General features: G+C 40.2%; 56 protein-coding genes and 1 riboswitch (1 of these 57 running past the window's edge). Of the genes, 33 read left to right on the top strand and 23 right to left on the bottom strand.

What is annotated here, in order from left to right; all coding sequences use genetic code 11:
- Positions 1 to 294 carry the 5' end (the start) of a DegV family protein gene (locus ACIQCO_RS00280; protein ID WP_400424372.1) on the bottom strand. 555 nt of this gene lie to the left of the window's left edge, so only the first 294 of its 849 coding nucleotides appear in the window; its start codon is at positions 292 to 294; its stop codon lies off the left edge, out of view.
- A gap of 275 nt (positions 295 to 569) precedes the next feature.
- Between ACIQCO_RS00280 and hmpA the strand changes: the two genes are divergently transcribed.
- From hmpA to ACIQCO_RS00255, 5 genes are all read left to right on the top strand, one after another.
- Entirely contained in the window at positions 570 to 1,784 is a 1,215-nt protein-coding gene (hmpA, locus tag ACIQCO_RS00275; protein ID WP_400424370.1) for an NO-inducible flavohemoprotein, read from the top strand.
- Positions 1,785 to 2,024: 240 nt separating this feature from the next.
- The gene (locus ACIQCO_RS00270; RefSeq protein ID WP_400424368.1) at positions 2,025 to 2,801 is read left to right on the top strand and encodes an SGNH/GDSL hydrolase family protein; all 777 of its coding nucleotides are present in this window, start codon (positions 2,025 to 2,027) and stop codon (positions 2,799 to 2,801) included.
- A 13-nt stretch (positions 2,802 to 2,814) separates the two neighbouring features.
- Positions 2,815 to 3,729 carry an ABC transporter ATP-binding protein gene (locus tag ACIQCO_RS00265; RefSeq protein ID WP_400424366.1) on the top strand — a complete coding sequence of 305 codons (915 nt, stop codon included), beginning with the start codon at positions 2,815 to 2,817 and terminating at the stop codon, positions 3,727 to 3,729.
- A complete protein-coding gene (locus ACIQCO_RS00260; protein ID WP_400424363.1) occupies positions 3,722 to 4,702 on the top strand; it encodes an ABC transporter permease subunit in 981 nt (326 codons plus the stop codon). Before ACIQCO_RS00265 ends, ACIQCO_RS00260 begins: the two co-directional genes overlap by 8 nt.
- A 119-nt stretch (positions 4,703 to 4,821) precedes the next feature.
- A complete protein-coding gene (locus ACIQCO_RS00255; protein WP_400424360.1) occupies positions 4,822 to 5,190 on the top strand; it encodes a VOC family protein in 369 nt (122 codons plus the stop codon).
- A 43-nt stretch (positions 5,191 to 5,233) separates the two neighbouring features.
- Here ACIQCO_RS00255 and ACIQCO_RS00250 read toward each other — a convergent pair whose 3' ends face one another.
- The gene (locus ACIQCO_RS00250) at positions 5,234 to 6,457 is read right to left on the bottom strand and encodes an NAD(P)/FAD-dependent oxidoreductase (protein WP_400424357.1); all 1,224 of its coding nucleotides are present in this window, start codon (positions 6,455 to 6,457) and stop codon (positions 5,234 to 5,236) included.
- A gap of 287 nt (positions 6,458 to 6,744) precedes the next feature.
- Here ACIQCO_RS00250 and ACIQCO_RS00245 point away from each other — a divergent pair, with 287 nt between their 5' ends.
- Positions 6,745 to 7,314: a hypothetical protein gene (locus ACIQCO_RS00245; protein WP_400424354.1), complete on the top strand. Its 570-nt coding sequence runs from the start codon at positions 6,745 to 6,747 to the stop codon at positions 7,312 to 7,314.
- Positions 7,315 to 7,366: 52 nt separating this feature from the next.
- Here the strand turns inward: ACIQCO_RS00245 and ACIQCO_RS00240 are convergent, their stop codons facing one another.
- The 8 genes from ACIQCO_RS00240 to corA all read right to left on the bottom strand — a co-directional run bounded on the left by ACIQCO_RS00240 (position 7,367) and on the right by corA (position 14,459).
- On the bottom strand, positions 7,367 to 7,582 hold the full coding sequence (locus ACIQCO_RS00240; protein ID WP_066085955.1) for a twin-arginine translocase TatA/TatE family subunit: 216 nt from the start codon (positions 7,580 to 7,582) through the stop codon (positions 7,367 to 7,369).
- Between the two features lie 78 nt (positions 7,583 to 7,660).
- The gene (gene dltD / locus ACIQCO_RS00235; RefSeq protein ID WP_400424350.1) at positions 7,661 to 8,857 is read right to left on the bottom strand and encodes a D-alanyl-lipoteichoic acid biosynthesis protein DltD; all 1,197 of its coding nucleotides are present in this window, start codon (positions 8,855 to 8,857) and stop codon (positions 7,661 to 7,663) included.
- Positions 8,854 to 9,090, bottom strand: a complete 237-nt coding sequence (gene dltC / locus ACIQCO_RS00230) for a D-alanine--poly(phosphoribitol) ligase subunit 2 (protein WP_024026904.1) — start codon at positions 9,088 to 9,090, stop codon at positions 8,854 to 8,856. The genes dltD and dltC overlap by 4 nt, the downstream gene beginning before the upstream one ends.
- Before the next feature lie 5 nt (positions 9,091 to 9,095).
- Positions 9,096 to 10,262 (bottom strand): D-alanyl-lipoteichoic acid biosynthesis protein DltB, encoded by a 1,167-nt coding sequence (gene dltB, locus ACIQCO_RS00225; protein ID WP_400424345.1) that lies wholly within the window; start codon positions 10,260 to 10,262, stop codon positions 9,096 to 9,098.
- Positions 10,259 to 11,776: a D-alanine--poly(phosphoribitol) ligase subunit DltA gene (gene dltA, locus ACIQCO_RS00220; RefSeq protein WP_400424342.1), complete on the bottom strand. Its 1,518-nt coding sequence runs from the start codon at positions 11,774 to 11,776 to the stop codon at positions 10,259 to 10,261. The genes dltB and dltA overlap by 4 nt, the downstream gene beginning before the upstream one ends.
- Before the next feature lie 19 nt (positions 11,777 to 11,795).
- Positions 11,796 to 11,945 (bottom strand): teichoic acid D-Ala incorporation-associated protein DltX, encoded by a 150-nt coding sequence (locus ACIQCO_RS00215; protein ID WP_400424340.1) that lies wholly within the window; start codon positions 11,943 to 11,945, stop codon positions 11,796 to 11,798.
- 459 nt (positions 11,946 to 12,404) lie between these two features.
- Positions 12,405 to 13,457, bottom strand: a complete 1,053-nt coding sequence (locus ACIQCO_RS00210; RefSeq protein ID WP_400424337.1) for a M42 family metallopeptidase — start codon at positions 13,455 to 13,457, stop codon at positions 12,405 to 12,407.
- Positions 13,458 to 13,508: 51 nt separating this feature from the next.
- Positions 13,509 to 14,459 carry a magnesium/cobalt transporter CorA gene (gene corA / locus ACIQCO_RS00205; protein ID WP_400424335.1) on the bottom strand — a complete coding sequence of 317 codons (951 nt, stop codon included), beginning with the start codon at positions 14,457 to 14,459 and terminating at the stop codon, positions 13,509 to 13,511.
- Between the two features lie 205 nt (positions 14,460 to 14,664).
- Between corA and ACIQCO_RS00200 the strand changes: the two genes are divergently transcribed.
- Genes ACIQCO_RS00200 through ACIQCO_RS00190 form a run of 3 tightly spaced genes read left to right on the top strand, consistent with a single transcriptional unit; the run spans position 14,665 to position 18,193 of the window.
- Complete coding sequence (locus ACIQCO_RS00200) at positions 14,665 to 15,999, top strand: spore germination protein (protein WP_400424332.1); 1,335 nt, start codon at positions 14,665 to 14,667, stop codon at positions 15,997 to 15,999.
- A gap of 23 nt (positions 16,000 to 16,022) precedes the next feature.
- Positions 16,023 to 17,096 carry a GerAB/ArcD/ProY family transporter gene (locus tag ACIQCO_RS00195; protein ID WP_400424329.1) on the top strand — a complete coding sequence of 358 codons (1,074 nt, stop codon included), beginning with the start codon at positions 16,023 to 16,025 and terminating at the stop codon, positions 17,094 to 17,096.
- Positions 17,093 to 18,193: a Ger(x)C family spore germination protein gene (locus ACIQCO_RS00190; RefSeq protein WP_400424326.1), complete on the top strand. Its 1,101-nt coding sequence runs from the start codon at positions 17,093 to 17,095 to the stop codon at positions 18,191 to 18,193. Before ACIQCO_RS00195 ends, ACIQCO_RS00190 begins: the two co-directional genes overlap by 4 nt.
- Before the next feature lie 40 nt (positions 18,194 to 18,233).
- On the opposite strand, the gene ACIQCO_RS00185 is transcribed toward ACIQCO_RS00190, so the two are convergent.
- Positions 18,234 to 19,388, bottom strand: coding sequence for a TIGR04053 family radical SAM/SPASM domain-containing protein (locus tag ACIQCO_RS00185; RefSeq protein ID WP_400424323.1), 1,155 nt, complete (start codon positions 19,386 to 19,388; stop codon positions 18,234 to 18,236).
- Between the two features lie 322 nt (positions 19,389 to 19,710).
- Between ACIQCO_RS00185 and ACIQCO_RS00180 the strand changes: the two genes are divergently transcribed.
- From ACIQCO_RS00180 to ACIQCO_RS00160, 5 genes are all read left to right on the top strand, one after another.
- Positions 19,711 to 20,340, top strand: a complete 630-nt coding sequence (locus ACIQCO_RS00180) for a TVP38/TMEM64 family protein (protein WP_400424320.1) — start codon at positions 19,711 to 19,713, stop codon at positions 20,338 to 20,340.
- A 352-nt stretch (positions 20,341 to 20,692) separates the two neighbouring features.
- Positions 20,693 to 21,340 (top strand): PAQR family membrane homeostasis protein TrhA, encoded by a 648-nt coding sequence (gene trhA, locus ACIQCO_RS00175; protein WP_400424317.1) that lies wholly within the window; start codon positions 20,693 to 20,695, stop codon positions 21,338 to 21,340.
- A 238-nt stretch (positions 21,341 to 21,578) separates the two neighbouring features.
- Positions 21,579 to 23,897, top strand: a complete 2,319-nt coding sequence (locus tag ACIQCO_RS00170) for a xanthine dehydrogenase family protein molybdopterin-binding subunit (protein WP_400424315.1) — start codon at positions 21,579 to 21,581, stop codon at positions 23,895 to 23,897.
- Positions 23,898 to 24,740, top strand: coding sequence for an FAD binding domain-containing protein (locus tag ACIQCO_RS00165; RefSeq protein WP_400424312.1), 843 nt, complete (start codon positions 23,898 to 23,900; stop codon positions 24,738 to 24,740). It begins immediately after the preceding gene.
- A gap of 35 nt (positions 24,741 to 24,775) precedes the next feature.
- Positions 24,776 to 25,231: a (2Fe-2S)-binding protein gene (locus ACIQCO_RS00160; RefSeq protein ID WP_400424309.1), complete on the top strand. Its 456-nt coding sequence runs from the start codon at positions 24,776 to 24,778 to the stop codon at positions 25,229 to 25,231.
- 29 nt (positions 25,232 to 25,260) lie between these two features.
- Here ACIQCO_RS00160 and ACIQCO_RS00155 read toward each other — a convergent pair whose 3' ends face one another.
- Positions 25,261 to 27,327: a peptidoglycan D,D-transpeptidase FtsI family protein gene (locus ACIQCO_RS00155; protein ID WP_400424306.1), complete on the bottom strand. Its 2,067-nt coding sequence runs from the start codon at positions 27,325 to 27,327 to the stop codon at positions 25,261 to 25,263.
- A 191-nt stretch (positions 27,328 to 27,518) separates the two neighbouring features.
- Here ACIQCO_RS00155 and ACIQCO_RS00150 point away from each other — a divergent pair, with 191 nt between their 5' ends.
- Entirely contained in the window at positions 27,519 to 27,917 is a 399-nt protein-coding gene (locus ACIQCO_RS00150) for a hypothetical protein (protein WP_400424304.1), read from the top strand.
- 48 nt (positions 27,918 to 27,965) lie between these two features.
- Here ACIQCO_RS00150 and ACIQCO_RS00145 read toward each other — a convergent pair whose 3' ends face one another.
- From ACIQCO_RS00145 to ACIQCO_RS00135, 3 genes are read right to left on the bottom strand one after another with little or no spacing between them, the layout of a single operon-like run.
- Positions 27,966 to 28,448, bottom strand: coding sequence for a (2Fe-2S)-binding protein (locus ACIQCO_RS00145; RefSeq protein ID WP_400424301.1), 483 nt, complete (start codon positions 28,446 to 28,448; stop codon positions 27,966 to 27,968).
- Complete coding sequence (locus ACIQCO_RS00140; protein WP_400424298.1) at positions 28,445 to 29,284, bottom strand: FAD binding domain-containing protein; 840 nt, start codon at positions 29,282 to 29,284, stop codon at positions 28,445 to 28,447. Before ACIQCO_RS00140 ends, ACIQCO_RS00145 begins: the two co-directional genes overlap by 4 nt.
- Positions 29,281 to 31,626, bottom strand: coding sequence for a xanthine dehydrogenase family protein molybdopterin-binding subunit (locus tag ACIQCO_RS00135; RefSeq protein WP_400424295.1), 2,346 nt, complete (start codon positions 31,624 to 31,626; stop codon positions 29,281 to 29,283). The genes ACIQCO_RS00140 and ACIQCO_RS00135 overlap by 4 nt, the downstream gene beginning before the upstream one ends.
- Before the next feature lie 274 nt (positions 31,627 to 31,900).
- On the opposite strand from ACIQCO_RS00135, the gene ACIQCO_RS00130 reads away from it, so the two are divergent.
- From ACIQCO_RS00130 to pssA, 10 genes are all read left to right on the top strand, one after another.
- Positions 31,901 to 33,424, top strand: a complete 1,524-nt coding sequence (locus ACIQCO_RS00130; RefSeq protein ID WP_400424292.1) for a carboxypeptidase M32 — start codon at positions 31,901 to 31,903, stop codon at positions 33,422 to 33,424.
- 284 nt (positions 33,425 to 33,708) lie between these two features.
- Positions 33,709 to 34,497: a TerC family protein gene (locus ACIQCO_RS00125; RefSeq protein WP_400424289.1), complete on the top strand. Its 789-nt coding sequence runs from the start codon at positions 33,709 to 33,711 to the stop codon at positions 34,495 to 34,497.
- 169 nt (positions 34,498 to 34,666) lie between these two features.
- On the top strand, positions 34,667 to 35,566 hold the full coding sequence (locus ACIQCO_RS00120; RefSeq protein ID WP_400424286.1) for a hypothetical protein: 900 nt from the start codon (positions 34,667 to 34,669) through the stop codon (positions 35,564 to 35,566).
- Between the two features lie 126 nt (positions 35,567 to 35,692).
- Positions 35,693 to 36,436, top strand: coding sequence for an ABC transporter ATP-binding protein (locus tag ACIQCO_RS00115; RefSeq protein WP_400424283.1), 744 nt, complete (start codon positions 35,693 to 35,695; stop codon positions 36,434 to 36,436).
- On the top strand, positions 36,417 to 37,151 hold the full coding sequence (locus ACIQCO_RS00110; protein WP_400424280.1) for an ABC transporter permease: 735 nt from the start codon (positions 36,417 to 36,419) through the stop codon (positions 37,149 to 37,151). Before ACIQCO_RS00115 ends, ACIQCO_RS00110 begins: the two co-directional genes overlap by 20 nt.
- Positions 37,152 to 37,171: 20 nt before the next feature.
- A complete protein-coding gene (locus tag ACIQCO_RS00105) occupies positions 37,172 to 38,632 on the top strand; it encodes a sensor histidine kinase (RefSeq protein WP_400424278.1) in 1,461 nt (486 codons plus the stop codon).
- Entirely contained in the window at positions 38,629 to 39,315 is a 687-nt protein-coding gene (locus tag ACIQCO_RS00100) for a response regulator transcription factor (protein WP_400424276.1), read from the top strand. Before ACIQCO_RS00105 ends, ACIQCO_RS00100 begins: the two co-directional genes overlap by 4 nt.
- A gap of 166 nt (positions 39,316 to 39,481) precedes the next feature.
- Positions 39,482 to 40,282 (top strand): COG4705 family protein, encoded by an 801-nt coding sequence (locus ACIQCO_RS00095; protein ID WP_400424274.1) that lies wholly within the window; start codon positions 39,482 to 39,484, stop codon positions 40,280 to 40,282.
- Positions 40,283 to 40,435: 153 nt separating this feature from the next.
- Positions 40,436 to 41,098, top strand: a complete 663-nt coding sequence (locus ACIQCO_RS00090) for a phosphatase PAP2 family protein (protein WP_400424271.1) — start codon at positions 40,436 to 40,438, stop codon at positions 41,096 to 41,098.
- A gap of 47 nt (positions 41,099 to 41,145) precedes the next feature.
- On the top strand, positions 41,146 to 41,850 hold the full coding sequence (gene pssA / locus ACIQCO_RS00085) for a CDP-diacylglycerol--serine O-phosphatidyltransferase (RefSeq protein ID WP_400424269.1): 705 nt from the start codon (positions 41,146 to 41,148) through the stop codon (positions 41,848 to 41,850).
- A gap of 74 nt (positions 41,851 to 41,924) precedes the next feature.
- Here pssA and ACIQCO_RS00080 read toward each other — a convergent pair whose 3' ends face one another.
- The 6 genes from ACIQCO_RS00080 to ACIQCO_RS00055 all read right to left on the bottom strand — a co-directional run bounded on the left by ACIQCO_RS00080 (position 41,925) and on the right by ACIQCO_RS00055 (position 46,747).
- Positions 41,925 to 43,322 carry a sensor histidine kinase gene (locus ACIQCO_RS00080; RefSeq protein WP_400424266.1) on the bottom strand — a complete coding sequence of 466 codons (1,398 nt, stop codon included), beginning with the start codon at positions 43,320 to 43,322 and terminating at the stop codon, positions 41,925 to 41,927.
- The gene (locus ACIQCO_RS00075; protein ID WP_400424263.1) at positions 43,319 to 43,993 is read right to left on the bottom strand and encodes a response regulator transcription factor; all 675 of its coding nucleotides are present in this window, start codon (positions 43,991 to 43,993) and stop codon (positions 43,319 to 43,321) included. The genes ACIQCO_RS00080 and ACIQCO_RS00075 overlap by 4 nt, the downstream gene beginning before the upstream one ends.
- A 187-nt stretch (positions 43,994 to 44,180) precedes the next feature.
- The gene (locus ACIQCO_RS00070; RefSeq protein ID WP_400424260.1) at positions 44,181 to 44,579 is read right to left on the bottom strand and encodes a PepSY domain-containing protein; all 399 of its coding nucleotides are present in this window, start codon (positions 44,577 to 44,579) and stop codon (positions 44,181 to 44,183) included.
- A 126-nt stretch (positions 44,580 to 44,705) separates the two neighbouring features.
- Positions 44,706 to 45,230 carry a hypothetical protein gene (locus tag ACIQCO_RS00065; protein ID WP_400424257.1) on the bottom strand — a complete coding sequence of 175 codons (525 nt, stop codon included), beginning with the start codon at positions 45,228 to 45,230 and terminating at the stop codon, positions 44,706 to 44,708.
- Position 45,231: 1 nt separating this feature from the next.
- Complete coding sequence (locus tag ACIQCO_RS00060) at positions 45,232 to 45,990, bottom strand: ABC transporter permease (RefSeq protein ID WP_400424254.1); 759 nt, start codon at positions 45,988 to 45,990, stop codon at positions 45,232 to 45,234.
- 1 nt (position 45,991) lies between these two features.
- On the bottom strand, positions 45,992 to 46,747 hold the full coding sequence (locus tag ACIQCO_RS00055; RefSeq protein ID WP_400424251.1) for an ABC transporter ATP-binding protein: 756 nt from the start codon (positions 46,745 to 46,747) through the stop codon (positions 45,992 to 45,994).
- A 223-nt stretch (positions 46,748 to 46,970) separates the two neighbouring features.
- On the opposite strand from ACIQCO_RS00055, the gene ACIQCO_RS00050 reads away from it, so the two are divergent.
- The 5 genes from ACIQCO_RS00050 to ACIQCO_RS00030 all read left to right on the top strand — a co-directional run bounded on the left by ACIQCO_RS00050 (position 46,971) and on the right by ACIQCO_RS00030 (position 52,620).
- A complete protein-coding gene (locus tag ACIQCO_RS00050; RefSeq protein ID WP_400424248.1) occupies positions 46,971 to 47,276 on the top strand; it encodes an iron-sulfur cluster assembly accessory protein in 306 nt (101 codons plus the stop codon).
- A gap of 132 nt (positions 47,277 to 47,408) precedes the next feature.
- Positions 47,409 to 49,124: an ABC transporter ATP-binding protein gene (locus ACIQCO_RS00045; protein ID WP_400424245.1), complete on the top strand. Its 1,716-nt coding sequence runs from the start codon at positions 47,409 to 47,411 to the stop codon at positions 49,122 to 49,124.
- Between the two features lie 147 nt (positions 49,125 to 49,271).
- Positions 49,272 to 51,398 (top strand): TerD family protein, encoded by a 2,127-nt coding sequence (locus tag ACIQCO_RS00040; RefSeq protein WP_400424241.1) that lies wholly within the window; start codon positions 49,272 to 49,274, stop codon positions 51,396 to 51,398.
- 142 nt (positions 51,399 to 51,540) lie between these two features.
- On the top strand, positions 51,541 to 52,296 hold the full coding sequence (locus ACIQCO_RS00035; RefSeq protein WP_400424238.1) for a Cof-type HAD-IIB family hydrolase: 756 nt from the start codon (positions 51,541 to 51,543) through the stop codon (positions 52,294 to 52,296).
- Positions 52,297 to 52,419: 123 nt separating this feature from the next.
- Positions 52,420 to 52,620, top strand: a complete 201-nt coding sequence (locus ACIQCO_RS00030; RefSeq protein ID WP_400424235.1) for a cold-shock protein — start codon at positions 52,420 to 52,422, stop codon at positions 52,618 to 52,620.
- A gap of 45 nt (positions 52,621 to 52,665) precedes the next feature.
- On the opposite strand, the gene ACIQCO_RS00025 is transcribed toward ACIQCO_RS00030, so the two are convergent.
- Positions 52,666 to 52,863: a YwbE family protein gene (locus tag ACIQCO_RS00025; protein WP_400424232.1), complete on the bottom strand. Its 198-nt coding sequence runs from the start codon at positions 52,861 to 52,863 to the stop codon at positions 52,666 to 52,668.
- Entirely contained in the window at positions 52,856 to 53,059 is a 204-nt protein-coding gene (locus ACIQCO_RS00020) for a hypothetical protein (protein ID WP_400424229.1), read from the bottom strand. The genes ACIQCO_RS00025 and ACIQCO_RS00020 overlap by 8 nt, the downstream gene beginning before the upstream one ends.
- A 186-nt stretch (positions 53,060 to 53,245) precedes the next feature.
- Between ACIQCO_RS00020 and katA the strand changes: the two genes are divergently transcribed.
- From katA to ACIQCO_RS00005, 3 genes are all read left to right on the top strand, one after another.
- The gene (gene katA / locus ACIQCO_RS00015; RefSeq protein ID WP_400424226.1) at positions 53,246 to 54,709 is read left to right on the top strand and encodes a catalase KatA; all 1,464 of its coding nucleotides are present in this window, start codon (positions 53,246 to 53,248) and stop codon (positions 54,707 to 54,709) included.
- A 158-nt stretch (positions 54,710 to 54,867) separates the two neighbouring features.
- Positions 54,868 to 55,338 (top strand): GyrI-like domain-containing protein, encoded by a 471-nt coding sequence (locus ACIQCO_RS00010; protein WP_400424223.1) that lies wholly within the window; start codon positions 54,868 to 54,870, stop codon positions 55,336 to 55,338.
- A 75-nt stretch (positions 55,339 to 55,413) separates the two neighbouring features.
- Positions 55,414 to 55,603: riboswitch (cobalamin riboswitch) on the top strand.
- A gap of 135 nt (positions 55,604 to 55,738) precedes the next feature.
- Positions 55,739 to 57,547: a DUF4430 domain-containing protein gene (locus ACIQCO_RS00005; protein ID WP_400424220.1), complete on the top strand. Its 1,809-nt coding sequence runs from the start codon at positions 55,739 to 55,741 to the stop codon at positions 57,545 to 57,547.
- Positions 57,548 to 57,671 lie beyond the last annotated feature (124 nt).

Genomic DNA, 57,671 nt, shown 5'->3' with positions numbered 1-57,671 from the left:
AGTTCCAGTTAATAGACTGGAGGCATGTATGGCAATGCCAAAATCATAGTTTTCCTTTAACTCCTTATAAAGGACCACAAAGTCAGCAATCGCTGTTTGCGAGGTTTGAAATTTCCCTTCTTCATTTTTCATACGGTCATAAAATTCCTGTTCGGAAATATCAATCGTTTCTTTGTAGAATTGATCATTAATGACAACGTGCAGGGGAATAACATGTATATGGTGCTGCTCAATAAACTCTTTACTAAGAGATGCGGTTGTGTCAGTAATCCATGCGATTTTTGCTTGGTTCATCATAATCCTCTTCCTTCAGTAGAATTCTCCAAAAAACGCCTGCAATCGTTGATTCAATAAATGAGGGCGTTTTCTCTTCATAACTAGATTTAACGATACAAGAATGAAAACTATTCAACTAGTTATATTTGTCATGTTAAAAAGTGAACACTTTGTGAAGTTTTTGTGAAAAAGTTATTCAACAATAGCAAAGTGTGATGTAAATCACTTAATCGATGTGAATATATTCATATAATCACTATGGATATAGGGAAAACTTATAAGGAGTGTTAATAGTGTTAAATCAAAAAACAATTGACATCATCAAATCAACGGGACCAGTATTAGAAAAACATGGAGAGACGATTACCACTCGATTTTACCAATTAATGTTTGGAAATCATCCTGAATTATTAAATATCTTTAATCATGCCAACCAAAAACAAGGGAGACAGCAGAAAGCACTTGCTGGAACGGTATATGCCGCTGCCATGTATATTGATAATCTTGAAGCGATTCTTCCCGTAGTGAAACAAATTGCCCATAAACATCGAAGCCTTGGAATTAAACCAGAGCACTATCCAATTGTCGGAAAACACTTGTTATTAGCGATTAAGGATGTGTTGGGGGATGCAGCAACGGATGAAATTATCAATGCCTGGGCAGAAGCATACAATGTAATTGCCGATGCCTTTATCAGTGTCGAAGCAGAAATGTACGATGAGGCAGCCCGTCAACAAGGCGGCTGGGATGGCCTCCGTCACTTCATTGTTGACCGTAAAGTGGTTGAAAGTGATGTTATTACCTCATTCTATTTAAAACCGGAAGATAACGGCGGGATTGCAGGTTTTCTTCCAGGACAATATATTAGTATTAATCTAGAAATAGACGGTGAAGAATATACACATATTCGTCAATACAGCCTTTCAGATGCACCTGGCAAAGACTATTACCGAATTAGTGTAAAACGTGAAGCAGGAACCGCTAATCCAGATGGCATGGTGTCTAATTACCTGCATGATGGTGTAAACGAAGGAGATATCCTCAAGGTAAGTGCACCAGCAGGTGACTTTGTTCTTAATACTGAAAAAAATACACCTGTTGTGTTACTTAGCGGCGGTGTTGGCCTAACACCAATGATGAGCATGTTAAAGACGGTTGTGGAAATGCAGCCTGAACGGAAGGTCACATTTATTCATGCTGCAGCCAATGGAAAGGTCCATGCTCTTAGGGATGAAGTAGAGGAATTGTCGAGGCTTGAACATTTAACCTCCTATATCTTCTATGATTCACCGACTGAAGAGGATCGCAGAAACAATCGCTTTGATGTTGAAGGCTATGTAACACGTGATTGGTTGAAAGATAAAATCGCTACCCGGGAAGCAGATTTTTACTTCTGTGGGCCTGTTCCTTTTATGAAAGCAATTAATCGTTCATTAAAAGATTTAGGAGTTAAGGAAGAGAGAATACACTTTGAATTCTTTGGGCCAAAGGGAAGTTTAGAAGAATAAACAGAACGAAGCCGATTTCCGCAAAGGAAGTCGGCTTAATTTTTTGCCAATTCCCGCGTCCGGGTGCGAATTTTACATCTTTTAATTGGAATCCAGCTTCGGGTTCCTTTATTTTTCTCAGAAATAAATGTTAAGAAATATCGAATCTTTCTGAAGTTAATGCAATTTGTTAGCATTGAAAGTTTGATTCAGGTCGGAACTGTGATTAAATTAAAGAAAAGGCCAAAAAGGATGATAGATATGAATAAGAATGTCATACGCTCGATTACTGTCATAGCGGTATTCTTTTGCCTCGTCTGGCTAATTGGGCTTGGCTGGGCAGTAGGGGAATACTATGCTGGCAAACCGGAAAAAGTTCCGGAAGTAAATTCTGTTTCCAAGAAAGCCGAAAATAAAAAAGGGTTAACCATTGTGGCATTAGGTGACTCATTAACAAGAGGAACGGGGGATGAGACAGGAAAAGGCTACGTAGGTGTTTTAATTGATGAAATTAAGGAAAAAACAAAGCGTCCAGTCCAGCTCACAAATCTCGGCATCAACGGGCAAACATCCACTCAGCTAAGCAAACAGGTGCAGCAAACCGAAATCGGCAGGCAAATAGAAAAAGCAGACATGGTTTTGGTAACGATTGGCGGCAACGATTTGTTTAGGGGCGGGCAAGGATTAGCAGACTTTGATACAGGTGATAGTGCCGCAATTGAAAAGAAATACCTAGAAAATCTAAAGTTTATTCTTGAAGAAATTCGGAAAAACAATCGCAATGCTAATGTATTTTTCATCGGGCTGTATAATCCGTTTATTGATTTAGACCAAGGGAAAGAGATGTCAAAAGTAGTGCGTCACTGGAATTATGATAGTGCAGAAGTAAGCGCTGCATTTCCCAAAATTGTCTTTGTTCCAACCTTCGACCTGTTTGAGTTAAAGGTGAACGATTATCTATATTCCGACAAGTTTCATCCAAATACAAAAGGGTACCGTTTAATTGCTGAACGTGTTGCCTCACTGCTCACATGGTAAGGAGAGTTTGGTCATGGAGAAAAATATCACATTGTCTGTTAAGGACTTAAAAAAAGAAATCGGGAAAAGAGAAATTATTAAGGGACTAACCTTCGATTTACGTGAAGGAGAAGTATTCGGGTTCCTTGGCCCAAATGGTGCCGGAAAAACAACCACAATCCGCATGCTCGTCGGCCTTATTAAACCAACATCAGGAAGTGTCCGGATTTGTGGATTCAACATTGAGGATCATTTCCAAGATGCAATGAATAACCTGGGCTGCATCGTTGAAAATCCAGAACTTTATCCGTATCTTTCAGGATATAATAATCTGCTTCATTTTGCTCGGATGCTTGAGGGCATCGGGGAAAAGCGGATAAAAGAAGTTACGGAGCTTGTGGGCTTAACAGAAAGAATCCACGATAAGGTGAAGACCTATTCTCTTGGTATGAGGCAGCGGCTCGGAATTGCCCAAGCACTTCTAGGAGAGCCAAAGGTATTGATTCTCGATGAGCCAACGAATGGGCTGGATCCTGCCGGAATCCGTGAAATGAGACAATTTATTCGTTATCTGGCAGAAAAAGAAGGCCTAAGTGTCCTTGTTTCCAGTCATTTATTGAGTGAAATCCAATTGCTTTGTGACCGGGTGGCGATTATTTCAAAAGGGGCGATTATTCGTGTCGATACTGTCGATCACCTGCTTGCGAATCGGGAACGAGTCGTTTGGCGCATTTCACCCTTTGAAAAGGGAAAACAGCTCTTAAGTTCTTTAACTGCGATTGAAGTAAAAGAAGACGGTTCCATCTTAACCGAATTTAATGAACAGAAGACCCCGGAATGGAATCGACAGCTGGTTGAAGCAGGTGTTTCTGTCACTGAAATCAATCGAAAGATGCCATTGCTTGAAGAGTTGTTCCTCGAACTAACGGGGGGTGACACGATTGAATAAACTGATTCAAAATGAAATGATGAAGCTGATTGCCAAAAAGCGGCTTATTGTGATTGCACTAATCATTGGCGTTCTAGTTACCTTATTTACATATGCACAGTATAAACAAGTTCAAACACAGCGGGAAAAATTAGGAACGAGTGATTGGCGCACCATCTTACAGCAGCAGATTATCGATACGACGAACCGTTTGAGCAGCAGTCGAATGCAGGAAGAATGGAAGAAGCAGCTGCAAATATCCTTGAAGCAGCAGCAATATTATCTTGACCATGATATCAATCCAGCAGAGCCCGGTGCCCCAACGTTTATGAGAATTTTTTTGGAAAACTCAATCGATCTATTTCTCCCATTAATGGTCATGGTCATTGCCAGCGACTTGGTTTCTTCAGAGCACAGTTTAGGTTCAATTAAGCTATTGCTGACGAGGCCAATCAAGAGGTGGAAAGTGCTATTGAGTAAATATATTACCCTTTGTTTAGCGATTTCACTGGTCATTGCGATAGCTGGAATCCTTTCATATTTAATATCCGGATTGGTGTTTGGCTATAAAGGCTGGGGGGCACCAATCTTAACCGGGTTTAATGTGACAGAGACAGGATTAAATACTTCTGAGGTGAAACTACTCAGCCTGTGGAAGTTTTTATTGATGGATTTCGGACTTGTCTGGTTCGTCTCTATCGTTGTGGGAACATTATCGTTTATGCTGTCAGTTTTGATCCGCAGTACGGCAGCTGGAATGGGTGTGATGCTCGCTGCCTTAATCTCTGGAGCCATCTTAACGAATATGGTATCTTCATGGGAAACGGCTAAATACTTTTTTATGGTCAATCTACGGTTAACAGACTATATGAAAGGAACAGCGCCGCCGATTGAAGGAATGAATCTTTCTTTTTCTATAATGGTCCTTTTTGTTTGGTGGGCTGCCGCGTTATTCGTTTCATTTATTGTCTTCACCAAAAAAGATGTTTATTAATGAAAAGCTATTTCCGTTAAGTCGGGAATAGCTTTATTAATTGTTAAAATTTGATGGAAAATTTAATATTTTATAAAATAGTAATGGGAAGATAAGAACGCAAAAGAGGGGGATTCATTATGTCGTTTGTGATTAAAAAAATCGATCATGTCCAGCTTGCTGCGCCTAAGGGGTGCGAAGAAGCAGCCAGAGGATTTTTTAGCGGTATTCTTGGGTTAGCAGAGGTTGAAAAGCCAGAGGAATTAAAGAAACGCGGCGGAGTTTGGTTTGAATTTGGGACATTTCAATTACATATTGGAGTGGAAGAACCATTCTCGCCAGCAAAAAAGGCTCATCCCGGATTTGTCGTTGAAAACATCGAAGAATTAAAAAAGTTGCTGAACGAGAAACAAATTGCCTTTACTTCCGACGACAATCTCCCGGGTGCAAGCCGAATTCATGTTCATGATCCATTTGGGAATCGTCTTGAATTTTTAGAGTGGATCTAAAAGAAACAGCCCCATTCCAGATAGGTGGAATAGGGCTGTTCGCTTACTGTTTCGCCGTTACCTTTACCGGTTCACGGCTGACGCCAAAGTGCTGCTTAAAAATCAGTGCGGGACCGCCAAGATTAAATAAATAGCGGGCTTCAATAACTTGTTTCATAAAGGCTCCAAATAAACCGGATAAGCGGAAATTACCTACTTTACCGACGGCGGCCATGAGTCCAATAGATGCGACTGAGCCTTTATGATGATATTCAAACGGTTTTAATGTTTCTCCTCGCAATGTAGCGACAATGTTTTTCGCACATACAGGTGCTTGTTGCAGGGCAACTTGTGCAGTTGGCGGTAATGCGTTTTTCTCATCCTTCATGAATAAGGAGCAATCACCGATACTAAAGACGTTTTTCATGTTGATAACGCGAAGGCAAGCGTCTACTGGAATTTTACCTTTTGCAATCGGCAGTCCCCAGTTTTGAACGATGCTGTTTCCTTTTACACCACAAGACCAAATTAACGTCCGAGTTGGAATATCAATATTATTCTCAAGTCGGATTTTCTCAGGGGTACACTCCAGCATTTTCCTTCCTGTTATTAACTCAATATTGCGTTTTTCTAAAACCATTGTTGCATATTGGATCGATTGCTTAGGGAAAAACGGAATAACAGATGGGGCAGCCTCGACAGCATAAATCTGGATCTTTTCAAATGGAATATCATACTGTTTACACAGTTTTGGGAGACCGTCCGCTAATTCCCCAAGCATCTCAATTCCCGTAAAACCACCACCAGCAACAACAAACGTTAAGCGAGAAGGATCATGATCTTCTTTATAAAGGTTGAATTGTTTAATGATATGATGGTAAATCGCTTTTGAACTTCTGAAACTACGAATTTCAAATGCATTCTCTTTAACACCTGGAATTCCAAACGTATCTACTTCAAATCCCAGTGCTATTAATAAATAATCATATTGAACTGTCTCACCGCCCTCAAGGTGGACCTCTTGGTTAGCGATATCAACCGTAGATACCGCTGCTTTAAGAAAATGGGTTTTGCTAGAATTGATTAGTTCGGGAATTGAGATAGCAATTTGTCGATCTGCTGCCGTTCCAGCTCCTGTTTTAATAAGCTGTGTGGTCAGGTAATGATAATCATGTTTATTAATTAAGGTAACATCTGCTTCGCCCGATTTTAATAATTTTTCCAGGTTTTTACTTGTGATGAGTCCGCCATATCCTGCCCCTAGGATTACGATCTTTGGTCTTGTCATCATTCTCCACTCCTTATTCCCATTAATAGATTTTTTCTCTCTATTAATTGTGAAATACTTCACAATTAATATTAAAAAAATAAGCAAATGTTCTTGTATGTATTGTGAAAAACTTCACATATTCTCTATATGCTTAGAATACAATATTTTTTATGATTTCTCAAGAGTATTATCACGAAATTTATGTCAAATTGGTAAATTTTTTTTAACAAACTGGGAATGCTAAATCCGTGCCGGAAAAAACTGGTTATATTTTTAAAAATAAGGAAACATGAAAGGAGAAAATGATGAAACTGAAAATGTTATGTTTGACCTTAGGGTTAATATTAACTGTTCCGAGTTTAGCTGCGGCAAATGGTAAGGTGCCTGACACCAAGGGGGAACAACGGGAGGATGCACCTTGTGATTGCCAAGAGGGCAAGCAACACCATCACCACCATATGCACCGAGATTGGCATGCGCATATGGCGGAAAAAGAGCAGAAACTGCTCACATGGGTGGACCAATATACGCCGGATAAAAAGGCTGAATGGACAAAAGTGCTTGCAGAAAAGAAAACTCTCCGTAACGAATGGATGAGCCCTGAAAATGCTGAAAAACGGGAAAAGTGGAAAAAAGAGAAGATGGCCAAAATGGAAGAGCTAAAAAAGCAATTCGATGAAGGCAAGTTAACGAAAGAGGAATTTATCAAACAGGCACATGGCGGAAAACATATGGGACATTGGAAAACGTTCCATGAATTAAAACTTGCAGTAGAGAAAAAGGATGATAAGAGAGCGGCAGTCCTGCTCAATCAACTGCTAGATCAAGCCAAACAGCATAATCAAAGAGTAAAGGAAATGTTGAAACTAGAATAAACACATCTTAAAAAAAATCCTCTGATACTATGTCAGGGGATTTTTGGTAAGGTTATTTTTTTAAGTTAATTTCTTCTTGTTTGGCTTCTTTAATTTCTTCTTTTAATTCTTCCTTAATATCTTCAGCAATCCCATCGGTCGCTTTTTTAAATTCACGGATTGATTTGCCAAAGGCACGTCCAATCTCGGGTAATTTATTCGGCCCAAAGATCACTAAAGCAACAGTAAGAATCAAAATTAATCCTGGAACACCAATATTTGAAAACATTTCTTCATCTCCCAGCGCTGGGTAATTTGATTAAGAACATTATACCTCTAAATAGAAGGTTATTCTAGTAATTTCCCACTATTGATTCAGCTTTGTCGATATTTCCTTACCTTCGTAAAATTCTTTTATTGCTTTATCTGCATAGACCCAGCCTTTCCAGCCAATATGAATCGTGTCCTTCATGAAATAAGGATCATATTCATGATCAGAGAAATCGGCAATCTGAAAGCCTTCTGACTCGATTTGTTTCTTAATCCGTTCGTAATACAAGGTGCGGCCTTCCTTTGGAAAACCTGTATAGTCGTACCAACTTCCATTTACGGGAACAGAAATAAACAAAGGCTGTGCCCCAGATTCCTTTAGAAGGTCGAGTACGAGTTGAAAGTCATCATATTCGGGGGATTTCCCATAGGAAGCCTTACCTTTCTTATCTTTTAAAGAAGGGACCATTTTTTTAATTTTGTTATACTGGTAATTACTTACATAAAATGGATTGTTTGTCGATTTGCTTTTCCCTACCTGTTCAGCCTGAGCCGCTAATTGTTCCCACGACATATTATTCACCTGCGGGTTTATTTCACGATTCCGGGTTGAACCGCCTGCCAGGGTATAATAAAGATCCTTTTTCACCATTAAATTACGATAGGCACAGGCAAAGGGGCGAACGATAGCAGCCCCTCGTTTCGTCCAAGGGTCATTTGTTATCTCTGCTTGAAACATAATTGATAACATCGGATCGTTTTTGATCGGTGAAAAAGTTAATAGACGTTTAATCGCCATTTTCTTTACAGCCGGATTTATATTTTTATTAAAAGCAAAATCGTATCCTTGCAGGGAAGAATAATTGGGAGCAAAGTGTGATTCGTCAGTCCCATTTGGCTGAAACCACTGCGGTGACAAGACGAATACGATTTTCTTTCCCTTAAGCTGATCGGTATGCTCCGAAAAATTTAAAAAATGAATTAATGATTCAGTCCCGCCGCGGCCAACGAGAAAGGGAGTAAAATCTTCTCCTGTTTCTTTAAAATAATTGGCCGGATGGAAACGATCAAGCCTGGCAAGCTCAGAAGAACCATAGATTGGTAAAAATTGTTTATTCTCGAGCATTTTTTGCTGGACATACTTTCCTTGAAACATAAATGGATTTAATTCTGTTGCAGCTTGATTAACTCTATCCTTAGGAATCATGCCCTCTATCCATTTATTCGGTATCAAAACCAAGATAACTAGCACTAGAAAGGCTAGAACCATTGGTGTGAATAAAGCTTTCTTCATTTCATATCAGCCAGCTGAATGGCGATGTTGTTTGGTGTGTTCCAGACATCACGATCGAATTCGGTAATCGGAACGAGAATGCCAAACCGTTCTTCTACCTGAACAAGTAATTCAACTGTTCCGAATGAATCTAATAAACCGGCATCAAATAAATCGATATCTGGATTTTCCTTTACAACATCGTCTTGACAAATTTCTGCTAATAATGAAATAACCTCATTTTTGAAATCCATAGTGATCAAGCTCCTTTATGAAATAATTGTCCTGAGAAAATATAAAAACCAAAGCAAATTACATGGAAGGTAATAATAATCGCCACAACATGGGTGACTTTGTTGTGCGGCCACCATTTGTGCTTTTTATTAAACCGTTCGAAATAATTGTAAGCAACCATTAACAAGGCATGGTATGCTCCATAAATGATATATTGCAGTGCCAATCCATGCCAGACTCCCATTAATAAAAACAATAAAATATAGCCAAGGTTTGAAAGAAGGTTCCGGTTTTTAATCCATTTCTTCTTCGTCATCCAAAAGACAAACCGCATATATACATAGTCCCTGAACCAAAAGGAAAGACTCATATGCCAGCGATTCCAGAAGTCTTTAATATTGCGGCTAAGGAAGGGCTTATTAAAGTTTTCCGGTGATTTAATCCCCATAATATAACTAACGCCAATTGCAAAAGCGCTATATCCCGCAAAATCAAAAAAGAGATATAAGCTATAAGAATACATATAGTATAGGTGATTCTGAAATTCGCTATGGGCGATAAACCTTAATTGGCTGATAAAAAAGTGATTGATCGAATAGCCGATAATATATTTATATAAAAAGCCGAGAAAGATTTTATTGAGCCCTTCATAGAGTAAAAGTTTATATTGTTCCGCGGAAATGTCGAGTTTTAACTCTTTCTCGAAGCGGCGGAAACGATCAATCGGACCAGATGAAATGGTTGGGAAGAACAAAATAAAATAGAGCAGGCGGGTCAATGGCGGATTAGACTTTATCAGGCCATCCCGTGTCTCCATGATTAATTGTGTTCCTTTAAAGGTTAAATACGAAATACCAAGAAAGCCAATCAAGTTCAATGTGGAAAAATAAGGCATTACTTTTGATAGAATCAAAGGCAGGATCGAGAGAAAGACCGATAAGTAAAAAATGTAATCACGATTGGCCTTTTTTCGATAGGCGATATAGGCATTAATTAACACTACCTGCCAAATTGTAAATAAGCATAAGGCGATTGCTTGATTAAGTGACGATGAGAAAATTAACGCTAAGGCGATAACCGTCACAAACATATTATAGCTATGAAATCTTTTTCCTTGTAAACCAAGAATTACCGTTGGTGCTAATAGAACAGCAAGGATGATAAAGAATGTAAAAGAACCATATGGTGTCATTGTAATACCATTTCCCTAAATTTTTTTCGGTCCATCTTTCCGTTAGGTGTCATCGGAAGATCTTCATAGTAAGAGAACTTTCTAGGAATCATGTAAGCAGGGATTACCTCAGCAAGTTCTTTTTTTATTGCACTCGTTAATTGATAGTCTTTTTCGAAATCATGGCTGGCAGGGATAATCGCCGCCAATAAATATTCGATTTTATCATTTTGATAGATTGGGAACACTGCCGCCGATTTCACATATTTTGAATTGGCAATATGGTATTCAATCTCCTCTAATTCCATCCGATAGCCATGAAGTTTAATTTGAAAATCAATCCGGCCTTTATACATGATGAGTCCTTCGTGATTTTCAAAGGCTGCATCACCAGTTCGATAGGCCTGTTCCCCTTCATATTCGAAAAAGGTCTTTTCGGTTAGCTCCTGCTGACCCAAATAGCCTTTGCTTACACTAGGACCGACAATGATCATTTCGCCTTTTTCTTCTTGCGGGACCTGAGTGCCATTCTCATCAAGAAATATTATCCGTGTATCTGCTTTTGGTTTGCCAATCGGGAGGTTCTGATAACGCGTCAACAGTTCAGCGGTAACCTCAATCGATGTGACGGCGACGGTCGCTTCCGTTGGACCATAGGTGTTAAATATTTTTGCTTTAGGGAATCGTTCCAAAAGCTGCCGGCAAATCTCAACAGGGAGAATTTCTCCGCAGAATAAAAACACGCTGAGTTCAGGAAGCAGTTCTTGAGTAAATGATGGATCCATTAAACACATCTGGACAAAAGAAGGAGTCGAAGTCCATACCTGTGTATCTGATGTTTCTAATGCTTGAAATAACAGTTTTGGCCTTGCAATCATATCTTTTGTAATCGCAAAAATGGTTCCACCGCTTGCAAGTGCCGGGTAAATATCCATCACGGATAAATCAAAAGAATAGGGTGCCTGATTTAAAAAGCGAAGCTGACCATTGATTGGAAAGTCTCCAACCATCCAATCGACAAAGCTTTGCAAATTATTGGCGGAAATTTGCACACCCTTTGGATTTCCAGTACTTCCAGACGTATATATAATATAGAAATTTTCTTCGCCGCTAACCCAGCTTTTGGGATCAATTGGCTCTGCAGACATATCCTCCAAGATCATCTTGTCGAAATTCACAACAGTGATAGGGAATGTGTCAAGCTCTATCGCTTGCCCGGAAACATTGATGACTAATTCCGCTTGGGCACTATTAATGATCTGACTTACCCGTTCCATTGGAATCGAAGTATCAACAGGTATATATGGATGTCCAGCTTTTACACTGCCTAGGAAGGAGGAAATCATCGAAGCTTCCATATGACCGTAAACTAAAATAGGTGTATGTTTTTCAATGTTTTTTGTTAACACAAATGCAGCAACTTGGTCAGATTGTCTCCAAAGTTCGCCATAGGTAATTTCCGATTCTGGAGAAATATAGGCAATGGTTTCTGGCTGTGTAAGTGCATAATCTCTAATCGTGTTTAGCATATTCATCGTGTTGGCTGCCCCCCCATTAAAAATCGTTGTAAATATAGGAACCTGCACTTGCATCATTAAATCCGTACATAAAGAATAATAAAAGCAGGATCAGTAAATAATAAACAAACCGGCCAAGCCACTTTAGCTTTTGGTTCGTCATGAAGTCTTTTAATTTATCAAACATGGCGGTTTAGCCCCCCAAGGTAAATATTGTTAATTGGAAAATTTCCTCTGTTTGTGAATGTTCAGGGTAGTAGAATGGATGAATAATCTTTATTTTCCCATTTCTTTTCCTTTAACTGCCTTTATTATCATAATGTGCTTTTCGGTTTGATGCAATAAAAATTTGATTAGAAATTAATTAAAATTACATTATTATTACATTTTCATTTCAATTATTCAGTAAAAAACTAACATAAGCTTCAACTTCCAACCAATGCATGGAAATGTATTTTATATGAGTAATACACCAACATAATAAAGGCGGTGTGAGCAGAGCTCGGCTTTATCTATTCAAAGTACGAAATGTATATTTTCACTTCGACTGGTTATACCGATTCGTTTATGCGGCGCTCCGCCCCTTTTCCACAGAAAAAGACCGGATAGTCGAACATCCGGTCTTTTTTTGATGAATAATTTACGGTTATTGTTCAACTAGATTGGATTGTACGTAGTGATATAAAAGTTTTGCTGTATTTTCAATCGATGATTTGTGTGTCCGTTCGAAGGCATGGGATGAATCAATACCCGGGCCAATTAAACCGTGGACAATGTCATGGCCAGAGCGAATGGCGGCTGACGCATCTGAGCCGTAGAATGGGTAAAGATCCAGTTTATATTCGATCTTATTATCTTCGGCAAGGCGGACTAAATGTTTACGCAATTCATAGTGATAGGGTCCGCTTGCATCCTTTGCACAAATAGAAACCGTGTATTCGTCCGTTGATTGCCCGTCACCCATTGCCCCCATATCAACGGCTAAATATTCCACCGTTTCCGGGCTGATATTCGAGTTGCCGCCATAGCCAATTTCTTCATTGTTCGAAATTAATATGTGTGTCGTATATGGCAGTGTGATTTTTTCCGTTTTAAGCTGTTTGATTAGTTGCAGAAGTATGGCCACACTTGCTTTATCGTCTAAGTGGCGGGATTTAACGTAGCCGCTTGGAGTCACTTCTACCCGCGGGTCAAACGAAACAAAATCGCCTACCTCAATTCCCAGTGCGCGAACTTCTTCTGCAGTATGTACTTTTTCATCGATTCGAATTTCGATATTTTCCTGATTGCGTTCGGCTTTACCGGCATCCTTATATACATGGACGGACGTTTGGTGCATGAGGATTGTCCCTGTATAAACTTTTGCGCTGCTTGTTTCAATCTGACAGTATTCGCCTTCGATGGAATTGTATTTAAATCCGCCAATCAAGTCGATTTTTAATCTGCCGCTTGGTTTAATTTCCTTCACCATCGCACCCAGTGTATCAACATGGGCGGTCAGCATCCGGTGTCTGCTTGAATCACTACCTTCAATGGTGGCAATTAAACCGCCTTTACGATTCCTTTTCGTTTCAATATCAAGTTCGGCAAAGAACTTTTCAACAAAAGTAATCACCTCATTTGTGTTGCCGGACGGGCTTGGAATTGACACTAAATCTGTCAGTAATTTTATTGTTTCTTCTGTATTAATAATAGTCACTTCGTATTCCCCTTTCATATTTTCAAAATTTATGGGCGCTTCCGCTTTTTGTTATTTAAACCATCCCTTTTTCATAAACCATAAAGTCATCCCTACTGCAATGATAAACATGAGGCCAAGCGCACCGAAATAGCCATATTTCCAATTCAATTCAGGCATGTTTGTAAAGTTCATTCCGTAAACACCGACGATAAAGGTGAGCGGCATGAAGATGGTCGTAATGACAGTCAAGACCTTCATGACATGGTTTGTTTCATTCGAATTAATCGAAATATAGCTGTCGCGTATGTCGGTGGTAAGTTCCCGGCTGGCTTCAATTATTTCCGTTAACTTTAGCAAATGATCATAAATATCAGAGAAATAGGCCTTTTTTTCCAGAATACTAGTTAGCCGCTGCGAATTAAGAATCCGGTACAAAAGATCTCTCATTGGTGAAATAGTATGTCTTAACGAGAGAAGATCATGTCTTGTATCAAATAAATCCTTGAGCAATGCCTCCATCGATCTTCCTTTTGAATTCTCATCAATTTCATTTAACGTATCATCAATTTGATTAACTAATGGAAAATAATTGTCGACCATTTTATCAAAAACATGATAGAGAACATGGGAGGGGTCCCATTGCTCTATGTTAGGCGATTGACTAAAACGATTCCAAACATCGTCAATTTCTACAGAGGGTTTATGATGAAAGGTGACGATATAGTTTCGGCTAAGAAAGAGATTGACCTCTTCTCTTTTTATCGTTTGTTGGTTCAATGCCTGGGCCACAAAAAAGTCATAGTCATCATAATAATCAAGCTTTGGTCTTTGGAGATGGTGAATACAATCTTCAATCGCTAAGGGATGAAAGGAGAGGGGATTCCGTAAAAATTCAATCTCCTCTTCCGTAGCCTCATGAAAATCGATCCAGTACCATTTAAAATCCCCGGACAACAACTCAGTTATTTCCAAATCTTTAATTAATTCATTGTTTTTTTTGACAGCAATCGTTCTTAACACAATCGTAGTCCTTTCAAATAAAAGATATCGAAAACTACCATACCTGAGCTAATTTAATTTTACCCTGATAAAAAAATTCTTTCTATAGCTATTAAAACATATTATCCTATTTCGGCGTAATTTTTAGGGGATAAATGTTTTTAGAATAAAATACCAATCATTGAGGGAAATTAGGTTGAAAGTAGTTCGTTAAAGAGGTAGATAAATGGCAACTAATCAAGTCCAATCCATCAAAGACAGTCTCAAAAATAAAATATGGCCGGCAGAAGATGTCGTTTTTAAGGAATTTCATACGAAAGAAAAGTATATTGAAGCATTATATATAAAAACGATTAGCGACGAAACGATTATTCAAGATAAATTGCTTAAACCGTTTTTTGAAATACCTAGTCAAGACTTATTCTTAGATTATCTTCAATCGAGCCCGCTAGTACTACCATTTGAAAGCGAACAGAAAACGCTTGATGAGGTAATAAAAGGTACGGCGATTCTTTTTTATCAGAATGCCATCTACTTATTTGATAGTAAAGTTGATCGTAATAACTCCGTTTTAGATACAACCGTGGAGACGACGATTCAAGGCCCGCAATCGGGGTTTAGTGAGAGCCTGCCGACAAACCTAGGGCTGATTCGCAAGCGTTACCCGCAAACTTCATTAAATGTGGAGTCAACAACAGTTGGAACCGTTTCAAAGACGGATGTGATGATTCTTCATGATACAAGACGGGCAGATACCGATACATTAACTAGTATTAAACAATTTTTAGCTTCCATTGATGTCCATATGTTTCAAACTGGCGAGCAGCTGTTAGATATTATAAAAAAAAGCAACAGGGCCCTCGTTCCGGTTATGCTTGTGACAGAGAGGCCTGACAGGGTAGCAGTGAATTTAGCAGCCGGGAAAATTATTATCCTTGTCAGCGGCTCACCGTTTGCGGTGGTGTTGCCTACAGTCATGAAAGATTTCATGTCCTCAATGGAGGATATCTATCAAACCTATTGGGTGACAAAATTCCTGCAGATCCTTAGGTATATCGGCTTTTTGACCAGCCTTGTCCTTCCAGGGTTATACGTAGCCGTCACTAGTTATAATCCTGAGTTATTCAGGGTTCAATTGGCCTTAAGCATTGCGGGCAGCCGGATGAGTGTTCCGTATCCTTCCTTCATAGAAGTGTTGCTCATGTTGTTTATGATGGAAATGCTGACGGAAGCAAGTATTCGGCTGCCGAAAGCCATCGGTCCGACTGCAACGACAGTAGGCGGTTTGATTTTAGGACAGGCGGCAACGGAAGCTGGTTTAGTTAGTAATATTATGATTATCATTACATCGTCAGTGGCCATCTCTAACTTCGTCATTCCGATTAACGCATTCAGCTTTACGCTAAGGATCATGAAATACTTTGTCCTAGCACTAGGAACGTTATTTGGTTTAGTGGGCGTTGTATTAGGGTTCTTCATGCTTATCGCCTATATGGTTAAACTTGACAGCTTCGGCGAGCCATTTCTTACATTAATACAAAGTAAACCAAGTAAAGAATAGCAAAAGGTTTGGAGGGGAGGGTATTGAACCGTTATTATTTTTATTTAGCCTTATTAAACATGCTGATTAATGTGATTATCTTTGTGCCAAAAATTTTAATAGAATATCGCTATAAGGGTGCGGTAATGGGTGTATTAATCGCCATTCCGATTGGGATTGCCCTTAATTATTTTTACAGCAAGGCCATCACGAAGTTCCCAGAACAAGGATTGCCTGAGATTGCAGCCAATTCTAAGCACCGCTGGTTGAAAATATTACACCTTGGCAGCATTCAAATCATCTGGTTCTCAGCAGGCCTGATTACTCTCGTTGGATTCATTGATATTTTAAGCCGGTTTGTTAATCCGGAAATGCCAAAGTTATCATTGCTTGCCATTTATTTGGCCGCGATTTTTCTCATCATTCAGCTTCCAACAGAACGAGTTATGTATTTTCTTGAAATTGTCCTATTCCTCAATATCCCATTAATTGGATTTATTATTTTTAAAGCGTTTACAAATGAATACTTAAGCTGGGACTCAATGCTGGAGGTAGGAACCCATCTATTTGAAAGACCAAGTCTCAAGTCAATCGCTGCTGCGACCTATTGTTTTTCCGGGTATGCAAACCTGATTATTTTTAATCGCGTGATAAAGGGAAAATTAAAGATTTGGAATTTTATTGTCATCTTTTTTATTGGCGTGCTAAATTTATTTACCACCTTCTTCATTCCCATTGGTTTTCATGGTTCAGATGGGGCGCAGGAATATCTTTATCCATGGATATCGACAGCTGATTCCCTCAGGTTGACTTATAGTCCAATTGAACGAGTCATCTTCTTATTTCTAATGTTCTACATGAGCATTACACTCATGAGTGTCTCAGTTCATTGGCATGTTGCTTTCGAATTATTGAAGGGAACGTTTAAGGAAAAGGTTAGCATAAAAAAGAATTGGCTCATCCTCGCCATCTTTGCTGGTTGTTCGATAGCCGGAGTTATTTTTCTAAATGCATTGCTCTTAAATAAATTAACAGTTTATTGGATGGTATTTCGGCTCGGGTTTGAAATCATTATTGTCGGTTCATTCTTCTTTTGGGCAAGGAGGCGGGCTGCTTGAAATCGTTTGGCAAATGGGGATGGATGGTCATCATTCTTGTCTCAGTGTTTCTTTTAAACGGCTGCGGCTTTAAAGACATCGATAAGCGTTTTTTTGTTGTCAGTATTGGAGTGGACCTTGCGAAGGATGGTCCTAAAAAGTATCTAGTCAGTCTTAAATTTGCTGTCCCAAGTCCATCAAAAGATAAAACAAATGAGTTCGCTATTGTCTCAGAAAAGGCAGATTCCATGTCTGAAGCGGTTAGAATCATCAAGACAAAAGTGGATAAAGAGGTTGATTTCAGCCATGCAAAAGTCATTGTCCTTAGTGAACAGGTTGTCAAAGAAAAGGGAAATGCAGGAATATTCTATTGGTTTGCGCGAAGAAGAGATATTCAGGGGATTGCCTGGACAGCAATTGCAAAGCCTAGTGCGCTGGCTGTATTAAAGGTAAAACCTAAATCAGAGAATTTGCCCTCAAACGCCTTGATCCTTTCATTAGGGAAGGATGGCTCAGAAACGCCTTATGTTATTTCTGAATTCATTTTTGATATGAAATATAAATTAATTGAAAAAGGAATCGATCCAATCCTGCCTATTATTGAAGCGGAAAAGGATCTTTTTGAAATTAATACGGTGGGACTTTTTAATAAAAGCCATATGGAGTTGAAACTTGGTCCAGAGGAGACAAAAATTCTAAATTACCTAAGAAAACGCGAGGAAAAAAGCGCTGTAAAAGTTAAAAAAGAAAAAACAACTATCGTCATTGATACACATAAAGTAAAGACAAAATATAAAATCTATACCCCTAAAGGGAAACCCCCATATATAAAGGTAAAAGTATCAGTTGAGGGCACAATGGAAGAGGCAACAAGACGTGTCCCAAACGAAAAATTATCAGATTATGAGAAAGCAGCCGAAAAGTCGTTGAACCGGGAAATCGAAAAGGTACTTGTGAAAATTCAAAAAGCGAATCTCGACCCGATAGGCTTTGGCCTGCGCTACCGTTCCCGTCATTTCAATAATGACGATTGGGAAGAATGGAAACGGATTTATCCTGCTATCACCTTCAAGGTTCAAACAAAAGTTCAAATCACTGATACGGGATTAATTGAATAAAAATAGAGGCATCCCACGGAATCATGGAATGCCTCTATTATTAGACTGTTGGCGCCGTTTCTTTATTTCGCATTGCCTGCGGTATATAAACGCAGAAAGGTTCGCTTTCTAAATAGTCACCCGTCACGGCGTAGGTTCTTGAGCGCGAACCGCCGCAAATTTTGTTATATTCGCAGACACCGCATTTGCCTTTGTAATTGTCGGGTTGACGCAGTTCTTTAAAAACTTTTGCCTCACGATAAATTTCTGCAAGCGTCGTATCACGAATGTTACCGCCAACAATTGGAAGCAAGCCGCTTGGCATGACATCTCCAATATGAGAAACGAACGCAAAGCCGTTTCCATCGTTGACACCTTTAGGAGCACGCTTCAAGCCGTCATGCATCGAAGCAAAATCGGTTGTAATTGTATCCTCGTAATGAATTTCACCTTTATCAATTAATTGGTCACGGGTTTTCTGCTGCAGAACTACTCTGCGGTAATGCTGTGCCGCCGTTGTTTTAATATCGTATGGGGCTGTTTTACTTAGTTCATATAACCAGCGGAATACCTTTTCGTGTTCGGCGGGGGTAATACAGGCATCTAATTGCCCGCGGCCCGTTGGTACAAGCAGGAAGATGTACCACATAACGGCGCCAAGCTCCCCAACAAGTTTGGACATTTCTTCAAGTGAGTCATAATTATAACGGGATATAACCGTATTAATTTGCAGCGGCATATCCAATTCGTTTAAATATTTTATTTTTTCACGAGTTAACTCGAATGAACCTGGTGTTCCGCGGAAATGATCGTGTATTTCCGGAGTAGGTCCGTCCAGGCTGAAGCCCCAGCGCGAAAGACCCACTTCTTTTGCCTGTTTCATTTTTTCTTTCGTTACGTTTTCAGTGGCACTTGGTGTCATTGAAACACGCATCCCTTTTTTGATTGCATAATCAGCAAGCTCGAAAAGGTCCTCCCGCATCATGCAATCCCCGCCAGTGAACACAAGCATTGGATTATCCATTTCATAGATTTGATCGATGAGATTAATTCCTTCTTCGTGTGACAGCTCCCTCGGATCAGGAGTCAGCTGTGCATCAGCGCGGCAATGAACGCACTTAAGCTGACATGCTCTTGTTACTTCCCAGATTACAATAAATGGATTTACGTCATAGTCAATCCCTTTTCCCATACCCTGTGCATGTGGGTGTCCCATAGTATGTGGATGCCCTTTACTAATTCCCTGCATCTTCATCACCAAAATTCATTATTATTTTTAAAACCATTTAAAATGTTTCTATAGGTTTATTATAATTATGTCAGATTCCCGTGCATGGGAGCTTTGTTACAATATTTCTACATTCCGCGCAAGAATTTTTGAACAAGTGGAGCCATGGATCCATAGGAGACTATTTTTTGAAAAATTTAAAATTTTTTGTTTCTGAATGATGGTTTTCTCGATATACTTAGATGGGTAATAATAGAGTAGAGAAAATACTAACGGTTTACTAAATAAATAATATTTTAGGGGCGTTTCGATGTTTAAGAAATTTATTAGTGTAACAATCGTGCTTTTGATTATTGCGATTGGCTTTTTTCAAAAGGATGAATTGATTGTTCTTATTAAGCAAGGTGGAAGTTTATCCATTTTTCTCAGCATGCTGCTAGTTGCGGTTTGTGTCTTTTTTCCAATTATCCCATTCCCAATTTTAGCGGGAATCATTGGTGCTGTTTTTGGTACGGCACAAGGAGCGGCTGTATCATTGGCCGGAGCTATGGCCGGGACGATGGGGTTCTTCTTTTTAAGCCGCTATGGTTTTCGGGATTTTGCCCAGGCGAGATTATTGAAATATCCAAAGGTCCAAGAATACGAAGGGTTTTTGAATCGCCATTCTTTTTTTGCGATTTTGACCTGCCGCTTGATTCCGGTTATTCCTGCCCCGGTTGTCAATCTTATTTGCGGATTAAGTAAGGTCAGATGGCTCACTTTTTTCACAGCGTCGACCATCGGGAAGATCCCTAATATTCTTATTTTGTCCTTTGCTGGAGCGGCATTTAGCAGCAACAAGATGTTTTCATTTGGATTATATGGACTTTATTTGTTCATCATTTTCTTGATAAACTTTGTCATTGTTTATCGAAGGTCGCGAAAAAATCATAGTGACTAAAATAAACTCATTTTGATGATAGGCGGAGCTCCACTCTTTTTCTACAAAAAAATTACCCGGCAGCTGGTACCGGGCGTTCAAACTAATCTATATTAAGGGGGGCGGAGGTTAAAGGTTCATCTGTGAACCTATTTATATCTTAACGAAGAAATATGAACAAACTATGAAAGAAAGATTAATAGTTTAAGAAGGCTGACTAATTTAAAAAATGAATTAGTCTTTTTTTTATTGGATATGATAAACGTCCATTGAATCCAATTCATAAGCATGGTATTTTCTTGAATATCATTTATATTTATTTGGAAGTCTACCTTTAGGAAGATTCTAGTGTTAGTTGGAAGGAGAATGATTAGTGGCAGCGACACACACATTTTCTAAGCATGAGGAAATGGCTAATTCGATTACACATGGAATTGGGGCATTACTGAGCATTTCTGCCTTAGTGGTTTTAATTGTTTATTCATCCCTATATGGGAATGCCTGGCATGTAGTCAGTTTCTCGATTTTTGGGGGAACGATGTTTATTCTTTATATGTCCTCCACTCTGCTTCATAGCTTTCCAGAAGGCAGGGCGAAAGACGTTTTTGAAATTTTGGATCACTCGTCCATTTATTTTTTTATTGCAGGAACCTATACCCCGTTTTTATTAGTAGTGATTAAAGGGACAATGGGCTGGACATTATTTGGCATTGTTTGGGGCTTGGCGGTTGCCGGCACTGTTTTTAAATGTTTTTTTGTTAAAAAGTATCTTGTAACCTCAACGGCGCTCTATGTCGTTATGGGCTGGTTAATTGTTTTTGCCTGGAAACCGTTAGTAAATAATCTTTCTTCCGAAGGGATGATGTATTTAGTAATTGGCGGCGCCCTCTATACACTTGGAGCCATTTTCTATGTTTGGCGGGGCTTTAAGTACCATCACGCGGTCTGGCACCTGTTTGTGATTGGCGGCAGTGTGGCCCACTTCATTTGTGTGTTATTCTTTGTTTTGCCGATTAAATAGAAGATTTTTGTCCTCATGACAGCGTCATGAGGACAATTTCAATTTTGTGACATCACACATGCATCATTTTTTCAAATTTTAGTTCCCTATTTTATACAAAAATATCCTTTTGAATAGCATTTCTTCGATAAGATACCTTTAAGTTCCGCTAAAGATAAATTAAGCATTCTAGGAATAGCTTACGTCTTAATATAAATAAGGTAGGAATGTATGTGTCTGAAGTGTGGGAGGGTTGATCTTGGAGGTTATTGGGAAGAGTGTCATCCGCAAAGAATCGGTTGATAAGGTAACCGGCCGGGCGAAATACACGCATGATTTTCAAAAAGTTCCCTTGCTGTCGGGAAAAATGGTCATTAGCCCGTATGGTCATGCCAAAATAGTGAATATTGACACGTCGGAAGCTTGGAGAGTGCCTGGGGTTAGGGCGATTCTTGCTGGAAAACAGTATCCGTTAACAGGGGAGGCAATCCGTGACCGTCCGCCGATTGCGGTTGACAAGGTTCGGTACCACGGCGAACCTGTCGCCCTTGTTGTCGCCGATACCCCTGCACAGGCAAAAACAGCGGCTGACCTTATTAGGGTGAAATACGAATTGCTTCCAGTTGTAAATTCACCGACCCAGGCATTCCAAAAGGATGCACCGCTCGTCCACGAGCGGTTAGGTGAATATAAAAAAGAGGCAGATTCAAATCCAGTGCCTGGCACCAATATCGCAACGCTGATTAAAATCCGCAAGGGGAATATAGAAAAAGGCTGGGCGGAAAGTGAAACGGTTGTGGAGGCGAGTTTTTCCTTTGCCCCTTCCGACCATGCGGCGATGGAAACGCGATGTGCGACGGCAGAGATATTGCCAGATGGAAACATCATCATCATGACCTCATCGCAGGCACCATTTATGGTCAAAAGGTTAATCGCGGATTACTTCGGTGAGGATATGGGGAAAATTATCGTTCGTACTCCGCTTGTTGGTGGTGCCTATGGCGGCAAGGCACCAGTACAGCTTGAGGTGCTCGCATATTTAGCATCGAAAGAAGTCGGCGGAAAGCCGGTGGAAATATTCAACACAAGAGAAGAAGATATTTTAACCTCCCCATGCCACATTGGCTTGGATGCAACGGTTAAATTGGGGGCAAATCGCAGCGGGAAAATCACGGTGGCTGAAATCCTTTATTTGTGGGATGGCGGGGCTTATTCCGATAAAGCTATTGATGTAACAAGATCGGGAGCGGTGGATTGTACCGGACCTTATAATATTGAAAATCTCTGGTGTAATTCTTACTGCATGTATACGAATCATCCGTATGCAGCACCATTTAGGGGTTTTAGCCATTCCGAGCTTTCCTTTGCAATTGAACGGACGATGGATTTGCTTGCGCAAAAATTAAACATCGACCCGCTTGAACTCAGATACATCAATGCTATTATGCCTGGAAATACAACACCAACACGGGTCAGGTTAAATAAAAGTAATGTCGGTAATTTACAGAAATGTATTGAAAAAGTAAGAGGGTTAATTAAGTGGGATGAAGGGCCTATAAAAGTAATGAACGACCGCTTTATCCGGGTAAAAGGGGTCAGCTGCAGCTGGAAGACGTCGACGATTGACACGGATGCACCTTCAGGAGTGATATTAACATTTAATCGCGATGGAAGTATTAATTTAATGTCTGGCGTTGTTGAAATTGGTACTGGAACGAAAACGATCTTGGCGCAAATTCTTGCCGAACGGCTGAAGATGGATGTGAATAACATTCATGTCCGGATGGAAGTGGATACACAGACGACACCGGAGCATTGGAAGACAGTTGCAAGCAGGGGAACGTTTATGGGCGGCAGAGCTGTTTTAAAGGCAGCGGAGGATGTCATCCATCAGTTGAAAGAAGTGGCCGCCTGTGTATTAAGATCCCCAAAGGAAGATCTCGCAATTGCGAACAGCAGGGTATTTTTAAGTGACGATCCCACCATTGGTCTCCATTTTAAAGAGATTGGCTACGGCTATAAATATCCCAATGGGAATACAGTCGGAGGGCAAATCATCGGCAGAGGAAGTTATATTTTACGACATCTTACGCCATTGGACCCGGAGACTGGTGCCGGTAAACCCGGTCCGGAATGGACTGTGGCCGCTTATGGGGTTGAAGTGGAATTTGATAAACGGGATTTCACGTACCGGCTGATGAAGGCGGCAACGGTTGTTGATATTGGCAGAGTGATGAATGAAAAAGCAGCTGTGGGCCAGGTCATGGGTGCGATGAGCATGGGACTGGCATTTGCAGGGCGGGAAACGTTTTATTTCGATGAGCTTGGCAGGGTCTTGAATCCCCAGCTTCGGACGTACCGGCCCTTACGATATGGGGAAAACCCTGAATATCTTGTTGGGTTTGTTGAAACCCCACAGATCGATGGACCATATGGGGCCCGCGGTGTCGGGGAGCACGGCTTAATGGGGATGCCTGGAGCACTTGGGAACGCATTGTCAACAGCAGCTGGTGTTTCACTTCATAATCTCCCGCTAATTCCAGAACTGATTTGGAAAGCAAAGGAGGCGAACAAGTGAATGCTTCCGTTTGATTTTGAATATTATAAGCCGGAAACGCTGCAAGAGGCTGTCGAGCTCTATCAGTATTTAGACGAACAGAGCAAACAGCCGATGTTTTTTTCTGGTGGCACGGAATTAATTACCCTTGGCAGGATAGATTTAGCTTATACCGAAGCAGTTATTGATATAAAGGAGATCGCTGAATGCAGGGTCATGCAGGTAAGCGGGGATCACTTACTGTTAGGGAGTACGCTTACCCTCACCCAAATTGAAGAAGCAAATATGTTTCCGTTATTAACAAAAACAGCGAGCGAAGTAGCTGACCATTCGGCTCGTGGAAAGATAACTTTGGGCGGCAATATTTGTGCCCGGATTTTTTACCGTGAAGCCGTTCTGCCGTTTTTGCTTGCAGATAGCCAAGTAGTTATTGCCGGACCTGATGGGGGAAAGGTGGCAGCAATCCATGAGGTTTTTCAAGGTGAGCTGAGCTTGGGGCGGGGGGAATTTCTCGTTCAAACAGCGACAGAAAGCCGGTTTATAAGGGCGCCGTTTTTCAGCGTCAAACGGCGTCAGCAATGGGATACCGGCTATCCGTTAATAACAGTCGCAGCGTTAAAAATAGATCAAGAGGTGCGGGTGGCTGTCAGTGGGTTATGTCCTTTCCCATTTCGTTCCAAGGAGGTCGAGACTGCCTTAAACAAAAGCGGTCAATCGGCCGAGGCAAGGGTAGACGGTGCCCTAGCGGTGCTGCCAAAGCCGATTCTCAATGATGTCGAAGGGTCGGCGGAATACCGTTTATTTGTCTTAAGGAATTTGTTATTTGATGTATTGGCGGTCTTGGATGGTGTGAGGATTCGATAGTTTCGTAGTTTGGCTTGAAGGGGGGAGGATGAAACTTGCAATCCCACACAATTACGTTAAATATAAACGGAGAAAGCCATATTGTCACTGTCAGGGCTGCTGATATTCTTTTGTATACACTAAGAAGTAAGCTCGGTCTGACAGGTGCAAAGCCAGGCTGCTTAAATGGTGACTGCGGGGCATGCACGGTGAATGTCGATGGGTGGCCGATGAAGTCGTGTTTGATGCTTGCGGTAGAGGCGGTTGGGAAAAGGGTTACCACGATTGAAGGACTGAGGGAGACCCCCATCCAACAAGCTTTTGTCGAAAACTTCGCTTTCCAATGCGGTTATTGCACACCCGGCTTTATTATGAACTGTCATTCGTTAATCGAGCAGCATCCGGATGCCGATGATCAAACGATTAAAGAGTGGCTTGAGTCGAACATTTGCCGCTGTACGAGCTATATTGAGATTGAGAAGGCTGTGAAATCAGTTTTAAACAAGAAATGAAGGCGCCAAAAATGGCGACCTTCATTTCTTTATTGGTTTTTCATTTGAAAATACGTATCCAGTACCCTTTTGCCAATCCTGAGGCTTGCACGATTATCAACGGTTCCTTCGTAAGCCCATGGAACTAACACGGCCATGGCCACTTCGGGATTTGCGCTTGGGGCATAGCCGATCAAGCTTAAGTTCATAACGGGAGGCGGTTCCTTGCCATAGTTACTGCGTAAAGGGCCATCATAAAAGGCTTCGGCGGTTCCTGTTTTTCCTGCTGGTGAGTATGCCGCCTTTCCAAAGAAATTATAGGCCGTTCCTCCTGGTTCCTGCATGACCTTTTTAAAGCCAGTTTGGACATTAGACATCCACTGTTTTTTCACATCGATGGTATTCAGAACGGTAGGATGGATTTCTTGAGCGACAGTTCCAAGTTCAATGGATTCAACGGCAGATTCACGAAATTCTTTCACTATATGGGGCTGCATCCGATAGCCGCCATTTGCAATCGTTGAAGCATACTGGGCCAGCTGCATCGCCGAATACGTATCATATTGACCGATAACAAGGTCGAACAAATATCCTGGGAGCCTACTTTGCCCTTTTAATCCGGTCTGCTCATTTGGCAAATCAATTCCCGTTCTTGCTCCAAGGCCAAAGGAAGCAAATGAATTCCGAATATCCTCAAAGGCATTTTTGTTACTGAAATTCAACGGTTGATCATATTCATAATGACCTTTCCCGATTCTAATCGCGGTTTGGAACATATAAACGTTGGAAGATTTCTTTAAGGCATCGAGTTCATTTAATTTTCCTAAATATGTATATGACTTTTTAATCGGGGTATCTTTTATCTTTATCCCGGCATCATCAAAAGAGGTACCAGGAGAAATGGCTCCTGTTTTATAACCGGTTAAAATGGTTGCCCCCTTTACAACAGAACCAACGTTGTAGGTTGTCGTAAAGGTTCCAAGTGCGTCATCTTCCATTTCCGACCTGCCCGTTTCTTTATTTTTAACAATTTTTTTCCCGGACATTGTTAAGACCTCACCTGTTCGCGGGTCCATTAAAACGACATAGGCCCGGTCTGTTAGTTTCGTCCCCGGTGATTGCTTTGTGACCCATAGTTCCTCTTCGACAATCTTATCGATCGCCATTTGCAAGTTCATATCAATCGTTAAAACGAGATCTTTCCCTTTTTTTCCGCCGCTAATAACATTGGTTTCAATGATATTGCCTGTTTTATCGATACTATTTTTAATCTTTGATTTCGTACCATGAAGCACATCCTCATACTGAAGTTCTAGCTGACTTTTTCCAATGCGGTCATTAAGACTGTATCCTCTTGCCAAAAAATAATCCAATTGCTCAGCAGGCAGTCCTTCATCAGATTTTGTTACCTTCCCTAATACAGATCTTAAGGTATTTTCAAAGGCGTAGGACCGCTCCCAATCGGTTGTCGTATCAACCCCAGGAAGGAATTGAAGATTTTCACTGACAATCGCAAATTCCTTCTCGGTAACATCCTCATTTTTGACGATTTGCGGGGTAAATTTATAGCCGCTGCTAAACTCACGGTAAATCGCCAATACTTCAAGTTCCTCATTTGTAAAAACTAATTCGTTGTCAGTAATGCGGTCCAATTTAAGCTTGTAGATGTCTTTATCAGTTAATTTTTTTGCCTCATATAAGGCTATTTCTTTATCAGTAATTTTAGCATCAGCTAACTTGGGATATTTCATAATCCAGAACTCCCGCTTGTTCCGGTCGGTAACTTTATCCGTGTTTTTAGTAATCAATTTGGCTAATTTTTCTGCTGTTGACAGCATTTCTTTTTGGCTGAAGCCTTCATTTGTAAAGGTGATTGCTTTTTTTGGAATATTATCGACGATAACTTTGTAATCCCGGTCGTACATTTTTCCCCGAGGTACTGGATTACTGATGGTAAAATCCTCTTTTCTATCTAAATCCCTTTTGAAGTTTTCTCCATAGACAATTTGGACAAAGCCTAATCGTAAAATAAGGACGGAGAATAGTAAAAACACACTAAAGAAAAGAATATTCAAGCGAAAGGGGAAATGGCTTTTTTTCTTTTTTTGTTGCTCCAACGAGTATCCACATCCTTTTACCTACAATTCATTTCTTTTATTATGCCTTATCTCAAAAGGGGGAACAACAAATAATGGAAAATACTTTCGAAATTTAGGGAATAGTCTAAACGATCAGTTCGCTTTCTGATGGATAGAAAGGAATCATTTTATCAAAACTAATTTTATGACATGCCAAAGGAGGATTACTGATGGAAAAGCAAAACCAAAACCAACAGCAACTGCAATCACAAAGCTTTAAACAACAAAAGATGCAGCAGCAGGAAATAGAACAGCAGCAAAATCAGTCAATGGTGGAGCAGCAATTTCAAACTGGGAAGCAGCAAGCGCTCCAAACACTACAGCAGGCAGCAACAACGATACAGCAAAACGTTGCGATGAATAATCCACAGGCGCTGCAGCAAGCTGCTCAGCAGCTTGGACAGGCAGCAGGCCAGCTTAATCAAATGCAGGGGCTTGCGGTCACCCAATCGCAAACGGCCCAGCAACAGCAACTAGAACAGATTCAGCAGCAAATTGAACAGGCAGCACAAACACTTAGCCTGGTTGAATCCTTAAATCAGGGAAATTACAGCTTCAAAAAAGGGTAAGTGGAATCGGAGACCCCAGTCTTTCTAAGGCTGGGCATTTTATTTTGTTCAAATTTTGTTCGTCTTTGCTTGTAAAACAGTCTTAACCGCTTCTTTAATTTCTTGGTATCCTGTGCAGCGGCAAAGATTGGACTGCATCCATTCTTCGATTACTTCATCCGTTGCATTGGGCTTTGTTTCTGCTAATGCATGGCAATTTAAGATAAAACCTGGTGTACAATAGCCGCATTGAATCGCCCATTTTTCTACAAAAGCTTTTTGAATGATAGAATCATTTAGACCTTCGATGGTCGTTATTGGCTGGTTGATGGATTCGATGTCCAGTGACAAACAAGAATGCATTGGTTCGTTGTTTATTAGGACTGTGCAGGCGCCGCAATCGCCATTTTCACAAGCACGCTTTGCACCACTTAACCCAAGCTGTTCTCTCAATGTATATAGGAGCGTGTCAGCTGAACGAATGGTTACCTCGTGACTATCTCCATTCACATGTAATTTTATAACTGATTTAGATGAACCATTTTTGATCATGAGACCGCCCCCTTCAATGCATCCATCGCATCTTTTAGTGCATTAATTAACACAAATTCACGGTAATCTCTAGAAGCCTGAATATCATCAATAATGGGTGCGGGAAGGAGGTGAAGTGCTTGTTCAATCCGCTTTTCGATTGGAAGGGAAGTATCATTTAATGCCGCTTCCATTTGTATAGACCTAAAGGGATACGCACAGACACCGCTAAATGCCGCACGGATCTGGCTGTCTTTTGCTACTGCTGCAAGAGAAACGACTGGATAACCGACTTTAGAGACTTTTGTTTTCTTTAGGCTGACATACTGAGAGGCGCCATAGGATTTTTCTACTAAAATTTGCACAAGGAACTGCCCCGGTTCCAATTTCATTTCTTGCTGAAAGATATCCTTCAAATCAACAATTTGTTCACCATCCTTGCCGGCAATTTTCACTTGCGCGTCGGCCAAAAGCAGCGGAAGAGCCGCTTCGCGATAGATTAACCGGCTATGGAGATTGCCGCCTATTGTAATCTTGTTTCTTGATGTATGGTCCGCTATCTGTTTGACGGCTTGACCGAGAAGCGGAAATAAATTGGATTGGGTAATTTTATTTAATGAAACGGCGGAACCGAAAACCAGCAGGTCTCCTTGGGATTCCAATACTTGGCATTCAGGAATCCCTTTCAGATCAATAATTGCGTCAGCACTCAGTTTATTTATTCGCGAAAAAGTAATAAATTCTGTCCCGCCGCTATAATAGATGACCTTTTTCCTCTGACTCTCCATATCCTGAAACGTCTGAATTGCCTCAGTAATGGTATCGGGTTTGTAATATTCAAAGTCAAACGGAATCATTTCAAGTGCTCCTTCTTTGTCTTCCAAATCAACTCAGGAATTAATGGCAAATGATTCAATTCTACTTGTGCTGCCGCGGAAAGACTGTTGGCAAGTGCCCCCGCCATGCCAATCACCCCATATTCGCCGATTCCGCGCGCCCCGTATGGCCCGTCAGCTGCAGGGGATTCAATAAAGTCAACCAGATATTTGACAGGCTGTTCGCCAAATCTGATAATTTGATAGGTCCGTAATTGCGGGTTTTGAATAATTCCTTCTTCATTAAAAAGAAACGCTTCGCTGCTGGCAAAGCTAAGACCTAAATACATTCCGCCTCTCATTTGCTGGGCTGCAGTCGCTGGGTTAATGATGGTACCGCCGTCAAGCACTGTTACTGCTTTTAAAATTTTGTACGTATAATCCCTTGTATCCCATTCGACTTCAATTGCTTGTGTTCCTACAGACCACCACGGTCCGGGCTTACCGAACCCTGTTTCATTATCCATGGGGGTTAAATGCCTTTGAATGTATTTTCCGTGACCGACTACCTGACCTTCCACCGCATGCCCATTTGGGAATTGATAGCCTAAAGCAATATCCTTTATTTGGATACCGTATTCGGGATTTGGTTTTAGATAAACGCGGCCGCCGCCCACCTCTAAATCCTCCTTAGAACATTGCAAGGCGATTGAGGCCGTTCTTTTTAGCTGCGAAATCGCATCATCACAGGCGGCCAATACGGCTCTGCCTGCTAGAAATGTCGTACTGCTGGCAACTGTCCGCCATTGATGTGGATCATAGGAGGAATTAACTTCCATGGTGATATGAATCTTATTCATATCCAGCTTTAATCTTTCAGCGATAATTTGCGCTAAAATGGTTTTTGTTCCTTGTCCTAATTCAATTGCCGCACAGTTCAAATTCACACTGCCGTCTGCTTCAAACTTTAGAATTGCTCCTGACTGGGCATTCGTGGCCGTTGTTGATGTTTTCCAAAATGTACTAATCCCTTTTGCTCTTATTTTATTGTTGCTGATTTCAAGCCGCTGTCCCTCATCCCATTGAATGAGTTCCTTTGCTCTTTCTAGGCATTTCAAAGTATCGCCAATGTTATTAGCGGTAATGACAGACTGGGTTGGTGAAGTGTCTCCCGGTTGAATCGTATTCATTTTTCGGAGCTCGATAGGGTCAATCGTTAATTTTTGGGCTAGCTGGTCCATAGTCCGTTCGACGGCAAAGGTAAGTTCCGGATGGGCGTATCCCCTGAAAGATGTGGCGTAGGGATGATTGGTATACATGCAGTAAGAATCACACCAAACATTCGGGACATTATATGGTCCAGTACAATCAAGAGCCATGGCACGGGTAATTCCAGCCGCCTGGTCCGTATAAGCACCTGAATCAATCAAAAACGTGTATTGTCCTGCGATGATTTTCCCGTCTTTATTGGTTCCAAGCGAAATCGTCGCTTCCACGCCAATGTGGCAGGGAGCCGTAATCAGATCTTCTTCGCGTTCATAATTCAATTTCACCATTTTTCCGCCAATGGCTTTTGAGGCTAAATATGCGAGTGGTTCTAGCTGGACAGTACCTTTCCCTCCAAATGCACCGCCCACAATTGTCGTGTGGACAATGATATTGCCCAGTTCAATATTAAAGAATTGATTCATGACTTTTTTTATCGTAAAAGGTGATTGCGTCGTGGTATGAATTATCACCTTGCCGGAAGATTTTATTTCGACCCTAGTACTTCTCGTTTCTAGGGCAGCATGATCGGATAGATTAAAAGAGTAGGTTTCTTTCACCTTTGTCGTGCAAGCTTTCCAGGTCTTAATGAAATCACCCTTGCGAATCTTAATATGGCTGCCAATGTTTGTTCCCTGAACGGGGTATACATTGCTAATGATTTTCATGTATTGGCCAGAGTTTTCATGGACTAAGGGAGCTCCAGTTTGAAAGGCGTCCCGTACGGAATTGACCACTGGCAATGGTTCGTAATTGACTTTTACGAGGGAGGCAGCTCTTTTTGCTTGGTGTTCATGGTCAGCAACAACGATGGCAACCGGTTCGCCGTAATAGCGGACTTTTTCAATCGCCAACGGAGGCCGATCTGCGAGGATAGGGCCAATATGAAACGGAAACATTTTTCCTGTGATAATCGCACGAACTCCGGGTATCTTCCATGCCTCTGTTGAGTCAATTGAGTTAATCTTAGCGTGGGCAAAGCTGCTTTTAACCAGCTTTGCGTAGGCCAAGCCGGGTAAAGTATAGTCGTCTATGTATCGAACTGTTCCTGCTGCTTTTTCAACGGCATCAATTCTTTGTATCGGCTTTCCAACTGCCGCCCCTGTTCTGTCCTGCATAAAAAAATGGCCTCCTCAATACGTTATCGACTAAGCGTTGGATCTTCCTGCATTAAAGCTTAGTTTTCCTTCTATATGTTAAATTTATACAGGTTTGATTATTAGAGTTAGTGAAAGCTGATAAGTTCAATAGCCGGCATCTTTTCTTGATCAAACAAAAAGTTTTCTAATCTTTCCCCTTATTTGAATTTTTTAAATTATAATAAAGTGGATGTGGCGGTTTCTGCAACTGCTATTCTTTAAGAAATAGAATCATGTTTAGGGGGGGCTCCATATGGAACAAAAAGTGATGGATCAAGATTTACAGACCGTATTGGAACAATTTAGAGCATTAGATCAAAAAATTACTCATTTTTCAAGTATCATAGGTCTAACTGACTGGGATTCAAAGGTTATGGCTCCGAAAAAAGGGCGAAATGTGTTTGCGAAAGCTATCGGGACATTACGGACGGAAGTGTTTAAACTTTCCGTTTCAGAGGAAATGGGCAATTTGTTAGAAAAATTATCAGCAGTACGTGATTTGGATGCTGCGACAAAAGCAAAGGTTCGAGAATATAGAGAATACTATCAAAAATCGAAAAGGATCCCGGCTGACCTTTTTCAGGAATACAGCATCTTAACGGGCCAAGCCAATGATGCCTGGGAGGAGGCGAGAGCCAACAATGATTTCGCCCACTACCTTCCATATTTAGAGAAAATAGTTCAATTTAGGCGGAAGTTTGCGGAAATTTATGGCTATGAGGAGCATCCATACGATGCACTTCTTGACGAATTTGAACCGGGTTTAACGGTGAAAAGACTAGACCCGTTATTTGCTAAACTAAGAGAATCAAGCGTTAAACTACTAGAGCGGATTCAGAAACATGGAAAGTCGACAGCTGTCGAGGTTTTTGATCAATCATTTGATATTGAGACCCAAAAAGCATTTAACCGCTATATCCTGCCGATAATTGGCTTTGACATGGAGGCAGGCAGATTGGACGAAACCGTTCATCCGTTTGCACAAACGGTAACGATTGGCGATGTCCGCTTAACAACCCGTTATCTAGCAAAAAATGTCCGCTCAGCCCTTTTCGGAACAATTCATGAAGCAGGGCATGGTATTTATGAGCAGCATGTGAATCCTGAATTTGAGGAATCTGTTCTTCAGAGCGGGGCATCGTTTGGAATTCATGAGTCGCAATCAAGATTTTTAGAAAATATGGTCGGACGAAGCAGGGAATTCTGGTATTATTTTTACCCGCAGCTGCAAACCCATTTTCCTGCACAACTTGAAAATGTTAGTGTTGACGAATTTTATCGTGCCGTTAACACTGTCCAGCCATCGCTAATTCGTGTGGAGGCGGATGAATTAACATATAATCTGCATATCATGCTGCGGTATGAAATTGAAAAAGACCTGATTGCAGGGGTGATTGAAGCGAAGGACCTGCCGGCTATTTGGAACCGGAAAATGCATGATTACCTTGGGGTGACACCAAGTACGGACTCGGAGGGCGTCCTTCAGGATGTTCATTGGTCCTTTGGCGGAATTGGCTATTTCCCGTCCTATTCATTAGGGAATCTTTATGCAGCGCAAATTCTTCGGACCATCAAAAAAGATTTGCCGGATTTCTATCATCTCATTGAAAATGGCCGCTTTGACCTGCTTCAAGAATGGCTAAAGGAAAACATTCATCAATATGGAAAGCTTTATACTCCGAATGAACTGATTGTAAAAGTAACCGGTGAGGAATTAAATGCCGACTATCTTGTCGAGTATCTTGAGCAAAAATACTGCGAGGTATATGGATTATAATCGTTCTAAAGCTTCACATTGACAACCGCTTAAAAGTATACTATATTAATAGTAAAAAAATATTTCCTTTTTAAAGGGGAGTAGCTGCTACAATAAAGTCGTCACTTCGAGAAATCCTTCTCCGGCTTTATTGGCAACATGGACGTTGTTAGCAAGACCTTTACTTTACGGTAAAGGTCTTTTTCTGTTTTCTTTAGGCCTTTACTGTCATCAGTAAAGGCCTATTTTTATTGGCGAGTGGGAACTATTTTAGAAAAAAACTTACTTTAGAGGAGGAAATATTCATGGATTTTAGTTTGTTACTGGAATACGGCTGGGTGTTAGTTATTTTGGTGGGCTTGGAAGGGCTTTTGGCAGCAGATAACGCCTTAGTACTAGCAATTATGGTTAAGGATCTTCCAGAAGAAAAACGAAAAAAGGCTTTATTTTATGGCTTGGCGGGAGCGTTTGTGTTCCGTTTTGCTTCACTATTCGCGATTTCGTTCCTTGTGGATGTGTGGCAGGTGCAAGCGATTGGCGCGCTATATCTATTATTCATGGCGGGGAATCATATTTTCCGCAAGGTTGTTAAAGGGAAATCGGAGCAGCCTGTGAACCAGGAAATTTCCAAAAAGAATAGCGGCTTTTGGACGACGGTGTTAAAAGTTGAATTGGCGGATATTGCTTTTGCTGTCGACTCCATTCTCGCTGCTGTAGCGATGGCGGTTGTCCTCCCGGATACCCCGCTGCCAAATATCGGCGGCCTTGACGGAGGAAAATTCATGGTTATTTTTGCAGGTGGAATAATCGGGTTAGTGATTATGCGCTTTGCTGCTAATCAGTTTGTGAAGCTGTTAGAAAGAAGACCAGGTTTGGAAATTGCAGCCTTTGCGATTGTTGGCTGGGTTGGTGTGAAGCTTGCTGTCTACACACTTTCACATTCGGCGTTAGCAATTCTTAGCGAGGAATTTGCCCATTCAACTGAATGGAAAGTAAGCTTTTACGTCGTGTTAGTCGGGATTGCTGCTGCCGGATGGTTTTTCTCCAAAGATAAAGCCAGTGAATCAGTGAAAAAGGAACCGAAAATTTCATAACCTTTTTGGAAAGCAATTCTTTCTATATGGGAGGATTGCTTTTTTTATTTCCAATCTTTTACCAAAACCTTCCGATTTAAGAAATTATTAATATTTCATTAATAGTCTGTTTAGTTTGGTCGTCTATTCTTATCATGTAACAACACTATGCCTTGAAGGAGGAAGAAAAATGAATAAGAAAGTCCTGGCCGCAGTTGGCGTCAGTGGATTATTAATGGCTGGAGGTGTTTTATCGGCATCTGCTTCCACATCTGGATACGACTTGTTTAAAACAGCAGTTAAAAAGACCCATACCATCAACAGTTTTACTGCCCATACCTCAGCGTCCTTAACAGATAATGTCAAGGAGATTTACCAGGTTGATTCTTTGAACACAGCAAATTTAAAGGATGAATCCGGAAATAGCACCGTCAGTGTGACAAATGGCGGAACCACTACAAAAGTAGATTATTTTTCAAAAGCGAATCAGACGGTCGTGAAGAGCAGCAAGGATGACAACTATTATGTAAAAGACGAAAGTGAACATAAGAAGGAGTTTAAACGTAAGGAGCATAAAGATGAAAACCTCTCGCCGCAAATGCAAAAAGATGTAGAGGCTATCTTTGATGCTGTAACAAAAAATTATCAAGATAAGATTACAACGAGTGTTGGTGCCAACGGAAATACGGAGCTGCAGCTCGATCTATCTAAAAATCAAATTCCTGCCGTTGGACAGGCTGTTGTGTCATTCTTCCTTAAGAATATCGACCAGCAAAAGGATCATAAGGAAAAAGCAGAATTCGGCTCCTTACAGTTGGCTGACCTAAAACCAGAGCTTCCACAACTAAAAAATAACATTAATGTATCCCGTGTTGTCTTAAAAGGCGTAGTGGATAAGAATGATTACTTAACCGGTCAAGAAGCGACTATTTATGTTTCCGGTGAGGATGTAAATGGTACACACCATGATCTTGTATTAAAGCTTACAAACACATTCGATCAGTTAAATAATTCAAAAGTATCAGGCGTGGATTTGACAGGCAAAAAGGTTGTTAAAGTACAAGACAAGCATGATGGACATGAGGATTAATTTACAAAGGTAAAGAAAATAACCGATGTGGCAGGGGACATATTCCTCTGCCCCTGGTTCTAAAAATTGAAGAGTACAAGTGGAAAACTTGCTTATATAAAGATACGTTAAAAAGGAGTGAGATGCATGCCGGTTCTCGAACTGCGAAACGTAACAAAGCAATATAAAAATGGCCGCGGTGTTAAAAATATTAGTTTTTCCGTGGAACATGGTGAAATTTTCGGGTTATTAGGTCCAAACGGTGCCGGGAAAACAACATTAATGAAGTGTATTGTGGCATTATGCCGTCCAGATCAAGGGGAAATAGTGATTAATGGGTATCATGTCATGGATCAATTTGAACAAGCAATGCAATCGGTTGGGACACTAATCAGCGGGGTCGAAGCGTTTGATTATTTAACGGCATATGAAAATCTCCTGTTAGCATCGAGACTGTATCCATCTCTTGAAAAAGGGAGAATTGATGAAGTACTCCAATGGGTGGGAATGGAGGCTCACAAGCATGAAAAGGTGAAATCTTTCTCAACAGGAATGCGTCAGCGTTTATATTTAGCGGCAGCCTTACTTTCCAAACCATCTTTTGTTATTTTAGACGAACCAACAAATGGTCTGGATATTGAAGGGAAACTTGATTTTCAGGAGCTTATTAGCCGGTTGGCTAGTGAGGAGGGTGTTACCTTTATCCTTTCCACTCATTTGATTGATGAGGTTGAGCGTTTATGTAATCGAATCGCCATTCTTTCTAAGGGGGAAATTATTGGCGAAGTGGCTAAAAATCAATTAGCTGAAGGTCAAACATTTGAATCTTTTTATATGGACAACATCCGTAAAGGGAAGGAAGTGAACGAAAATGTTGAACTTACAAAATGAGTGGAATAAGTTAGTACGAAAAAAATCAACCATTGTCTTGTTTTGCCTCTCTGCAATATTCCCTTTACTAGTTGGGCCGGCTATTCAAATGATGCAAAACAAGTTTGGTTTCACCGCATTCGATGGCGAGTCCTTCCCACTTGTGATTTTAAGTTTAGCCGTATCCTTTTACCTGCCATTATTATTGGCCCTTTGCGTTAGTGATATGTTTGCTGGGGAACAAGAACAAAAGACACTTTCCTTCCTTCTCGTCCGTCCATTATCACGGTACAAACTGTTTACTTCCAAGATTGTCTGTATTGGTATCTACTTATTGACGCTATTATTGCTGGTCTGCCTTTCATCATTAATAACAGGTGCCATTTGGCTCGAAAATTTCACCTTTACTGGTTTGTTAATGGGCCTCTCAGCGTTTTTGTTATCATGGTTTCCATTAATGGCAATTGGAATCCTCTTAAGTTTCCTTGCGTTATGGTTCGGTTCTAGCAGCAAGGCATTGACATTTTCTATCCTCCTTTACTTAGTAATGGTCGTTTTAACCTATCTTTTTCCAACCGTTGCCCAGTGGCTGCCGGCATACGATAATGACTGGTATCAGCGCTGGATCAATAATGGGATGAATATCGTCACTTTTGGCAGAACCCTTTATCTTTTATCATTTTGTGCATTATTCTTCACGCTGGGCTATTATAAGTTTAGTAAAAAAGAATTCTAAATTAGAAAGTAGTGGAATAGATGTCGATTCGTTTTAGACTTTTATTATCCAATCTCGCAATGATTTTAGTGCCCATCTTTTTCGTTGTTTTATCTGCACTTTTAGTGGCCTTGCTTTTTAGAGGGGATATAAAAGAATTGCGAAACATCTACCTGCCACCGGAGCATTACCATCATATTTCTGAGAAGGATCAATTATATATTGATTTACACAAGGAAACACTGAAAAACCCGGAACAATTTTTGAATCCAACCTATTTAAAAGAAATTGACGGTCAATTAAATAAGGCGGGTAACACTTCATTAGTAGTGAGAAAAGGACAAAACATTGTCTACCTACCAGCAAAATTAAAAGGGTTAGACAAGGAGGAACTTCCGCCATTTGGGTTATTTGGTGAAGTTGATCCGGTTGAACAAATTAATCATCAATTTATTTCGATAAAAAAGCTTGATTTTTTCTTTCCTGATGGGTCAGAAGGTTCCTTGTTTTTTGTAACGGATGCCAGCAGTTTTGCCAAATTTGTTCGTTCCTCATTCCCAATTTTATTTATTGTTTTGCTATTAATTTTAATTGTAACGAATGGTTTACTCACTTACTATGTGTCAAGAAGTATTATCCGCCCGATTCGAAGATTACAGAAAGCTGCTGAGCAAATAAAAGAAGGAAACCTTAATCAACCGATTCCAGTTAAATCCAAGGATGAAATCGGACAACTTGCCCAAGGGTTTGAGGAAATGAGGGTTAGGTTAAAAGAATCGATTGAAAAGCAGTTAGCCTATGAGGAAAATCGCAAAGAGTTAATCGCCAATATTTCTCATGATCTAAAAACACCGATTACGACCATTAAAGGGTATGTGGAAGGAATTCGCGATGGAGTGGCCAACAGCCCCGAAAAAATCGATCGCTACATTCAAACGATTCATTCAAAATCAATCGATTTGGATCATATGATTGATGAACTGTTTTTATATTCGAAATTAGACTTACAGCGCCTTCCTTTTCATTTTGAAAACATTCAGTTTGATCACTACCTTCAGGATTTTGTTGAAGAACTGCGGTTTGATTTGGAGGAAAAGAAGGTTGGAATCAGTTTAAATATAGAAAAAAATGGTGATTATCTAATCATCGCTGACCGTGAGCACCTGAAACGGGTCATAACCAATATTGTCGATAATTCTTTGAAGTATATCGATAAACCGGCCAAGGAGCTTTCCTTTCATTTATCTACAGTAGATTCTTATGTTCTTTTTAAAATGACTGACAACGGTCCAGGAATTGAGGAAGAGAAATTACCGATGATTTTTGACCGCTTTTACCGTGTCGATATGGCACGAGGAACGGAAAAAGGCGGTAGTGGCCTGGGGTTATCAATTGCCAGGCGAATCATCGAAGAACATCATGGTTCCATCTGGGCAGAAAGTCAAAAAGGACAAGGAACAAAGATTCTTTTTACGTTAAGAAAAGCAGGTGAAGACAATTGAAACGGATCTTAATTATTGAAGATGATAAAAGTATTGCTGAGCTTGAACGGGATTATTTGGAAATAGATGGTTTTTCGGTTGAGATCGCATTAACAGGTGATGAGGGCTTACAAAAAGCTATAAATGAGAAGGTCGATTTGGTATTGCTCGATCTTATGCTTCCAGGGGTTGATGGCTTTCAGATTTGCAAAGCAATCCGAACCGAAAAGGATATCCCCATCCTTATGGTTTCTGCCAAAAAAGAAGACATTGATAAAATCCGTGGCTTGGGACTAGGTGCCGATGATTATATTGTCAAGCCATTTAGTCCGAGTGAGCTGGTTGCAAGGGTTAAGGCGCATCTATCTCGTTATCAAAGACTAATTGGAAGGGAACCGCAAAATGCCAGTATTATGGTGCGTGGTCTTCGGATTGATCAAGCTTCAAGACGGGTTTATGTTAATAATCAAGAAGTGGCTGTTACCACAAAAGAGTTTGATGTGCTAACCTTCTTTGCGCTCCATCCAAACCATGTCTTTAGCAAAGAGCAATTATTTGAAAAGTTATGGGGCCTTGATTCGTTGGGTGACATTTCAACGGTTACTGTCCACATTCGAAAAATTCGTGAAAAAATTGAAACTGATCCATCTAATCCTCAATATATCGAAACTGTATGGGGAGCAGGATACAGATTTAAAGGGTAAAATAGTAAAATTTCATTTTTACCCTATGTTACCTCGTATTTAAATGGAAAAATAAAAAATCGAAACAAAATAGTTAATTTATCAAAGGACATTCATGAATATAAATTCAGATTAGTGAAAAGCTTAAATAAACCTATCGGTTAGTGGAAAGTAGGAGGATTACTAAATGGAGTATTCTGAGGGTAAATATGGTAATAAAAGTATTGGACGGAAGATGTTGAACAAGGTTCCGGAAGTCACGATTTTCTTCTGGATTATCAAGATCATGGCCACAACTATAGGCGAAACGGCCGCAGACTTCCTGAATATCAATTTAAAATGGGGCTTAACTAATACAACGATTGTCATGGCATGTCTTTTAGTCATTATCCTGTTCTTCCAGTTCCGGTCGAGGAAATACGTGCCAAGTATCTACTGGCTTGCAGTCGTGATGATTAGCGTCGTCGGAACGCTTATAACTGATAATTTGGTGGATAACCTTGGCGTATCTCTAGTGACGACAACCGTCTTCTTCAGTCTCGCTTTGGCGGTGGCATTTGCAGCCTGGTATGCGAGTGAGAAAACTCTTTCCATTCACTCCATCTACACCACCAAGCGTGAGGCGTTCTACTGGCTGGCTATTTTGTTCACCTTTGCATTAGGAACTGCTGCAGGCGATCTCATTGCGGAGGGTCTTAACCTTGGGTACTGGAAGTCAGCGCTGATGTTCGCTGTCCTGATAGGTATCGTTACTATCGCCTTTTACCGATTTAAATTGAATGGAGTGCTGTCCTTCTGGATCGCCTACATCCTGACCCGTCCTCTCGGTGCTTCTCTTGGCGATTACCTTTCACAGCCTCGTAAAGATGGTGGTCTAGGTCTAGGAACAGTGGGAACGAGCGCAATCTTCCTTATAACGATTTTATGCTTGGTCATCTATTTAACTAAGACGAGAAGAGACGAGCTTCCTCATTCAACTAATGAATAACATGATGATTTAAATATTAAACTAATAGAGCTCGCCGATTGGCGAGTTTTCTTTAGGATAGAAAATGAGATAGTAGTGATATTATTTTTATTTCATGGTACTATATGGTAAGTATTTATGGTGGATGAAAATACATATTGAAAGGATCTTATTATGAACCTTAAAGGACATCTAGTTATAGCTTTCATCATTAGTTTAGTCTGCGTGATTGGCTTTATCTTTATCTCTTTATTAATAAGTGACCATAAAATTATCGATTTTGATAGCGATGTAATAGCAGCAATTCAGGGGCTTGAATCACCAACCTTAACAAAAGTGATGAAGTTTTTCACCTTAATCGGTTCTTCATCTGTTGTCATCGTCCTTACTATCATTTTAATAATTTTCCTTTATAAAGTGTTACATCATCGTTTAGAATTAATATTATTCATTTCTGCTATTATTGGTTCAGCGGTATTAAACCAAATTTTGAAACTAATTTTTCACCGGGTTCGTCCTAATTTCCATCGCTTAATTGATATTTCAGGGTATAGTTTTCCAAGTGGCCATGCAATGAATGCCTTCACGGTTTATGTCATTCTGTCATTTTTACTCTGGCGCCATATCCCTAGCAGATGGGGAAGAAGTGTCCTGATCATTTTCAGTGTTTTCATGATTATGGCGATTGGGATTAGTCGGATCTATTTAGGTGTCCATTATCCAAGTGATATTATTGGGGGATATCTTGCAAGTGGATTTTGGTTAACTGTTGCGATTTGGTTTTTCCAATTTTACCAAGAAAAGCGTTATAATAAGAAATATAAAAGCGGAACATGATGTTTAGTGATTTTTTAAACTGAAATGCTTCGTTATTGAAAATTGGAGTGATACATATTATAAGAAATAGTATTCCTAACTTATTTACACTGGCGAACTTATTTTTTGGCTTTTTATCCATTATGTATTCAGCGCAAGGGGATTATAAGAATGCGGCCATCCTGATATTAATTGGAATGATGCTTGACAGTATGGATGGAAGGATTGCCAGAATGCTGCGCGTAGAAAGTGAACTTGGTAAAGAACTTGATTCACTGGCGGATATTGTTACCTTTGGTGTTGCACCTGCAATGATGGCCTATTATGCTTATTTTTCTTCCTTTGGTGTGATCGGCATGGCTGTTGCTGGTCTTTTCCCATTATTCGGTGCGTATCGATTAGCTAGGTTCAACATTAACGCCGTGAAATCTTCCCTACAGTACTTTACAGGCGTTCCGATTACGGCGGCGGGAGGCTTATTAACACTATTGACTTTGTTCCATGGTAAAATGCTGGGTTACATCTTCGTCATCGCCTTTTTCCTTTTATGTTATTTGATGGTAAGTACAATTAAAATTCCTAGTCTAAAGGATGTTCCGCTTCCTAAATACGGTATTATTATTACGCTATTCCTTGGCTATGCAATTTATATTGTCTTTAAAAAAGAACATCATCGATTCCCTTATTTTATTTATGTCGCAATACCATTATATATTGCATTTATTAGTTACCAATTAGTCAAGATAAAAAGGAATAGTCAAAAAAAGAATTAATTAGTATTTACTTGAACTATATAAACGAAGCGGAACGAACCATTAATGGTTCGTGCCGCTTTGAATTAAAAAAATTAATTTGAAACTAGCCTTAAAATAACAGTCGTTCCTTTATTCACTTCACTTTCAATGATGAGGGAGCCCTTGTATTTTTCTATTAAACGTTTTGCTATCGCTAATCCTAAGCCGTAGCCTCCTTGTTTTCTACTTCTTGCTTTATCTACGCGGTAAAAGCGATTCAAGACCATAGGAATGTCTTGTTTAGGAATACCTATACCATTATCCTCTATTTCAATTTGCACAAAATGATCCTTTTTCTGAATCGAGCATTTGATCCATTTCTGATCTTTCGAGTACTTGACGGCATTATCCAATAATATGACCAATATTTGCTCCAAGTGTCTAGGTTGAATGGCGATTAAACATCCTTCTAAATTTTTCATGTCGAGAATAAACTCAAAATCGTTATGGAGGTTTTTGAAATTTCTAAGAACATTTTCGAATACTGGAATTGGATTTATCCATTCAATTTGTTCTTTTTGTCTTTCAGATTCCGCCCTAGAAAGTTCTAAGAGCTCTGAAACAAGATCACTCAAATATTTGACTTCCTCTATAGTTGAATCTATTGATTCATCAAGTAGTTTAGGATCGTTTTTCCCCCAGCGTTTTAGCATGGTAAGATTCCCTCGAATAATGGCAATCGGTGTGCGAAGCTCGTGTGACGCGTCTTCGACAAATTGTTTTTGCTGCAAAAAAGATTCTTCGAGCTTATCCATTGTCTGGTTGAATAATTCGCCTATTTCTGTAATTTCATCCTTTATGCCATTGGAAGGTACTCTTTCGTGTAATCCAGTTTTCTGAATTTTTTTCATCGTATGGAGGATGTTTTTTACCGATTTTAATAATTGTTTTGCGATAATAACCCCACCAATGCCGCTTAAAACGATGGATCCCAAACCAGCTATAAGCATGACAACGATAAATTTATTTAGGAGTCCATCAAAAATCTCCATACTTTGAATAATCTCGATTGTTCCTGTGCCGTTATTCAGTAATAGAGGACTGCGTAGAACAAGAAACCGATTGTCATTTGTTTTTATTTGGTCAAACTCTTCCGTTTGGACCATTTTTGAAGGAATGTTTTCATCAGGAACATCTTGAGATGCCGAAATGAGCGTTTTCCCCTTGGAATTTAGAATACGGATCATTTGGTGATTTCCACTTAGTCTTTCAATGTAATCACTGCTTGAATAAATATCCTGTTCTGTTAGTGAATTGGTTTTCGAATGTTCGTGATAATAGGCTTTTGTTTCTTTCATCTTTTGCTCGATTACATTGTTTTCTTCCGTAAGCATCCAACTATTTAAAACGGAATATTGCAGGATATTGTATAAGACGAATGAAATAAATAAAAGCAGGGAGGACCATAATACAAGTTTATACTTGATGGGAAGATTAGAAATCCTTTTCATTTTCGAATCACATATCCAATTCCTCTTACTGTTTCTATAAATTGCTCGCCATCTGATGTGTGAAGTTTGTTTCTTAAATAACTAACGTAAACATCTACAACATTGGTTTCAACTTCAACATTGTACCCCCATACTTTTTCTAATAACATCTCCCTCGTCAGCACGAGACCAATATTCTGAAGAAAAATGATCAGTAAATCATATTCCTTTTTGGTCAGTTCAATTTCAACCTCGCCACGTTTTACAGTTCGAGCCATTGTGTCGACTTCTATTTCACGAAAGGTAAGTGTGGAATGCTGTTGCTTGTCCCTTTCTGCACGGCGAAAGATGACACGTATCCGTGCTAACAATTCCTCAGTGGCAAATGGCTTAGGAATATAATCATCGGCACCACTATCTAAGCCGGATACTCGGTCCATAACGCTGTCCCTGGCTGTTAACATGATAATAGGTGTATCTTTCGTAGCTCTTACTCTTCGGCACACCTCTATACCGCTTAGCCCTGGGAGCATAAGATCTAATAAGATTAGGTCCCAATTTGATTGTAAGGCTATCTCTAGACCTTCTCTGCCATCATTCGAAACCGTCACTGAAAAACCTTCATATTGCAGTTCCAGAACAATAAATTTAGCTAGCTTTTCTTCATCTTCTATTAATAAAATTCTCTTCACTAGTATCGCTCCTACGTGCGTGTTTATGAGTCATGTAATAAAATTAGTTTATCACAACAATGGGAATTAAATCTGAAAATCAGGACGCTCTTCAGTAGACAGGAAACTCCCTTTCACGGAATGTAAAAGGGAGTTCAATTTCAACTTCTCGTATAGGTATGCTCGATTTTCATAACTAGGAAGAATGTTAGTCGTTTTCGCTTTCTTTCCCGTTATCTTGTTCATCCTTACTATCATCTTCTGATTTCGTGATCTTTCCAGTTTTTGCATCAACTTTTACATCAAAGCTTTTCCCGTCTTTGGATACTACATGCACTCCATAAACGACAGTGCCATCTTCATCTTCTAATTCTACTTCCTTAACAGTACCATCCGTATATTTTTGTAAAACAGTGTTTGTTGCTTGTTCACCAGTAATGGCCGCTTCTTTTTGCAATTTTGCTTGCTCATTTGGATCTTGTTTTTCTTCTTTAGCCTTTTCTTGTTGGCTTACGGCTGCAGCAGGTTTCACTAAATTGGTACCAACTGCTCCTCCGCCAACAACGCCTAAAGCTAATACTGATGCTAAAATTTTTGTTCCAATCATGTTCATTTCCTCCTTATTTTTAAAAGCATGTCTTACAATCTCTATATTAACCCTGCTTAATTATGTTCTTATTTGAAAGCAGTTAAAATCAGGTAATAAATATATTAGAAATTTCTAATGGATTGATTATCTTTTTCTTTTCATGGCAAGGAGTAACAAAGATAATAATAGCAACGGCATTACAATGGAAACGATCTGTACTTGAAGTGGCACAATCTTTGTATTGCCAATTATTTTCACCGGTATGGCATCACTTGAAGTAATCACATGATTCTCTTTGGATACAACCGTTGTATATAAGTAATAATCAGCGGTATAGACCAACTGAATAGGCAGATTCACAATTTTTTCCTCATGCTGCTTCATCGTTCCGATTGTAACCGGTTGATCGGCACTATAGTCCTCCAAATTTACCGTCCAGTTCTTTGATAAATTTGCCATCGTAATGTAGGTGAAAATATCTTTTATTTCATTATCAGTAGTATTGGTAATTTTAACTTTTATCTTCAACTCTTTCCCAGGATACTCAGCTACTTTGGTAGGGGAAAGGATTTCAATAGTAAAATTTGATTTGCTTTGTGCGCTGGCAATTCCAGTATTGAAAATTAATAGAACCGAAAGGAAAAGTAAGATTGTCATATATTTTTTCATGTTATTCACCCCTTAAAAAATCCACTTTCTTCGCAATAACTAATGCGATAAATAATGTTAGAAGGAAGAAAATGAACACAGGTATTAGTTCAATCAATACTTGGGAAGAAGCAAGTTTGTTGATAAAAATATCTTTCATTGCTTTCATACTAGCAGAGATAGGACTATTTTCACTTATGCCCTTTGCTAAGCCTGATTTTTTCATTGTTGTTGATAGAAACATCGGAATCGCTGTTATTAAGAAAGCCATTATCGCCAAAATCATCGCATTTTTCGTCGAGACCAAGATGGTTGAAAGAATCAACGCAATGGATGAGAACGATATAATCAAAACGGTTCCAATCCCATATAAATAAAGGAGGATAGTAGGGAATATGTTAGCTTGATACGCCAATACAAATAAATATGGTAAAGACACCAATGTAACAATTAACCAAAAAATGAGAATCGCAGAAAGCTTTGCTAGCATGATGTTTCTCTTGGTTAAGGGCGTTAACAACAAGCTTTCTAAAGTACCTTTTTCTTTTTCACCAGCAATCATTGTTGAGCCAATGACCATTGAAATCAATATATTAATTCCAAGTAAGAGTTTTAGCATCGTCATGACAACGGTAGGTTGATCTAATAGACTTAATTCTTTCACACTGATAAAACTAAACGAAAGGACACTCATTAATAAGGAGACAACGAATAAAAAACCGATCCCTTTTCGTGAGAAAATATGTTCTTTTGTTTCTTTTTTCACTAAGGCAAAAAACATGTTATTGTTCCCCCTTAACATCTGTGGTGAGATGGAAAAATACATCTTCCAATGAAAGGTCATCTTTATGAATTTCCCTTTTATACTTGTCCATCAACCCTTTAACGGAACCTTCTTCGATGAGGGTACCTGTCTTGACAATCGCGACCCGATTACAAATCTTTTCAATATCTTTTAATAAATGCGATGTGATAAAAATGGTAACCCCTTTTACTTGATTTAAATGGAGAAGGATTTTCTCAATATCCTTTTGTCCCTGTGGGTCTAACCCCAAAGTAGGCTCGTCTAAAAAAATTATTTCAGGGTCATGTATAAGTGTTCGAGCAATGCCCAATCGTTGTCTCATCCCTCTTGAATATTGAGAAATCTTTACATCAGCTTTTGCTGACAAACTCACTAATTCCAAGAGTTCAGCAACCTTTTCCTTACTTTGCTTTTTATTAATATTGTGCAGGGCAGAAAAGAATTGAAGGTACTCCTCACCAGTCATCCACTCATAGTACCCGTGTGATTCAGGCAAAACACCAATGTGTTTTTTGATTTCTTCACTTTTCTTTTTTACATTTAAGTTACTCACATCGAGGTCTCCACTAGTTGGTTCGATCAAACCTATCAGCATGCGAATGGTGGTCGTTTTACCTGCACCATTAGGACCAAGAAACCCGTAAATATCTCCTTTATTTACATGTAAACTGAGATTTTTTACCGCTTCAAATCCGTTATCATAAACTTTTCGTAATTGTTTCGTTTTTATCATATTAACCCACCTCTTTTTTAAAGATTTACTCTAGTAATCATAACTTCTATCATTTAAGCAAGCTTTAGTGGAAGTTAAAATTTTCGTTAGATAATGATTAAAGAATTCTAATAATTAGTTGATGGACAAAATTCGACGTTGACAGATCCATCACTTTAAATTGTCTATTTTATAAAAACCGTGGGATAATGATAATGAATACATAGAAAGAGGAGAGCATAAGATGAAAGTCAAAATTAACCGTCATGCGGCTAAAGCGCTGCAAAAAATGTTGGAACAAGAAGAAGCTCAAGGGAAAATGTTCCGAGTTTATGTCACAAGTATTCACGGAGATCATGCACACTATGATTTGATGCTCGATACGCCAACAGAAAATGATGTGGTCGTCAAAAGTGATCGAGAAATTGATTTTATTCTCGATAAAAATGATGAAAATTTAAATAGTATTTGGATTCAATATTTTCACGTCCCGAAAGAGGAATGGTTAATCACCAATCCAACAAAAGGCAGCCACCATCACCACCATTAAAATATTAAGCGCTTGGCATCTTTTTAAAGCCAAGCGCTTTTTTTGAATGTAATATTTTCAAAAAACTTGAAATTGTCCGCCTCTTTCTCATATAATCCTAGTATTGCTATCTTAGAAAAAAGGAGATAATTTATGATTCGGCGTTTTTTTTCTTATTATCGACCGCATAGAAGGCTATTTATTTTGGATTTTATCAGTGCAGTCATCGTAGCCATGCTGGAATTAGCCTTTCCGCTTGCGGTGCAATGGTTTATTGATAAACTGCTGCCCGGGGGAGATTGGCATGCGATTGTCACAGTCAGCATCGGACTTTTACTTGTTTATTGTTTGAGTACCTTCTTGCAGTTTATTGTGAATTATTGGGGCCATAAGCTCGGAATCAATATTGAAACAGATATGAGGCAAGAGCTGTTCGAGCATGTCCAAAAACAATCATTCCGGTTTTTTGACAATACGAAAACGGGGCATATTATGAGCAGAATAACCAATGACCTGTTCGATCTCGGTGAGCTTGCCCACCATGGACCGGAGGATGTATTCATCGCGCTAATGACTTTTATTGGCGCTTTCTGGATTATGCTGACGATCAACGTAAAATTAGCACTGGTTGCAGTAGTGATTCTGCCTTTTTTAATCCTATTGGTTGTCTTCTGCAATTTAAAAATGAACAAAGCTTGGGGCCAAATGTATTCCAGTATCGCCGATGTCAACGCCCGCGTTGAGGACAGTGTTTCCGGCAGCCGTGTGGTTCAATCGTTTACAAACGAAGAATTTGAGATTGCTAGATTTAAAAAGAATAATCAGAGGTACCGCGGCGCTAAGCTTGGCGGGTATCGGGTGATGTCCTATAGTCTTTCCGGTATTTATATGATGACACGGTTGATTACGATTGTCGTTCTCGTTTACGGTGCATGGCTGAGATTCTCCGATCAGTTGACGTACGGGGAACTTGTCGGTTTTGTCCTTTATGTCAATGTACTTTTTAAACCGATTGATAAAATCAGCGCCATTATGGAATTGTATCCAAAAGGAATGGCGGGATTTAAACGGTTTATTGATCTGATTGATTCTGAGCCTGAGGTCCAGGATACAGAGGATGCGGTTGAAGTAGGGTTACTTAATGGGAATATCGTTTTTGATGAAGTGTCTTTTCGATATGATAACCATAAGTCTGTTTTGGAAAATATTAATTTGAATATTCGTGCTGGTGAGACGGTTGCTTTTGTAGGGCCGTCGGGGGCAGGGAAGACCACGATTTGCTCGTTGATTCCAAGATTTTACGATGTGAATGGCGGCGGCATTTATATTGATGGTCTCGATATTCGCGATATGACCAAAAAATCGCTCCGTTCCCAAATCGGTATCGTTCAACAGGATGTGTTTCTTTTTACAGGGACACTTCGTGAAAATATTGCCTATGGAAAACAGGATGCCACAGATGAAGAAATTGCTGTGGCGGCAAGCAGGGCACATCTTGAAAAGTTTATTGCTTCTTTGCCGGATGGCTACGCGACGCAGATTGGAGAAAGAGGACTCAAGCTTTCAGGCGGCCAGAAGCAACGGCTTGCGATTGCAAGGATGTTTCTAAAAAATCCACCTATCTTGATATTGGATGAAGCGACATCCGCTCTTGATACCGAAACAGAAATGGTGATTCAAGAAGCGCTGACAGAGCTTGCCCAAAACAGAACCACACTTATTATTGCCCACAGACTGGCAACAATACGGAATGCTGACCGGATTATTGTCGTGACCGAGGACGGGATTGCTGAAGAAGGCCGACATGATGAGCTGATTGAACAAGGCGGTATTTTTGCCAATCTTCATCGCGTCCAATTTCAGCGATAATTTTATTTTTTATGCATGCAGTATGGTATACTTAGATTATCAGGCTATGATACTTCTTCCTTCTTCATCTATTTAAGGGATATTTAGAGGTATCGCTTTCCTGATTTTTTTTTGCCCAAAAATAAACTAGAGTAGGAATGATGTGTGATGAAAAATTCAATTCTATTACGTAGAAAAAATAAGCTCATTCTTACTAGCGGGCATAGTGTGCTTCCCGATAATTATTTAGCGACTGCGCTAAAAAATATTGAAAATTTAGGTTACACGTTTTCACCAGAATTAATCAAGGCAGTCCGGACGATGTCTGATGCTGACTTTATCGATTTTTACAAAGGATTGGTCCAAGACCTTAAAGAAATGGTTGGTGCACATCGGACATTTCAGCCCATGTATCCGAATTTTCCGTCGCAGGTGATGGAAATCGAGAATGTCGACCTTTATCTAAATGCAGTTATTCACTATTGTTCTGCTTTCGTTCATGATGTATCAGGGATAAGCTTTCAGAATGAAGGTCTTCCTAAATACAAAGTGGAGGAACGATTCCCGCTCATCGAAGAACCAGATTTAAAGGTAATTGGACTTGCTGCAGAGGAAGAATTCCTGGAAATCATTCGACAATTGATAGCTGCGAAAACGAGCATCTCAGTAGTAGATAAGGGTGATGTTGCCTGGACCATTGAAAATATCACTGACGTAAGTTTGATTTTACCAGATGAAATTCCGTTAAAAGAGAATATTGGCTTTGTAGTGGCGCAACTTTTGAAAAATGATAAAGCTGATGCAGCTGTCATTTCTCGTTATTTTAAGACGGCAACGGATGTGCTTCGTTTAGCAGCTGCCCTTTCAGACGGGGATGTTAGCTTAGCGAGCAGCACCCGTTTTAAGAATTTCAAACGGCCGGAACGGCGGCTGCTCCTTAGCCTTTTAGAAGGTTGCGGCAATCTCACTGAAGACATGATTCGCCATAAGGAAATGTGGAAGCGGCTTGGTGAAAGGCTCCATCCTGCCGAGTATAAAATCCGCTATAAAAATGTTAACCGAGCATTTGACATTATCCGTAATAATATTCCGTTTACAACGTTCGGCGGAAAGGTTGAAGGGTCTTTGCTTAATAAGGATGTGCTTACAGCCGTTTCCCTGCTTAAAACACGCCCAGGTGAGTTTGCGAGAAGACTGGATCATCTTCTGCGGATTTCAGATGATGTCGTGCCGGTAATAAATGAGTTTGGAGCAGTAGTGAATACTGTATCAACGCCGGTTCTTATGCAAGTCCTTGCTCATTTCAAACAGCGCAGTATACCAACGGACATCCGGGTCTTCTTCCCGAAAGGTAATGTACAGAAAGCAGTTGCCATAAGTAATGAACTAGATGTACTCGAGGAATCGGTTTGTGAGCAACTCGCTGCCTTGATTGAAACAACACTAATTAACCGATTCTCTCAGCTTCCGAGACTTGGAAAAATTGTTCTGGATAAGGAGTTGCGAAATTATCTCGTGCCATTTTCACAGCGTTCTGCTTCGAAAGCACTGCGCACACTCGTCCGCGGCAGCAAATTGGATATGCCGATTGGCGATACCATCCGTTTCTTTCTTTGGTGGAAAGAAGGAATGATTAAGGGCGTACCGACTGGCCGGGTGGATATTGATTTGTCAGCAGTCATATTTGATGAGAATTGGCAGTATCTTGAGCATATTTCCTACACGAATCTTCGTTCTGCCAAGTACAATGCTGTCCACTCCGGTGATATCACAAGCGCTCCAAATGGTGCCTGCGAGTTCATTGATTTAGACATCCCAAGTGTTCTGGCTAACAGCGGCAGGTATGTGGTGATGGATATCATCTCCTATACGGAACATGCCTTTTGTGATATGCCTGAATGCTTTGCCGGCTGGATGAGTCGTAAGCAGCCGAATTTTGGCGAAATTTTCGAACCAAAAACAGTGGTCGATAAAATTGATGTTGCCGGTGATACTACATTTTGCATACCAGTGATATTAGATCTCGCGGAACGAAAAGTAATCTGGACAGACCTGGCACTTCGAAGCCATCCGGATTACTTCAACAATATTGAAGGCAATTTAACGGGAATCACCGCCACGTGTAAGGCAATGACTTCATTAGTGAAACCAAATCTTTATCAATTGTTCGAGCTTCATGCACATGCCCGAGGGGAATTGATTATTGAGAAAGAAGAGGCTGATACGATTTTTTCCGTTAAGGAAGGAATCACCCCATTCGATATCGAAAAAATTATCGCTGAATATTTAATATGACAAGGAAGGCTGCGAATTTTTCGCAGTCTTTTTATAAGTTTAATATAAATATGTTATGTAAAGTCAAACGGCATTTTTGAAAAATAACAATAGAAAGTGTTAACCTAGATAGGAAAAGGATGAAAGGAGTAAGTTGCCGCAGATGGAAAAAGACAAAATGGAGAAACCAATTAAGCTTATTGCCCTCGATATGGATGGCACACTCTTAAATAACAAAGGACAGATAACGGAGGCAAACCGGCAAGCAATCAAGGCTGCACAGGATAGGGGAATATTTGTTGTGCTTAGCACAGGAAGATCATTGCTTACCTGCCGGGAGCACGCCGATGCGCTAGAGCTTAGTTCCTATTTGGTAACTGTTAACGGCAGTGAAATCTGGGACGATAAACGGGAGCTGGTCGAGAGGAATTTGGTGAAATCGGAGCTTGTGGAATGGATGTGGAATCTAACCCGTGAGCATAAGACAAAATTTTGGGCGATAAGTACAGAGCAAAATTGGCATGATGAAATGCCAGAAGATATACATACGATTGAATGGCTGAAATTTGGATTTAATATTGAAGATGATGAAACTAGAGGACTAATTTTACGTGAGCTTGAAGCTAGAGGTGAATTTGAACTAAGTAATTCAACTTTGAAAAACATCGAGGTAAATCCTGCTGGAATTAACAAAGCAAATGGATTGAAAATTGTTTGTAACCGGCTTGGAATCGCAATGGAAAATGTCATGGCCGTTGGTGACAGTTTAAATGATCTGGCGATGATTACGGAAGCTGGACTTGGTGTAGCGATGGGAAATGCACAAGAGAAAGTGAAGAAGGCAGCAGACTGGGTTACTACAACTAACGAAGAAGATGGAGTTGCAAACGCAATCCACAGATGGGTCATTCAATCATAAAAAATTTTTTCATCATATTTTCCAATTTGCAGTGTATAAGTGATTAGTTGATTGGTAAAAATAATTGAGCAAGTATAATTTGCAAAATCATGTAATTGTTACATGCTAGGAGGCTACAAAGGAATGGAACATGGTAAAGTAAAATGGTTTAACAGTGAAAAAGGTTTTGGTTTTATTGAGCGTGAAGGCGGCGAGGATGTATTCGTCCACTTCTCTGCAATTCAAGGAGAAGGATATAAATCCTTGGACGAGGGTCAAGAGGTAACGTTTGATATCGAAAACGGCCAACGCGGACCACAAGCGGTAAATGTCCATAAAGCATAATTTACCAAAACAGACTCCATTAGAACATGGAGTCTGTTTTTTTCATTAATGATTGATTTCCTTCACTCTGCCAACCTGTCCATCTGTCAGTCTTACTTTAATACCGTGGGGGTGAAAGCTGGACTTGGTTAATATGTCCTTAACGACCCCAGCTGTAAGTTTGCCACTTTTTTGATCTGCTTTTAGAACGATTTTGACAGAAGCTCCAGGGAGAATGTCTTTCCTATTTTGCCCGTTAGACACCCATTTTTCTCCGAGAATTACTCACTTTTTTCGTTTGCTGGCTTTGCAGCTTTTTGGTTGCCTGTGAGCCATTTGCGTTTGCATTTCCGGCTGCTGCTTTGTTTTTCTTATTTTCAAGCTGCTGTTTCATCGCTTCTTGTAAGCTGATTTTCTTCTTAGGTTCCTCATTTTGCTTTGATTGATTAGATTCACTCATATAAAATCCTCCTATAAACAGTATTATGTCCAGTATAAACTATTTTTTTATTTATTAAAAATCGATCCTCCTAATTAACACAAAAATTTAAGGACCTTATTCGGTAATTTTGGAATAACATCCGTTATTTTTAATACTTATGTAGTAGCGGGTACATGTTAAAAAAATAGTTTACGAGGTGAGGTAATGAGTAAAGAAAACAAACAGTTAACAACGGGAACAGGAGCTCCAGTCGGTGATAACCAGAATTCAATGACAGCAGGAATGCGAGGACCAACATTGATTCAAGACGTACATCTAATTGAGAAATTAGCACACTTTAACCGTGAACGTGTACCAGAGCGTGTGGTCCATGCTAAAGGTGCAGGGGCTCACGGGTACTTCGAAGTAACAAATGACATGTCAACCTACACAAAGGCCAAATTATTTAATGGGGTGGGAAAGCGGACCCCCATGTTTATTCGCTTCTCAACTGTAGCGGGAGAATTGGGTTCGGCGGATACGGTACGGGATCCACGCGGCTTTTCAGTGAAGTTTTATACAGAAGAAGGAAACTATGATCTTGTCGGAAATAACACCCCGATTTTCTTTATTCGTGATGCGATTAAATTTCCTGATTTTATTCATACGCAAAAAAGAGATCCAAAATCGCATCTGAAAAATCCGAATGCCATCTGGGATTTCTGGTCCTTATCACCTGAATCGTTACACCAGGTTACATACTTAATGGGTGACCGCGGAATACCTGCTTCACTTCGTCATATGAATGGCTATGGCAGCCATACCTTCAAATGGGTGAATGAGGACGGGGAAGCCTTGTGGGTCAAATATCACTTTAAAACGGAGCAGGGCGTCAAAAACATGACGAATGAGGTTGCAGGCAAATTGGCTGGTGAAAACCCGGATTATCATACTGAAGATTTGTTTAATGCGATTGAAAAGGGTGACTTCCCGGCATGGAGGTTGCACGTGCAAATCATGCCATTTGAAGATGCCGAAACGTACCGTTTTGATCCATTTGATGTCACAAAGGTCTGGTCACATAAAGATTATCCGTTAATTGAGGTAGGCCGAATGGTGCTAAATCGTAACCCTGAGAACTACTTTGCAGAGGTGGAGCAGGCAACATTCTCACCTGGAACGATGGTGCCCGGTATTGAAGCATCGCCGGATAAGATGCTCCAAGGCCGTATTTTCGCTTATTCCGATGCACACCGTTACCGTGTCGGACCGAACCATAACTTGCTTCCAATTAACCGGCCAAAAGTGGAAGTTAACAACTATCAACGCGATGGTGCGATGCGTTCTGACAATAATGGCGCCGGTTCGGTTTATTATGAACCAAACAGCTATGGCGGACCTAAGGAAGCACCTGAGTATAAACAGACGGCCTTCCAGGTTACAGGTGTGGCTGAACAGGTTTCATATGATGAACACGATCATTACACGCAAGCGGGTGACCTTTACCGTTTGATGTCAGAAGAAGAACGAGCCCGTTTGGTTGAAACAGTCGTCGGAGCGATGAAGCCAGTTGAGAGAGATGACATTAAGCTTCGTCAAATTCAGCATTTTTATAAAGCGGATCCAGAGTATGGCGAACGGGTGGCAAAAGGCTTAAATTTATCGCTTCCACAAAGTATTTTAAAATAATTCTTACACAGGCAGCCTATTGATGCGGGCTGCTTGTTTTTTCCATTTAATTATTTAAAAATTATTAATTTGATTTTTTCGTCGAATTTTCTTTGCAGGATATTTGGGGATATTATTAGAATTATAGAAATATGATAGATAAAAAGGGGGGGATTTGCTTGGCTATCCAAGTGGTTGAAAAAGAAGAGATGAACGTAGTAGGAATACCCTGGAATGGTACTTACGATCAGATGGAAAAGATTCCAAGTCTTTTTACTAAATTGAAGGAACGTATTAAAGAGGTATCTTATCAAAAGAAAGAAGAAATGTTGATTGCGCCATTTCATATAAGGGAAACAGAGATTACCTATTATGTTACAACTCCTGTTGATGTAATTGATGAAATTCCGGATGGTATGGTTGGTTTTACGATTCCACGTAAAAATTATGTCTTCTGCGTTCATAAAGGCAGGATAGAGGATGTTGAAAATACATATCTTCGCATGTACCAATGGATGAATGAATACGGCTATGACCAAGATCACCACGCATTATGTCTTGAAATCTATAAAGAAGAGCATAAATTCCAAAATCTGACTGAAGATCTGCATTTTGAAATTTATTTACCAGTTAAAGTGTATGAAAAATAGCCATTGACGCTGTTATTAGCCATATGATGTTTACAAATTTCTTAGTTTATAGAATAATAGGGTTAACCAATAAAAAATATGATGAAAAAAACAGGTGCTGAAGACTTTCAAAAGACTTCAAGCTTAATAGGGAAGTTGGTAGAAGCCAACGCGGTCCCGCCACTGTAAATGGGAGCAGCCTATAACATGTCACTGTCGAGAGGATGGGAAGACATAGACTGCGATGATCATGAGCCAGGAAACCTGCCTGTTTTTGACACCAACAGCCTACGCGGATAGGAGAGTGTTAAGAATAGAAGCGGTTTTTTTCGTTTCCAACACTTAACTAGATGACACTCCTCCTCCTTTTTGGGGGATTTTTTTTGTGGTGATTTTAATAATGAAGGGATGTCAGACAAAGATGAACAACAGAAAAAATCTAGCAATGGTTCTGCTGCTAGTGTTTGCGCTTTTTACAAGCGGATTCCAAACGCCTGCCTTAGCAGCGAATCAAGAGAAACAGGGCACGATTACTGTTATTGGGACAGATGCAGCTAATCCGCTTTTACCGGAAACAACAGTTCAATTCGGCGAAAGTAAGACTGCAACCCAAGCCTTAGTTAATGCAGTAGGAGAAAGCAATATTGAGTTTACTGATACTACATATGGAAAAATGTTAACAGCGATTAAGGGGGAAAAGGCTGAAGGAACTCATTTTTGGGCTTTCTTTATTAACGGCGTCTCTGCCCAGGTTGGTGCCGATAACTATATCGTCCATAATGGTGACAAATTAACCTTCCGTCTTTCGGATTGGACAAAAACCCCAGAAAGTATGGTTTCGCTCAAGGTCGTCGATGGAGATAAAAAGATTGTCAATAATCTACCCGATATTGAAGTGATCGGCACTCCGACTGCCTTTCAACTTTTACAAGTGGCACTTGGTCCGGAAAAGGTTGGCTTTAGCGAATCACAATACGGGAAGATGATTACGTCAATTAATGGACTGGAAGCAGAAGGGACAAATTACTGGGCATTTTATATTGATGGCCAAATGGCATCTGTTGGTGCAGACAGCTACGCCCTTAAATCGGGTAACCAAATAAGCTTTCAGTTGGAATCATGGCAGGATGTTCCGGCGGATGGCGGAGCTGGCGGGGATGGACAACCAAATCCAAACCCAAACTCTCCAGCTGGGACGGTTTCCGATGCCGATCTTCAAGCTGCTGTTGACGCTGTGAGCCAATATGTTTTAAAATCTCAAATCGGTGAATGGGAAGCGGTTGCCCTAAAACAGGCTGGGAAAACAATTCCTGCGAGCTATCTGGAAGCTGTTAAAGCGCTTGTCAAAGAAAGAGAAGGAAAATTCACGCGCATCACGGATACAGAGCGGTATGTACTGGGAATTCTGGCAGCAGGCGGTGACCCAACAAATATCGAAGGCTATGACCTAGTTCAAGCCATTTACAATGGAAATGTCACAAAACAAGGATTAATTGGTGTCTCCTATGCATTGATTGCCTTGGATAGTGCGGAATTCTCCGTTCCAGCTGATGCTTTGTGGACTCAAGATAAGCTGGTAAACTATCTAGCTGAAAGACAAAACGCAGACGGCGGCTGGGCATGGGATGAAAGTGCAACAAGTGACATTGACACGACTGCGATGATTGTCACAGCACTTGCACCATATCGGAACCAAGCAGGAATTAAAGAAAAAGTGGACGCTTCCATTGAATATTTAGCGGCCCAATATAAGGCGGCGAAGATTGATAACAGTTCAACAGCTGCACAAGTGATTATTGCCTTATCTGCATTAGGAATGGATGCGAATGCTTCATTATTTGCTAGTGATAACAGCAGTCTATTTCAGTATTTCTTATCGTTCCAAAATGCCGATGGCGGTTTTGATTGGCAGGGCGGCGATGTAAGTGATGTTTTTACCACTTCTCAAGCGTTTCAGGCACTAGTGGCCTATCAGCTTTTTGCTCAAGGGAAGGGATCGTTGTACCACTTACCGTTAGTTGCAGAACAGACACCTGATGTGGAGAGTCCTGAAGCGGAAAGCCCACAAGTGGAAGAGCCTTCTATAGAAAAAGAAAAACCGGAGGAAACCGTGAAGGGCCATACTCTTCCAAATACAGCAGCCAATATGTATAACCTACTGGCATTAGGCTTATTCCTCATGATGGCCGGAAGCGTGATTTATATGAAGCAAAGGAAACGAAAGTCGTAAAAACCTTTGTGCCCCCTCTGCTTGTCAGCGAGGCCACTGAAAAAGTCCACTTTTTAAGCAGTTTAAAGGTAGATTTTATCGACCTTTAAACTGCTTTTTTGTTTTATAATAAAATTATAAAATT

This window comes from Neobacillus sp. NPDC093127 (assembly GCF_044754175.1).
In the GTDB taxonomy this organism is placed as follows: Bacteria; Bacillota; Bacilli; order Bacillales; family Cytobacillaceae; genus Neobacillus.
The sequence above is the reverse complement of the archived record's forward strand: the minus strand, read 5'-3'. Positions and strand labels throughout refer to the sequence as shown.

Bases quoted from the DNA above. Each gene is read 5' to 3' on its own strand.
- ACIQCO_RS00120 (WP_400424286.1), top strand. From the start codon at position 34,667: ATGAATAAGAAAGTCCTGGCCGCAGTTGGCGTCAGTGGATTATTAATG.
- ACIQCO_RS00110 (WP_400424280.1), top strand. From the start codon at position 36,417: ATGTTGAACTTACAAAATGAGTGGAATAAGTTAGTACGAAAAAAATCA.
- dltD (WP_400424350.1), bottom strand. From the start codon at position 8,857: ATGAAGAAAGCTTTATTCACACCAATGGTTCTAGCCTTTCTAGTGCTA.
- ACIQCO_RS00145 (WP_400424301.1), bottom strand. From the start codon at position 28,448: ATGATCAAAAATGGTTCATCTAAATCAGTTATAAAATTACATGTGAAT.
- ACIQCO_RS00040 (WP_400424241.1), top strand. From the start codon at position 49,272: ATGAAAAATTCAATTCTATTACGTAGAAAAAATAAGCTCATTCTTACT.
- ACIQCO_RS00215 (WP_400424340.1), bottom strand. From the start codon at position 11,945: ATGTTTGATAAATTAAAAGACTTCATGACGAACCAAAAGCTAAAGTGG.
- ACIQCO_RS00125 (WP_400424289.1), top strand. From the start codon at position 33,709: ATGGATTTTAGTTTGTTACTGGAATACGGCTGGGTGTTAGTTATTTTG.
- ACIQCO_RS00105 (WP_400424278.1), top strand. From the start codon at position 37,172: ATGTCGATTCGTTTTAGACTTTTATTATCCAATCTCGCAATGATTTTA.
- dltB (WP_400424345.1), bottom strand. From the start codon at position 10,262: ATGACACCATATGGTTCTTTTACATTCTTTATCATCCTTGCTGTTCTA.
- ACIQCO_RS00030 (WP_400424235.1), top strand. From the start codon at position 52,420: ATGGAACATGGTAAAGTAAAATGGTTTAACAGTGAAAAAGGTTTTGGT.
- ACIQCO_RS00050 (WP_400424248.1), top strand. From the start codon at position 46,971: ATGAAAGTCAAAATTAACCGTCATGCGGCTAAAGCGCTGCAAAAAATG.
- ACIQCO_RS00270 (WP_400424368.1), top strand. From the start codon at position 2,025: ATGAATAAGAATGTCATACGCTCGATTACTGTCATAGCGGTATTCTTT.
- ACIQCO_RS00080 (WP_400424266.1), bottom strand. From the start codon at position 43,322: ATGAAAAGGATTTCTAATCTTCCCATCAAGTATAAACTTGTATTATGG.
- ACIQCO_RS00090 (WP_400424271.1), top strand. From the start codon at position 40,436: ATGAACCTTAAAGGACATCTAGTTATAGCTTTCATCATTAGTTTAGTC.
- ACIQCO_RS00035 (WP_400424238.1), top strand. From the start codon at position 51,541: ATGGAAAAAGACAAAATGGAGAAACCAATTAAGCTTATTGCCCTCGAT.
- ACIQCO_RS00060 (WP_400424254.1), bottom strand. From the start codon at position 45,990: ATGTTTTTTGCCTTAGTGAAAAAAGAAACAAAAGAACATATTTTCTCA.
- ACIQCO_RS00140 (WP_400424298.1), bottom strand. From the start codon at position 29,284: ATGATTCCGTTTGACTTTGAATATTACAAACCCGATACCATTACTGAG.
- ACIQCO_RS00020 (WP_400424229.1), bottom strand. From the start codon at position 53,059: ATGAGTGAATCTAATCAATCAAAGCAAAATGAGGAACCTAAGAAGAAA.
- ACIQCO_RS00250 (WP_400424357.1), bottom strand. From the start codon at position 6,457: ATGACAAGACCAAAGATCGTAATCCTAGGGGCAGGATATGGCGGACTC.
- ACIQCO_RS00055 (WP_400424251.1), bottom strand. From the start codon at position 46,747: ATGATAAAAACGAAACAATTACGAAAAGTTTATGATAACGGATTTGAA.
- ACIQCO_RS00005 (WP_400424220.1), top strand. From the start codon at position 55,739: ATGAACAACAGAAAAAATCTAGCAATGGTTCTGCTGCTAGTGTTTGCG.
- ACIQCO_RS00265 (WP_400424366.1), top strand. From the start codon at position 2,815: ATGGAGAAAAATATCACATTGTCTGTTAAGGACTTAAAAAAAGAAATC.
- ACIQCO_RS00070 (WP_400424260.1), bottom strand. From the start codon at position 44,579: ATGATTGGAACAAAAATTTTAGCATCAGTATTAGCTTTAGGCGTTGTT.
- ACIQCO_RS00165 (WP_400424312.1), top strand. From the start codon at position 23,898: ATGCTTCCGTTTGATTTTGAATATTATAAGCCGGAAACGCTGCAAGAG.
- ACIQCO_RS00200 (WP_400424332.1), top strand. From the start codon at position 14,665: ATGGCAACTAATCAAGTCCAATCCATCAAAGACAGTCTCAAAAATAAA.
- ACIQCO_RS00135 (WP_400424295.1), bottom strand. From the start codon at position 31,626: ATGCAGGACAGAACAGGGGCGGCAGTTGGAAAGCCGATACAAAGAATT.
- ACIQCO_RS00130 (WP_400424292.1), top strand. From the start codon at position 31,901: ATGGAACAAAAAGTGATGGATCAAGATTTACAGACCGTATTGGAACAA.
- ACIQCO_RS00180 (WP_400424320.1), top strand. From the start codon at position 19,711: ATGTTTAAGAAATTTATTAGTGTAACAATCGTGCTTTTGATTATTGCG.
- ACIQCO_RS00245 (WP_400424354.1), top strand. From the start codon at position 6,745: ATGAAACTGAAAATGTTATGTTTGACCTTAGGGTTAATATTAACTGTT.
- ACIQCO_RS00255 (WP_400424360.1), top strand. From the start codon at position 4,822: ATGTCGTTTGTGATTAAAAAAATCGATCATGTCCAGCTTGCTGCGCCT.
- ACIQCO_RS00045 (WP_400424245.1), top strand. From the start codon at position 47,409: ATGATTCGGCGTTTTTTTTCTTATTATCGACCGCATAGAAGGCTATTT.
- ACIQCO_RS00240 (WP_066085955.1), bottom strand. From the start codon at position 7,582: ATGTTTTCAAATATTGGTGTTCCAGGATTAATTTTGATTCTTACTGTT.
- dltC (WP_024026904.1), bottom strand. From the start codon at position 9,090: ATGGATTTCAAAAATGAGGTTATTTCATTATTAGCAGAAATTTGTCAA.
- ACIQCO_RS00115 (WP_400424283.1), top strand. From the start codon at position 35,693: ATGCCGGTTCTCGAACTGCGAAACGTAACAAAGCAATATAAAAATGGC.
- katA (WP_400424226.1), top strand. From the start codon at position 53,246: ATGAGTAAAGAAAACAAACAGTTAACAACGGGAACAGGAGCTCCAGTC.
- ACIQCO_RS00065 (WP_400424257.1), bottom strand. From the start codon at position 45,230: ATGAAAAAATATATGACAATCTTACTTTTCCTTTCGGTTCTATTAATT.
- ACIQCO_RS00150 (WP_400424304.1), top strand. From the start codon at position 27,519: ATGGAAAAGCAAAACCAAAACCAACAGCAACTGCAATCACAAAGCTTT.
- ACIQCO_RS00095 (WP_400424274.1), top strand. From the start codon at position 39,482: ATGGAGTATTCTGAGGGTAAATATGGTAATAAAAGTATTGGACGGAAG.
- ACIQCO_RS00185 (WP_400424323.1), bottom strand. From the start codon at position 19,388: ATGGGACACCCACATGCACAGGGTATGGGAAAAGGGATTGACTATGAC.
- dltA (WP_400424342.1), bottom strand. From the start codon at position 11,776: ATGAATATGCTAAACACGATTAGAGATTATGCACTTACACAGCCAGAA.